This is a genomic window from Dyella sp. ASV21, from assembly GCF_016428975.1.
Lineage (GTDB): Bacteria > Pseudomonadota > Gammaproteobacteria > Xanthomonadales > Rhodanobacteraceae > Dyella.
Genome location: NZ_JAELTT010000028.1, coordinates 1 through 53,734, shown reverse-complemented (window position 1 = coordinate 53,734; position 53,734 = coordinate 1). Strand labels below are relative to the sequence as shown.

General features: G+C 63.8%; 46 protein-coding genes and 1 pseudogene. 23 read left to right on the top strand and 24 right to left on the bottom strand.

The window, feature by feature from the left end:
• Window positions 1-195: 195 nt before the first annotated feature.
• The 3 genes from JHD67_RS11515 to tssI all read left to right on the top strand — a co-directional run bounded on the left by JHD67_RS11515 (window position 196) and on the right by tssI (window position 4,310).
• Window positions 196-453, top strand: a complete 258-nt coding sequence (locus tag JHD67_RS11515; RefSeq protein ID WP_199099324.1) for a PAAR domain-containing protein — start codon at window positions 196-198, stop codon at window positions 451-453.
• On the top strand, window positions 450-1,538 hold the full coding sequence (locus JHD67_RS11510) for a hypothetical protein (RefSeq protein WP_199099323.1): 1,089 nt from the start codon (window positions 450-452) through the stop codon (window positions 1,536-1,538). Before JHD67_RS11515 ends, JHD67_RS11510 begins: the two co-directional genes overlap by 4 nt.
• A 225-nt stretch (window positions 1,539-1,763) precedes the next feature.
• Entirely contained in the window at window positions 1,764-4,310 is a 2,547-nt protein-coding gene (gene tssI, locus JHD67_RS11505) for a type VI secretion system tip protein VgrG (protein WP_199099322.1), read from the top strand.
• Between the two features lie 122 nt (window positions 4,311-4,432).
• Here the strand turns inward: tssI and JHD67_RS22345 are convergent.
• Window positions 4,433-4,579, bottom strand: a pseudogene (locus JHD67_RS22345) (flavin reductase family protein); the annotation flags it as partial.
• Window positions 4,580-4,662: 83 nt separating this feature from the next.
• On the opposite strand from JHD67_RS22345, the gene JHD67_RS11500 reads away from it, so the two are divergent.
• Window positions 4,663-5,376 (top strand): helix-turn-helix transcriptional regulator, encoded by a 714-nt coding sequence (locus JHD67_RS11500; protein WP_199099321.1) that lies wholly within the window; start codon window positions 4,663-4,665, stop codon window positions 5,374-5,376.
• A gap of 46 nt (window positions 5,377-5,422) precedes the next feature.
• On the opposite strand, the gene JHD67_RS11495 is transcribed toward JHD67_RS11500, so the two are convergent.
• From JHD67_RS11495 to JHD67_RS11460, 8 genes are all read right to left on the bottom strand, one after another.
• Entirely contained in the window at window positions 5,423-6,802 is a 1,380-nt protein-coding gene (locus tag JHD67_RS11495) for a M20/M25/M40 family metallo-hydrolase (protein ID WP_199099320.1), read from the bottom strand.
• An 88-nt stretch (window positions 6,803-6,890) separates the two neighbouring features.
• A complete protein-coding gene (dbpA, locus tag JHD67_RS11490; protein WP_199099319.1) occupies window positions 6,891-8,282 on the bottom strand; it encodes an ATP-dependent RNA helicase DbpA in 1,392 nt (463 codons plus the stop codon).
• A gap of 44 nt (window positions 8,283-8,326) precedes the next feature.
• Window positions 8,327-9,709 carry a DUF2867 domain-containing protein gene (locus JHD67_RS11485; protein WP_199099318.1) on the bottom strand — a complete coding sequence of 461 codons (1,383 nt, stop codon included), beginning with the start codon at window positions 9,707-9,709 and terminating at the stop codon, window positions 8,327-8,329.
• Between the two features lie 47 nt (window positions 9,710-9,756).
• On the bottom strand, window positions 9,757-10,077 hold the full coding sequence (locus JHD67_RS11480) for a metalloregulator ArsR/SmtB family transcription factor (RefSeq protein WP_199099317.1): 321 nt from the start codon (window positions 10,075-10,077) through the stop codon (window positions 9,757-9,759).
• Between the two features lie 107 nt (window positions 10,078-10,184).
• Window positions 10,185-11,624, bottom strand: a complete 1,440-nt coding sequence (locus JHD67_RS11475; RefSeq protein WP_233171820.1) for a sugar porter family MFS transporter — start codon at window positions 11,622-11,624, stop codon at window positions 10,185-10,187.
• Window positions 11,625-12,106: 482 nt separating this feature from the next.
• Window positions 12,107-12,826 carry a 23S rRNA pseudouridine(2604) synthase RluF gene (rluF, locus tag JHD67_RS11470; protein ID WP_199099316.1) on the bottom strand — a complete coding sequence of 240 codons (720 nt, stop codon included), beginning with the start codon at window positions 12,824-12,826 and terminating at the stop codon, window positions 12,107-12,109.
• 79 nt (window positions 12,827-12,905) lie between these two features.
• Window positions 12,906-13,679, bottom strand: a complete 774-nt coding sequence (locus JHD67_RS11465; protein ID WP_199099315.1) for an ABC transporter permease — start codon at window positions 13,677-13,679, stop codon at window positions 12,906-12,908.
• Window positions 13,676-14,635: an ABC transporter ATP-binding protein gene (locus JHD67_RS11460; protein ID WP_199099314.1), complete on the bottom strand. Its 960-nt coding sequence runs from the start codon at window positions 14,633-14,635 to the stop codon at window positions 13,676-13,678. Before JHD67_RS11460 ends, JHD67_RS11465 begins: the two co-directional genes overlap by 4 nt.
• 93 nt (window positions 14,636-14,728) lie before the next feature.
• Between JHD67_RS11460 and JHD67_RS11455 the strand changes: the two genes are divergently transcribed.
• Window positions 14,729-15,472, top strand: coding sequence for an FAD-binding oxidoreductase (locus JHD67_RS11455; protein ID WP_199099313.1), 744 nt, complete (start codon window positions 14,729-14,731; stop codon window positions 15,470-15,472).
• Window positions 15,473-15,726: 254 nt separating this feature from the next.
• On the top strand, window positions 15,727-16,098 hold the full coding sequence (locus JHD67_RS11450; protein ID WP_199099312.1) for a type 1 fimbrial protein: 372 nt from the start codon (window positions 15,727-15,729) through the stop codon (window positions 16,096-16,098).
• A 48-nt stretch (window positions 16,099-16,146) separates the two neighbouring features.
• Here JHD67_RS11450 and JHD67_RS11445 read toward each other — a convergent pair whose 3' ends face one another.
• The 5 genes from JHD67_RS11445 to JHD67_RS11425 all read right to left on the bottom strand — a co-directional run bounded on the left by JHD67_RS11445 (window position 16,147) and on the right by JHD67_RS11425 (window position 22,379).
• Window positions 16,147-17,157: a fimbrial protein gene (locus JHD67_RS11445; RefSeq protein WP_199099311.1), complete on the bottom strand. Its 1,011-nt coding sequence runs from the start codon at window positions 17,155-17,157 to the stop codon at window positions 16,147-16,149.
• 148 nt (window positions 17,158-17,305) lie between these two features.
• A complete protein-coding gene (locus JHD67_RS11440; RefSeq protein WP_199099310.1) occupies window positions 17,306-18,250 on the bottom strand; it encodes a fimbrial protein in 945 nt (314 codons plus the stop codon).
• Window positions 18,247-21,009 carry a fimbria/pilus outer membrane usher protein gene (locus tag JHD67_RS11435; protein ID WP_233171823.1) on the bottom strand — a complete coding sequence of 921 codons (2,763 nt, stop codon included), beginning with the start codon at window positions 21,007-21,009 and terminating at the stop codon, window positions 18,247-18,249. Before JHD67_RS11435 ends, JHD67_RS11440 begins: the two co-directional genes overlap by 4 nt.
• Before the next feature lie 2 nt (window positions 21,010-21,011).
• Complete coding sequence (locus JHD67_RS11430) at window positions 21,012-21,755, bottom strand: molecular chaperone (RefSeq protein WP_199099308.1); 744 nt, start codon at window positions 21,753-21,755, stop codon at window positions 21,012-21,014.
• 84 nt (window positions 21,756-21,839) lie between these two features.
• Window positions 21,840-22,379, bottom strand: a complete 540-nt coding sequence (locus JHD67_RS11425) for a fimbrial protein (RefSeq protein ID WP_199099307.1) — start codon at window positions 22,377-22,379, stop codon at window positions 21,840-21,842.
• A gap of 499 nt (window positions 22,380-22,878) precedes the next feature.
• Between JHD67_RS11425 and JHD67_RS11420 the strand changes: the two genes are divergently transcribed.
• From JHD67_RS11420 to JHD67_RS11395, 6 genes are all read left to right on the top strand, one after another.
• Window positions 22,879-23,475, top strand: a complete 597-nt coding sequence (locus JHD67_RS11420) for a hypothetical protein (protein ID WP_199099306.1) — start codon at window positions 22,879-22,881, stop codon at window positions 23,473-23,475.
• Complete coding sequence (locus JHD67_RS11415; protein ID WP_199099305.1) at window positions 23,472-23,666, top strand: helix-turn-helix transcriptional regulator; 195 nt, start codon at window positions 23,472-23,474, stop codon at window positions 23,664-23,666. Before JHD67_RS11420 ends, JHD67_RS11415 begins: the two co-directional genes overlap by 4 nt.
• A gap of 54 nt (window positions 23,667-23,720) precedes the next feature.
• Complete coding sequence (locus JHD67_RS11410; protein WP_199099304.1) at window positions 23,721-25,304, top strand: alpha/beta hydrolase; 1,584 nt, start codon at window positions 23,721-23,723, stop codon at window positions 25,302-25,304.
• Window positions 25,301-26,035, top strand: coding sequence for an ATP-binding cassette domain-containing protein (locus JHD67_RS11405; protein ID WP_199099303.1), 735 nt, complete (start codon window positions 25,301-25,303; stop codon window positions 26,033-26,035). Before JHD67_RS11410 ends, JHD67_RS11405 begins: the two co-directional genes overlap by 4 nt.
• A complete protein-coding gene (locus JHD67_RS11400; protein WP_233171819.1) occupies window positions 26,032-27,240 on the top strand; it encodes an ABC transporter permease in 1,209 nt (402 codons plus the stop codon). Before JHD67_RS11405 ends, JHD67_RS11400 begins: the two co-directional genes overlap by 4 nt.
• Window positions 27,241-27,314: 74 nt before the next feature.
• Window positions 27,315-29,015 (top strand): Zn-dependent hydrolase, encoded by a 1,701-nt coding sequence (locus tag JHD67_RS11395; RefSeq protein ID WP_199099302.1) that lies wholly within the window; start codon window positions 27,315-27,317, stop codon window positions 29,013-29,015.
• Between the two features lie 42 nt (window positions 29,016-29,057).
• On the opposite strand, the gene JHD67_RS11390 is transcribed toward JHD67_RS11395, so the two are convergent.
• Window positions 29,058-29,909 carry an alpha/beta fold hydrolase gene (locus JHD67_RS11390; RefSeq protein WP_199099301.1) on the bottom strand — a complete coding sequence of 284 codons (852 nt, stop codon included), beginning with the start codon at window positions 29,907-29,909 and terminating at the stop codon, window positions 29,058-29,060.
• On the bottom strand, window positions 29,906-30,946 hold the full coding sequence (gene hemH / locus JHD67_RS11385; RefSeq protein WP_199099326.1) for a ferrochelatase: 1,041 nt from the start codon (window positions 30,944-30,946) through the stop codon (window positions 29,906-29,908). Before hemH ends, JHD67_RS11390 begins: the two co-directional genes overlap by 4 nt.
• Before the next feature lie 109 nt (window positions 30,947-31,055).
• Here hemH and JHD67_RS11380 point away from each other — a divergent pair, with 109 nt between their 5' ends.
• From JHD67_RS11380 to JHD67_RS11360, 5 genes are all read left to right on the top strand, one after another.
• A complete protein-coding gene (locus JHD67_RS11380) occupies window positions 31,056-31,745 on the top strand; it encodes a lipid-binding SYLF domain-containing protein (protein WP_199099300.1) in 690 nt (229 codons plus the stop codon).
• Window positions 31,746-31,812: 67 nt separating this feature from the next.
• A complete protein-coding gene (gene tatA, locus JHD67_RS11375; protein WP_199099299.1) occupies window positions 31,813-32,043 on the top strand; it encodes a Sec-independent protein translocase subunit TatA in 231 nt (76 codons plus the stop codon).
• A 15-nt stretch (window positions 32,044-32,058) separates the two neighbouring features.
• Window positions 32,059-32,430: a Sec-independent protein translocase protein TatB gene (tatB, locus tag JHD67_RS11370; protein ID WP_199099298.1), complete on the top strand. Its 372-nt coding sequence runs from the start codon at window positions 32,059-32,061 to the stop codon at window positions 32,428-32,430.
• Window positions 32,417-33,181: a twin-arginine translocase subunit TatC gene (tatC, locus tag JHD67_RS11365; RefSeq protein WP_199099297.1), complete on the top strand. Its 765-nt coding sequence runs from the start codon at window positions 32,417-32,419 to the stop codon at window positions 33,179-33,181. Before tatB ends, tatC begins: the two co-directional genes overlap by 14 nt.
• A complete protein-coding gene (locus tag JHD67_RS11360; protein ID WP_199099296.1) occupies window positions 33,178-33,657 on the top strand; it encodes a cupin domain-containing protein in 480 nt (159 codons plus the stop codon). The genes tatC and JHD67_RS11360 overlap by 4 nt, the downstream gene beginning before the upstream one ends.
• Before the next feature lie 36 nt (window positions 33,658-33,693).
• Here JHD67_RS11360 and JHD67_RS11355 read toward each other — a convergent pair whose 3' ends face one another.
• From JHD67_RS11355 to JHD67_RS11325, 7 genes are all read right to left on the bottom strand, one after another.
• Complete coding sequence (locus tag JHD67_RS11355; protein WP_199099295.1) at window positions 33,694-34,539, bottom strand: sulfotransferase; 846 nt, start codon at window positions 34,537-34,539, stop codon at window positions 33,694-33,696.
• 51 nt (window positions 34,540-34,590) lie between these two features.
• Entirely contained in the window at window positions 34,591-35,598 is a 1,008-nt protein-coding gene (locus JHD67_RS11350) for a LacI family DNA-binding transcriptional regulator (RefSeq protein ID WP_199099294.1), read from the bottom strand.
• 16 nt (window positions 35,599-35,614) lie between these two features.
• On the bottom strand, window positions 35,615-38,326 hold the full coding sequence (locus tag JHD67_RS11345) for a sugar-binding domain-containing protein (RefSeq protein WP_199099293.1): 2,712 nt from the start codon (window positions 38,324-38,326) through the stop codon (window positions 35,615-35,617).
• A 4-nt stretch (window positions 38,327-38,330) separates the two neighbouring features.
• Window positions 38,331-39,719, bottom strand: a complete 1,389-nt coding sequence (locus JHD67_RS11340; RefSeq protein WP_199099292.1) for an APC family permease — start codon at window positions 39,717-39,719, stop codon at window positions 38,331-38,333.
• 150 nt (window positions 39,720-39,869) lie between these two features.
• On the bottom strand, window positions 39,870-43,073 hold the full coding sequence (locus JHD67_RS11335) for a TonB-dependent receptor (RefSeq protein ID WP_199099291.1): 3,204 nt from the start codon (window positions 43,071-43,073) through the stop codon (window positions 39,870-39,872).
• A 192-nt stretch (window positions 43,074-43,265) separates the two neighbouring features.
• Window positions 43,266-45,602, bottom strand: a complete 2,337-nt coding sequence (locus tag JHD67_RS11330; protein WP_199099290.1) for a family 20 glycosylhydrolase — start codon at window positions 45,600-45,602, stop codon at window positions 43,266-43,268.
• Window positions 45,599-46,651, bottom strand: coding sequence for a glucokinase (locus tag JHD67_RS11325; RefSeq protein ID WP_199099289.1), 1,053 nt, complete (start codon window positions 46,649-46,651; stop codon window positions 45,599-45,601). The genes JHD67_RS11330 and JHD67_RS11325 overlap by 4 nt, the downstream gene beginning before the upstream one ends.
• A gap of 145 nt (window positions 46,652-46,796) precedes the next feature.
• Here JHD67_RS11325 and JHD67_RS11320 point away from each other — a divergent pair, with 145 nt between their 5' ends.
• Complete coding sequence (locus JHD67_RS11320) at window positions 46,797-47,639, top strand: hypothetical protein (RefSeq protein WP_199099288.1); 843 nt, start codon at window positions 46,797-46,799, stop codon at window positions 47,637-47,639.
• Window positions 47,640-47,861: 222 nt separating this feature from the next.
• On the opposite strand, the gene JHD67_RS11315 is transcribed toward JHD67_RS11320, so the two are convergent.
• The gene (locus JHD67_RS11315) at window positions 47,862-48,152 is read right to left on the bottom strand and encodes a DUF1330 domain-containing protein (RefSeq protein ID WP_199099287.1); all 291 of its coding nucleotides are present in this window, start codon (window positions 48,150-48,152) and stop codon (window positions 47,862-47,864) included.
• A 65-nt stretch (window positions 48,153-48,217) separates the two neighbouring features.
• Between JHD67_RS11315 and JHD67_RS11310 the strand changes: the two genes are divergently transcribed.
• From JHD67_RS11310 to JHD67_RS11290, 5 genes are all read left to right on the top strand, one after another.
• Complete coding sequence (locus tag JHD67_RS11310; protein ID WP_199099286.1) at window positions 48,218-48,703, top strand: MarR family winged helix-turn-helix transcriptional regulator; 486 nt, start codon at window positions 48,218-48,220, stop codon at window positions 48,701-48,703.
• 224 nt (window positions 48,704-48,927) lie between these two features.
• The gene (locus JHD67_RS11305) at window positions 48,928-50,028 is read left to right on the top strand and encodes a hypothetical protein (RefSeq protein ID WP_233171818.1); all 1,101 of its coding nucleotides are present in this window, start codon (window positions 48,928-48,930) and stop codon (window positions 50,026-50,028) included.
• A gap of 902 nt (window positions 50,029-50,930) precedes the next feature.
• On the top strand, window positions 50,931-51,542 hold the full coding sequence (locus JHD67_RS11300; RefSeq protein ID WP_199099285.1) for a hypothetical protein: 612 nt from the start codon (window positions 50,931-50,933) through the stop codon (window positions 51,540-51,542).
• Between the two features lie 828 nt (window positions 51,543-52,370).
• The gene (locus tag JHD67_RS11295; protein ID WP_199099284.1) at window positions 52,371-52,703 is read left to right on the top strand and encodes a hypothetical protein; all 333 of its coding nucleotides are present in this window, start codon (window positions 52,371-52,373) and stop codon (window positions 52,701-52,703) included.
• Between the two features lie 76 nt (window positions 52,704-52,779).
• The coding region (locus tag JHD67_RS11290) for an IS30 family transposase (RefSeq protein WP_199099283.1) at window positions 52,780-53,734 on the top strand (955 nt) is incomplete at its 3' end.

Genomic DNA, 53,734 nt, shown 5'->3' with positions numbered 1-53,734 from the left:
AAGAGGTCTACCCGCGCCCGATCGATCAGGAAAAGGTCGTCCGTGAACAGAAGGCGCTGGATGACTTTATCGCCAGCGGCCCCCGCGTGGACCTCGACGAATGGCTCAAGAAGTGAGCGTGTGTGGCACGCCCCCCATCGCAGTCGCGGCTGGGTGCGGATGAGCGCCGAGACCTGAAAGGTAGCGAGAGCAAGCATGAACTTTCCCGGTAAACGGCCCGTTCGCGTGGGCGACGAGACGACGCATGGCGGCAAGGTGCTTCCGGTATCCCGCCCCTGGCGCATTGATGGGCGCGTGGTGGTCATTGTCGGCGATCAGGTAGCGTGTCCCCACTGTGGCCTTACGCAGATTGTGGAAGGCGACACGACGTACCTCTGGCAGGGGCAGGCCGTGGCGATGCACAGCCATCGAACCAGCTGCGGTGCGCAATTGCTGTCAAGCCTGAATCCTTGAGCGACACGTTCGGTATGGCGATGATGCTGGAGGACAAGCACCGCGCCCCGCACCCCATCGTGGATCGTTACGCGGGACTGGGCGATAAGCTCGCCAGCCTGGGTTTTCAATGCCTCGATCAGGTTTGGCGGGGGCGCTCGGCCAACTATCGGTTTCAATGCCAGCAACGCCACGCGTTCACCAGAAACCTGCAAGGCGTGTTGGTGACGCGGCACCCCAAGTGTCCGGAGTGCGTGGGGCTTGATCACACGGCGAGGCTGCATGCCTTGGCGGGTGACGCTGCGGCCGTATGCCTGGAGGCCGCATGGTTGGGCTACGACGCCATGCATCGCTTTCGTTGCGTTAAGGGTCATGCGTGGACGCGCAAAGGCTGCGTGATCCATGCGAAAACCCTGCGTTGCCCTGCATGCAGCGCGCAAGCCACGCGACGCCGGCAATGGCTGGCCGATGGTTTGCAACGCTTGAAGCGCGCCGCCGCGGCGCGAGGTGGCCAGTGCTTAGCCACCGACTATCAAGGGGCGCGCAATCGCTATCGGTTTCGTTGCGATCAGGGGCATGAGTGGGAAAGCAAGGGCACGACGATCCTGCACCAAGAGGCCTGGTGTCCGTGGTGCTTCTATGCGCGTACGACGCAAAGCAAGCTGTTGTCGGATGGGCTGCCGCGTATTCACGCGGCAGCGCGTGATCGTGGCGGCGAGTGTTTGGATGCTACCTACGCTGGTACCAACGCCACTTACCGCTTTCGCTGCGCCAGCGGGCACGAGTGGTCGGCCAAGGGCGCCAGCATTCTGGTGGGTGGCTGGTGTCGCGCATGCTTTGACAGCAGGCGGCGGCTCGGCATGGAGGTGGCGCACAAGATGGCGGCAGATCGCGGGGGCCGATGCCTCTCCACGGAGTACGTTACCGCGCTGAGCAAGCTGCATTGGCTGTGTCATCGAGGGCATGCCTGGTACGCCCCGATTTCTAGCATCCGGAGAGGGTGTTGGTGCGCTGAATGCGCGCACATGAACAAGTTGTCCAGCCGCACGTCCAAGGCGCGCTTGCGCTATCGGGCCGGCGGAGACAAGGGTGAGCGTGGGGTTTAGTCGGGACGGCCGACTCGGATGCGGCGGGCAAGGTGGTCGTTACGCATGTCGGGCAACTTCTTGCCGCTCGGCAAGCGGTGGTGGCGCCAGTGGCCGCGCGGCGCCCTTTCAATACGGTGGCGAATGGCTCGCGCGCGAGGGCGACGTGATTTTCAGGGCTGCCCGACATGCGCTAGGCGGTCGACATCGCCATCGTGGCGAGGTCATTCCTGTGAGGATCGCGTTGTGCCAAAGGATGTGCGTTTTACGTTTGAACTCGTCCATACGACGAGTGATCGCGCGCCGCGGCTGGCGGATGTGGTCAATTTTACGTTGACGGAAGGCCTTTCCGAGATCTATTGCTTGGACGTGGAGCTGACCAGTCCCGACCCGGCGCTGGACTTCGGTGCGCTCTTGGAAGGAGAAGCGCGCTTTACCATCTGGCAGAACGGCAAGCCCACGCGGCATATCCACGGTGTCATTTCAAGCGCCTCGCAAGGCGCCACCGGCTTTCGCAGAACGCGCTATCGCGTGCGGGTGGAGCCCTTGTTGGCGCGGGCAGCGCTGCGCTCCAACTGGAAAATATTCCAGCAGAAAACCGTGCCCGCCATTGCGATGGAGATACTCAAGCGTTCGGGCGTGGTGGGCGTCGAACAGATTCTGCACCGCGAACATCTTCCTCGAGAATATTGTTGCCAGCCGGGAGAGACAGACCTCGATTTTTTCGAGCGCATCAGCAGCGAAGAAGGCTTCTACTACGCCATCGTCAGCGATGCGAACAGTCACCGCCTTGTGCACTCGGATCACCTCTATGTCCAAGGGGTGACCGAAGGCGGCGCCGTGGCCTACAACGCTACGCCGGGCGGTGATCAGGCGTTGCCGTGCATTACGGGTTTCACTTATACCGAGCAAGTGCGCACCGCGCTGCAGACCCAGCGCGACTACACGTTCAAGAATCCACGCTACAACCAGCAGCACACCTATCGCGCTCCAGGCCTTGCCAACCAGATAACCGAGTACGAGCGCTATGACTATCCCGGTCGTTACAAGCTCGATGAGGCGGGCAAGCTCTTCACCGAGACGCGCCTGCTTTCGTTGCGACGCGATGCCCAGGTGGCGCATATCGTTGGTGATGACGCACGGCTTGCCCCAGGGTTTGCTTTTGACCTCGTCGAGCATCCGCGCGAGGAGTGGAATACGGGTTGGCGCACCGTACGCATGGTGCATCGGGGCAGGCAAAGCACCAGCCAGGAGGAGGAGAGCGCGGATGCCACCCAGGGTACCTTCTACCAGTACGAGGCGGAAATCATTCCCGATCGCGTCGAATGGCGTCCGCCGGTCATACCCAAGCCGCGTATCGACGGACCGCAGATTGCGACGGTCGTCGGCCCGGTGGGGGAGGAGGTGTTCTGTGACGAATTTGGGCGCGTCCGTGTTCAATTCCCCTGGGACCGCGACGGCAAGGAGGACGAGCACAGTTCGTGCCCGGTGCGCGTGTCCCAGAGTTGGGCTGGACAGAACTGGGGCCACATGGCCATTCCGCGTATTGGTCAAGAAGTAGTCGTCAGCTTTCTCGACGGAGACCCGGACCAATTGCTGATCACCGGGCGCACGCACCCGGCTGTCAACCCGCCGCCGTACGAGTTGCCCAAGTTCCATGCGTTAAGCCCCATTCGCAGCCGCGAACTCAAGGGCCAGCGTGCCAACGAGCTACGGCTGGACGATACGTCCAAGCAGATCAGTGCCGCCTTGATGAGCGATCACGGTGCCACCGCGCTCCATCTGGGCTACCTCACGCATCCGCGTCCTCAAGGTGGCGCGCCGCGTGGCGAGGGCTTCGAACTGCGTACCGACGAACGTGGCGCCCTCCGCGCGGCCAAGGGTTTGCTCCTATCCACTGACGGCCAGGCGAACGCCCAAGGCGGTCAGCTCAGTCGCGCCGAGCTGATCCAATGCCTGGAGGCCGCGCTGGATCTGGCCAGGCAGCTCGGCGACTTCGCGGGCCAGCACCAGGGCGTTGCACACGATGCCGCACCGCAAGAACAACTGACGCATGCCGTTCGCGATCTTGGTCACGGCGCCAACGACGAACGCGGCGCCGGCGGCGCTGAGCCGGTGATTGCGCTCAGTAGTCCAGCAGGCATCGCGGCTGGCACGCCCAAATCCATCACGCTGGCAGCGGGTGAGCATGTCGACAGCGTGGCTCAAAAGAACCTGCAGCTCACCGCCGGCCAGGCCATGGCCTTGAATGCGGGCCAGGGCCTGGGCTTGTTCGCGCACGGGGGTGACCTACGGCAGATCGCCCACCAAGGCGATGCGTGGTTGCAGTCCCAGTCGGGGAGCGCGCACATCGAAGCGAAGCAGAGCGTGGAATTATTCGCCACGGAAGACCACATCCTGGCGGTGGCGAAGAAGCACATCACCTTTCTGTGCGATGGAGCGTACATCACGCTCAAGAATGGCGACATTGAAATGGGCTGCCCGGGAACATTTCGCGTCAAGGCGGATACCTATGACATGCAGGGCGCCGCCAGCCAGACGATGGCGTTGCCCGAGTTCGATGTAGGCGATACGCAGCGACACTTTGCGGTGACCATGGCAGACGGTGTCCGGCCCGTGCCCAACCAGCCGTACAGCATCACCATGAACAACGGCGACATCATCAAGGGTGTCACCACGGCAGCGGGCATGACAAAACTGCTGCAGAAAGACGCCATGCATGTGGCCCATATCGACCTGCATGATGTGGACGATGCCACCATGGCACAGGCTGCGTATGGTGATCCAGCTTAATGGACGGCGCAGGTGGGGCCGCCGGCACCGGGGACTGGAGTCACAGCCCCAAGTCGCCCGGCTCCAAAAGAAATGAGTTCCGGGGGCGTAGAAATGCTTCGCCGCGCCGACGGCTCAGCGCATCTTCGCCCTAGCGCCCAGGCGGACGACATCGGCGTGATATTGGTCGAGCCATCCGGATTGCGCGTGGTGATGAGCAGCACCGGTGTGCCGAAATAGAGGATGGAGGGGTGAATGACGCGGCTGGCGGGGGAGCGATACATATCCATGTCGCCAGTGTGGTTGCACGAAACCACGCATGTTTCGTCGTCCGACGAAAGGTTCGCGCGAGTCGCCGCGTTAGACTTCATGCATGAACGACACCCTCGCCGCCAGCCGCTATCAGCTCGCCGAGATCGGTGCATTGCTGGCTGAGCCCGCCCGTGCCGCGATGCTGCTGGCGCTGATCGACGGCACCGCGCGTCCCGCTGGCGAGCTGGCGCGTGCGGCTGGCGTGGGTGCCGCTACCGGCAGTGCGCACCTGAAACGCCTGCTGGAAGGTGGTCTGCTCGCCGTGCATGAACAGGGGCGGCATCGCTATTACCGGCTGGCCAATGACGAGGTAGGCGCGTTGCTTGAGGCGTTGGCGTTGCCGCGCGCACGGCCCGTGTTGCCGCAGCCGGCGGCCGCCGATCGTCCCCTGCGCCTGGCGCGCACCTGCTATCGCCATCTGGCGGGGCGGCTGGGGGTGGGTCTGTGTGATGCACTGCTGGCGCGCGGTTACCTGCAAACCACTGGCGAAGGCTTGCGCCTGCAGCGAGCGGGCGCCGATGCGCTGGTGGAGGCAGGATTGGATGCGGTGCAGATCGACGCCTTGCTGCCCCTGGCGGGGCGCGGATGTCTCGACTGGACCGAGCGGCGCCTGCATCTGGGCGGCCCGCTTGGCGTCTCGCTTACCGACAGCCTGCTCGCCGCCGGCTGGCTGCGTCGACGCACCGACAGCCGCGCGTTGCAACCGAGCGACGAGGGCCTGCGCTGCTTGAACGCGCTCGGTGTGCGTTGGGAGTCGGTCGGGCTGACCGGTTGAGCGCGGCGTCTACCTCCTGGCATTCCGCGCGCCCGGTGCGTGCGGCTTATGGCGTCTTGGGCGCGGGCGAGCGCTCGAAGCTGCCGGCATCGCCGGGGAACACCACCGGGCTTTCGTAGCCATCGGCGGATACGGCAGACACCCCGAAGAACCAGTCATCGATCACCACATCCTTGATCGAGGCCTGGTCCACGTTGCCCACGGCGCGGCTGTACTGCCATTGCGGCGCGGTGGTGTCGCGCCAATGCACCACGTAACCGGCAGCGCCTGGCACCTTCTTCCAGCGCACGGTGGTGTCGGTGGCGAGCGCGCCTTCCGTGCTCACGCCACTGGGCGGCGCGGGCGCGCGGCTGAGCGCGGCCATGGTGACGGTATTGAGCGCGGTGACGCGTGCGAGATAACGGAAGTCCACGCCGTCGATAGTGTCGCCGTAGACGGTGCCGTTCTCGGTGCGCAGATCCTGGTGTTGATGGGTGTAATCCTCGTGGCCTTCGCTCACGCGCACGGCCGGGTAGCCGGCTTCGAGAAACGGCACTTGGTCGCCGCCGCGACTGTAGCGGTCGGTGCGATAGACCATGCGCACGCGCAGATCGGGCAGATACGCGTTCGCGATGCGCTCCATGTAGCGGGCGATGTTGCGCGAAGGCGAATCCACCTCGCCACCGTGATAAGCGCGGTACTTGGCCTGCTCGGGCGTCTCGTTGGTCTTGGTGCCTTCGGAGAAAATGCGCACGGTGGTGTTGTCGCGCACACCGTTCTGGCCACGGCTATTGCCTACGATGTCGTTGTTGAGGTCGGCTTGCACCTGCCAGCCTTGTGCGGTGGCGTAGTCGGCCAGCACCTTGCCGCCATACAGGCCTTGCTCTTCGCCCGAGAGCGCGGCGAACACCAAGGTCGCGTCGTTGTCCTGCTTGGAGAGAATGCGCGCCGCTTCCATCAGCGCGGCAACGCCGGAGGCATCGTCGTTGGCGCCGGGCGCATCGCTGGTGGCGTTCATCACATCGGTGACGCGCGAATCCAGATGCCCGGTCATCACGATCACGCGCTTGGGGTCGCCCTTGCCGCGCTTGATCGCCACCACATCCATCACCTCGGTGGGCTGGGGCATACGCTTGCCGGTGAAGGTCTGTGACGGTGTCACCACATCGATGCAACCGCCACACTGCTTGGCAATGGCTTGGAACTGCGACTTGACCCAGCGCCGCGCGGCGCCGATGCCGCGCGTATCCGATTGCGTATCGGACAGTGTGTGCCGCGTGCCGAAACTCACCAGCTTTTCGATGGTGGCGTGCAGTTCCGCCTCACTCGGTGCAGTGGCCAGTGCCTGCAACGAAGGCTGTTCGCGCGGTACCGCCGGCAGATCGGTGGCCTGGGCGGCAAACGTAGCGGTGATAAGCGCGGCGAGCGCGAGGATTCGGCGGGACACGGGCGGCTTCCGGTGATGGCGAAGCCGCAACCTTACTACGCGCTGACGTGCGCCGGATCAGTCCATCGCCGGGCCGCGCCGCGGCGTGTCAGCCCAGCGTGCGCACGCGGAAATTGCGACCCTTGATGCGCCCGGCACGCAGCCGCTCCAGTGCCTTGTTAGCCAGCGCGCGCTCCACCGCCACATAGGCGCGGGTGGCGAATACATCGATCTTGCCGATGGATTTGCCATCCAGCCCCGCATCGCCGGTGAGCGCGCCGAGGATGTCGCCCGGGCGCAGCTTGTCCTGGCGGCCGGCGTCGATCACCAGCGTTTTCATCGGCGCAAGGTTGAGCTGCTTGCCGCGCGGGGGGGCGAGCTTGAACGGGTACCAGGCCAATGGACGGCCAAGCTGATCCTCGATGTTGAGCGCCTTGGGACGCTCGCGTGGCGTTACCAGGGTGATTGCCAGGCCATCCTCGCCTGCGCGGCCGGTGCGGCCAACGCGGTGCGTGTGCGTGTCCGGATCGTGGGCGATGTCGTAGCTCACCACCAACGGCAGGCCGGCGATATCCAGGCCGCGCGCGGCCACGTCGGTGGCGACCAGGATGGCGCAGCTGCGATTGGCGAACTGCACCAGCACCTCGTCGCGGTCGCGCTGTTCCATGTCGCCGTGCAGGGGCAGGGCGGAGAAGCCTCGCTTATCCAGCTCCGCGGCTACCGCATCCACGTCCTTGCGCATATTGCAGAACACCAGCGCGTGCTGGGCGCGGTCGGCGGAGAGGTGATCCTTGCCCAGCAACTGGGCCAGGGCGTCGAGCTTGTGCGCCGGTTCCACCTCGTGGAAGCGCTGCTCGATGGTGACCTCATCGTGCGGCGTCTCCACCGTCACCTCCACCGGATCGCGCTGCAGGCGCTTGCTCACTTGGCGGATTTCCTCCGCATAGGTGGCCGAGAACAGCAGGGTCTGGTGGTGCTTGGCGATGCGCCCGACGATGTCGTCGATCGCCTCGGAAAAGCCCATGTCGAGCATGCGATCGGCCTCGTCCAACACCAGCACCTTGATACCGCCGCCATGCAGGCTGCCGCGCTTCAAGTGCTCCTGCACGCGGCCCGGCGTGCCGACCACGATGTGCGGATCATGCGTGAGCGAGGCAAGCTGCGGGCCCAGCGGCATGCCGCCGCAGAGCGTAAGCAGCTTTACGTTGGGAATATTGGCGGCGAGCTTGCGGATGGCCTTGCTCACCTGGTCGGCGAGTTCGCGCGTGGGGCACAGCACCAAGGCCTGCAGGCGGATGGTGTCCACATCCAGGCTGTGCAGCACGCTCAGGCCAAACGCGGCGGTCTTGCCGCTACCGGTGCGGGCCTGCGCAATCACGTCGCGCCCTTCGAGCATCGGCGGCAGGCTTTGCGCCTGCACCGGCGTCATCTCGGTATAGCCAAGGACTTCGACGCTGGCGAGCAGCGCGGGCTTCAGGGGGAGGGTACGGAAATCGGTCATGCGCCATGATCGCATCTACCGGAGTTTCCTGCGCGAAAAGTCGTTCAGGTCGCGCCGTAGGCGAGGAAAGCGTGCGTTGCCGCCATGCGCAGCATTGCCGGACTGACATAGCCCCGGTGAACGTGTGCAATAGCCGCCATATAGACGTGGCCGAGCAGATTGGTGCATGCCACGCGCGTCTCCAGGCTTAGCGCCAGCCGCCTGCGGGCGAGAATGCGCACGCTCACGCAGGAGCGAAAACGCAGGTGCTTGTCGTCGGCACCAAGGATCACCTGGGCAAAGGTATTCGCCGCATCGATACTTTGGTCGATGACTGGGAAACGATCCAGGAACGTAGGCCCAGCGAGTGATCCCTGCAGTGATGACACCGGACAACCCAGGGTCGACATACGCAGGCCGAACGGTTTCATCAGGACATTGCGCAGCGCCATCAGTGTCGACACGCCGGCAGGCGGATGGGCGACAAACGCTTCCAGCAGGGTGCCGAGCATCTGGCTGGCGTCTTGGGTGGGTACATCATCCAGCACCAGCACGAAGGCATCCTCATGATGGTAGCCATCGGGCAGTTGTGTATGCAGCAGGGAGTCGGAAGCAGGGGCGGCGAGTTGGATAACCGTGTGTTTGCCGCCACGTTCGGTGGCAAAGCCGCCCGCTTTGCGCCATCGCACGCTGGCGCGACGCGCGGTGCCTGCCAGGCCCCGGAAAGTATGGCAGAAGGCGCTCAGCACCGAGCCGGCTGGCGCGTCGAGCGATAGAGCAATGGTTGGAACGTCCAGACGTTGGCGATCATCGTCTAGCAATGCCTGCGCAGCTGGCGGAAGTAGTTCCGTCAGCGAGGGAATGTTGGCCGCGTTCGTGCGGACTTGCTCGCGTACTGATGCGGGTAGATTGCCGCCCAGTTCGTTGGTATGACAGGAGAGCGCAAACAGCGCCGGGTGCCTGGCTCGTTGCATGGGCGAGACGAACTGATGCCACGTTTCACCGCCAAACCGTACACTGAACAAACAATCGGGCGGTATATCGACGTAGCGCAGCGTACGCAGGAAGCTGCCCGGATCATCATTGATCTCCGCTAGCGTGGCATCGGAGAAGCGTAGCTGCACCCCCGCGCTGCCAGAGATGGCTGTGAACACGCGGTGGCCGGCATGACGATGGAACGGATGCCCCTTGGCGCCCACGACGAAGCTGTAGAGCGAGGTGGGGTCGTCTTGATCGAAGTGCGCGCCCGCCAGCTTCGCCGAGGGCTCCTCCATGGCGTCAATGAAGTTGGCGTGTGCCTGCTGCCGCGCCGCGGCATCCATCACAAGGCGGTCTCCGGCGCCGTGGCCCATCTGTGCGATCAGGGTGACGTCGATGGGCAGGCCGCCCGTGCGGGAGGGCAGCCGGGCACTGGGGAAGCTGGGCACAGCACGAGCAGTGGACGGCATGCGATGGCTCCCTTGAAAATTCATCGGCGTGCGGACGCCGAGGGCGTTTAGGCTTTTCCCTTGCGTGTCGACAATTTGCGTCCCTCGCGCTTCAGCGGGCCGGCAGTGGGACATATCTCGAATGCAAAGCCCGTCAGGGTGTTTACCAGGCTGTCCGAGTTGAGCCGATAGAACACGTACTGCCCCCGACGTTCGCCGCTGACCAGGCCTGCTGCCTCCAGCAGCGAGAGATGCCGGGAAATGGCCGGCGCGGTCATGGCGAACCGACTCGCAATCTCTCCAGCTGTCAGCTCCTGCGATGACAAGTAGGCAAGGATTTCCCTTCGAGGGCGAGAGGCGAGCGCTTCAAAGACTTGGTCGATGGCCATTAATATTTAAGCATTTAAAGTATTAGTTAAATACTTATACCGAAAAAGGGCGCGTGTCAAACGCGCCCTTTTTCCCGTGGGCCGGATGGCCCGGCCCAGATGAGTGATCAGCCTTGCATGTCTTCCAGCTCGATGCCCTTGGTTTCGCGTACCGACTTCATCACAAAGATCAGCGAGATCAGGGCGAACAGCGCATACAAGCCATAGGCGAAGCTCAGGCCCATCTCAGCCAGTGCCGGGAAGCTGCTGGTGATGACGAAGTTGGCCAGCCATTGGGCGGCGGCGGCCACGGCCAGCGCGATGGCGCGGATGCGGTTGGGGAACATCTCGCCCAGCAACACCCACACCATTGGGCCCCAGCTGAGGCCGAAGAACACCACATAGGCGTTGGCGGAAATCAGCGCCACCATGTTCCACGGCGCCGGCAGGCTCAGCGCGGCGCCACTGCCGGTGGCCTGCGAGAAACACCAGGCCATCAAGCCCAGGGTGACGGTCATGCCGGCCGAGCCGATCACCAGCAGCGGCTTGCGGCCGATGCGGTCCACCAGCGCGATGGCGACCAGGGTCACCAGCACGTTCACCACCGAGGTGGCCACGGTGATGGAGAACGAGTCGGCTTCACTGAAGCCCACCGAATGCCACAGCGTGGAGGAGTAGTAGAAGATGACATTGATGCCCACGAACTGCTGGAACACCGATAGCAGAATGCCCACCCACACCACCGGCAGCAGGCCCAGGCGCGGGCCGCGCAGGTCCTTGAGGGTGGGGCGGTATTCCGAATGCAGGCTGTGTTGGATGTCCTTGACCTTGGCGTCGAGTGCCGCATCGTTGTGCATGTCCAGCACACGGCGCAGCACGTCCTTGGCTTCCGACAGGCGGCCCTTGGCCACCAGATGGCGCGGCGATTCGGGCACGCCGAGCACCAGCGAACCGTAGATAAGGGCCGGCACCACGGCGACCAGGAACATCCAGCGCCAGGCGGCCAAGCCCAGCCACAGCGGCTGCGCTGCCCCCCCGGCGGTGCCGGCCAGCCATGCGTCGCTCAACAATGCGGCGAAGATGCCCAGCACGATCGCCAACTGCTGCAGCGAGCCGAGTCGTCCACGCGCGGCGGCGGGCGAGATTTCGGCGATATAAGTCGGTGCGATCACCGAGGCCATGCCCACGCCCACGCCACCGACCAGGCGCCAGAAGATCAGGCTGCCCACGCTTGAAACCAGGCCCGAGCCCAGCGCGCTCAACGCGAGGAACAACGCCGCCACCTGCATGCTGCGCACACGGCCGAAGCGATCGGCCAGCGGGCCGGCATACCACGCGCCGACGGCCGAGCCGAGCAGGGCACAGGACACGGCAAAGCCGATCTGGCCCGCGCCCAGCCCAAAGTTGCCGCGTACGGCATCCACCGCGCCGTTGATCACTGCGGTGTCGAAACCAAACAGGAAACCGCCAAGCGCGGCGGCCGCCGCGATCAGTACCACGCGCGCGGTCGCGCGCTGGCCCAGGTCATCGACGGCGTTGTTCGCCGTCGGTGTGGAATTGAGATTCATTGCCTCTCCCCATTGCATAGTCCGGCGATTCTGCGCTGGCAGTGCCGATCGTTCGAAGTGAATACGTATGCACTAGCGAGGCGGGGATGTCGAGGTTTTCGACGCAGCGAGGGCGTTGGTGCGGTCGCGCACGCCCATCGGAAGCTGCCTGCTTCGATTACACGGGCATTGCGCCATTTGAAAGGGAAAGAAATGATGCAATGCATCACGGGATGGTTCACAAGACTAAGGCTGGACCGCCCGCTCAGCCCAGCCCTCGCTCCGGAGCGAATGTACAGAGCGGTCCAACCGCGCATTAAGTCCTCAACGCTTGGACGCGGGGCGATGTAGCCCCGTCCTTGAGGTGGCGCGTCTCCTAAGCGACACGCTGGCGGAGACGCCCGTCTCTAGCGGCATCACAGGCACTCGCTGCCCAGCCCTGCCGCTGCGGAAAAGCCCTCAGCCTTCCACGCTAATACAAGGGCGAGCCCGGCATGCCGTCATCACCACTGCGTGCGATGGGGCAAAAGCCCCTTCAACTCCGCATCGGTGAGATTGCGCCACTGCCCCGGCTTCAAGTAGCCCAGCTTTACGTTGACGATGCGCACGCGTCGCAGTTGGGTCACACGGTAGCCGAAGGCGGCGGCCATCAGGCGGATCTGCCGGTTAAGGCCCTGCGTGAGAATGATGGCGAAGCCGAACTTGGCGATCTTGCGCACCTTGCACGGCTTGGTCATCTGGCCGTGGATACGCACGCCGCGCGCCATACCCGCGAGAAACTCGTCGGTAACGGGCTTGTTTACGCCCACGAGATATTCCTTCTCGTGGTTGTTCTCCGAGCGCAGGATTTCGTTGACGATATCGCCGTTGCTGGTGAGCAGGATCAGCCCTTCGGAATCCTTGTCCAGGCGACCGATCGGGAACACGCGCTCCTGGTGATCGACGAAATCGACGATGTTGTCCTTCACTGTGGCATCGGTGGTGCAGGTAATGCCCACCGGCTTGTTAAGCGCGATGTAGACCGCCCGCTTGGCGGACGGCGTGGCGGCGAGCACGCGCGCCTTGACGATCTCCCCGTCCACCCGCACTTCGTCGCCCTCCAGCGCCTTGGCGCCGGTGGTGACCACTTCACCGTTAATGGTCACGCGACCGGCCAGCAGCAACTCGTCCGCCTCGCGACGGGAGCAGATACCGGCTTCGCTGATGTATTTGTTGACGCGCATAGCTGAGAGCAGACCTTTCTACAGCGTCATCCCGGCGAATCCCAAGGCAGGGATTCGCCGGAATGACGGCCAGGCATAGTTAAGAGCGCAGGCCCACGCCGCGCTTGAGCAAGTGCAACGCCACGGCGGACAGGCCCACCACGAACGCCAGCATCACCGTGATGGCCACGCCCACGTTCACGTCGCTCACGCCCAGCACGCCGAAGCGGAACGCATTGACCATGTAGAGGATCGGGTTGATCAGCGAGATGCTGCGCCACGGTTCGCTCAACAGATCCACCGAATAGAACACGCCGCCCAGATAGGTAAGCGGGGTGAGCACAAAGGTGGGCACCAGGGCGATGTCGTCGAATTTCTTGGCGAATACCGCATTGACGAAGCCAGCCAGCGAGAACACCGTGGCACCGAGCAGCACCGAGAGGAAGGTGATGAACGGGTGCGCCACGTGCAGGTCGGTAAAGAACAGCGCGATCAGCAGCACCAGGCAGCCCACGATCAGGCCGCGCGCCACGGCACCGACCACGTAGCCCAGCAGCATCACCCAGCTGGGCATGGGCGACACCAGCATTTCTTCCACCGCGCGGCTGAACTTGGCGCCGAAGAACGAGCTGGAGATGTTGCCGTAGCTGTTGGTGATGATGCTCATCATCACCAGGCCGGGCACGATGTATTGCATATAGGTGAAGCCATGCATCGTGCCGATGCGGCTGCCGACCAGCTTGCCGAAGATGACGAAATACAGCGTCATGGTGATGGCGGGCGGAATCAGCGTCTGCGTCCAGATGCGCATGATGCGCACGATTTCGCGTCGGACGATGGTATTGAGGGCGACCAGGTTGGCGGCGCTGTTCATGCGGTTTTCTCCATCTCGGCCTTGTTGGTTCGACCGTTTTCGACCAGGCGCACGAACAGCTCCTCCAGTCGGTTGCTCTTGTTGCGCATCGAGGTGACCGTCATGCCCTGGGCGCTCAAGGCGGCGAACAGGGAGTTGAGGTCGTGCGAGCGGGACATCTCCGCTTCCAGCGTGTGCTCATCGAGGCGGCGCAGGGTGATGCCCGGAATGGCCGGAAGGTCCGTGGGCACCTGCTTGATATCCAGCACGAAGGTTTCCACGTCCAGCGTCGCCAGCAGGCTCTTCATGGAGGTGTTCTCCACGATGGTGCCGCGGTCGATGATGGCGATGTTGCGGCAGAGCTGCTCGGCTTCCTCCAGGTAGTGCGTGGTAAGGATCACCGTGGTGCCCGCGGCATTGATGCCGCTGACGAACTGCCACATGGAGCGACGGATCTCGATATCCACGCCCGCCGTCGGCTCGTCGAGGATGAGCAGCTTGGGCTCGTTCATCATGGCGCGCGCGATCATCAGGCGACGCTTCATGCCGCCGGAGAGCATGCGCGCCTGATGGTGGGCCTTGTCCCACAGGCGCAGTTCCTTGAGGTACTTCTCGGCGCGCTCGATCGCCAGCTTGCGCGGGATGCCGTAGAAGCCGGCCTCGTTCACGCAAATGTCGAACGGCTTCTCGAACTGGTTGAAGTTGATTTCCTGCGGCACCAGGCCGATCAGCTGCATGGCCTTGCCGCGCTGCTTGTTCACCGACACGCCAAACACCTGCGCGTCGCCGCTGCTGGCGTTCACCAGCGAGGAAAGGATACCGATAAGGGTGGATTTGCCGGCGCCGTTGGGGCCGAGCAGGGCGAAGAAATCGCCAGGCTGGACCGTGAGACTGATGCCTTTGAGGGCTTCGACGCCATTGCTATAGGTCTTGCGCAGGTTTTCGACGACCAACGCGGGTGTGGGGGTAGGGGACATGGGCTGCACCGAAGGGGCTAGCCTTTTATTATACGAGGCTTGTCCAGGCCGTCCGGTGCGGACCTGCGTCCTCACTGTTTCCCTGGAAGACCCATGGCAGACCATTTCCCGCTTCGTCTCGTTGATAGCACCATGCTGGCGCCCACCGTGCGCCACATGGCGTTCGAGCGCGCCGACGGCCAGCCGCTGGCCTTTGTGCCCGGCCAGTTCCTGCAAGTCCACTTTCACTACGACGATGGCACCGCCACCAAGCGCAGTTACTCGGTCGGCACCGTGGGCGACGGCAGCTCGCCGGTGCAACGCATTGAAATTGCGGTGAGTTATGTCGAAGGCGGCGCCGCCACCAAGCTGCTTGGCGAGCTGCCGATCGGCGGCGTGATCGACGCCAGTGGGCCGTATGGCCGCTTTTGCCTGCAGGCGGGCGACAGCAATGGCCGTTATTTGCTGCTGGCTACCGGCACTGGCGTCACCCCGTACCGCGCGATGCTTCCGCAGATCGCCGAACTGGTGAAGCAGGGCCGCGAGGTGGTGCTGCTGTACGGTGCCCGCAACGAAACCGAGCTGCTCTATGGCGAGGAGTTCGAGGCGTTCGCCCAGGCCAACCCGGGTTTCCAGTTCTTCGGCTGCCTGAGCCGCCAGCCGCGCGCGGTGCCGCGCCCCAGCGACCGCAGCGGGCATGTGCAGACGGTGCTGGCGGAGTTGGCGCCCAGCGCCGAGCGGGATATCGCCTACCTGTGCGGCAACCCCAACATGGTGGATGCGGCCTTTGCCGCCCTCAAGGAGTTCGGCCTGCCGGTGGCCCATATCCGCCGCGAGAAGTACATCTCCTCGCGCTAAGGCCGGTTCCTGCCTTTCTAAACGCCAACGTAACAAACCGCTCAAGAAGCGTCGTGGCTGGCCGCTATAACGGTCAGCCCGGCGCCGCCCCGCGCCCCTTTCCTGTAGGCCTCCCGCCATAGCGGTTGAAAATGTGACTCAGTTCACATTGCTGAGACCTGCCCAGGTTTTGCATATCAAGCCCCGGCAAGCCACGCCGATAGGCCCAACAGGGACCCCCTTTTTTCCGTTGAGGGGTCCGGGAAGGGGCGTTTATGAAGGGCTGGATTCGCAGGACCTGGTTGGGTTGCGTAGTCGCCTTGGCGCTTGGCGTGCCATTGGCGCATGCGGACGGCGGGACGATTACGTTCACTGGCGCCGTAGTGACCCCGACGTGCAGCATCAACGGCGGCATCGCTGACGCCATATCCGCAGGTGTCGCCTCAAGCCAGCAACATTTCGGCTGCAGCGGCGCGGCCGATACGTCGTTTTCGGCACGGGAGCCACAGGCTTTTCGGGTGAGCGTCGAGCCGCTGGAGTCATCGTCGCTCGGTACGGATCGACTGATCAGCTATTTCTCGGGCTACGTGCGCGCCGCCGTCCCGGGGGACACGCACATGCAGCTGGTCACTCAAGCGTACGACTAACTTATCGGCGCTACCGCGAGGAACTTGAGGGCTGCTGTGACGCGGCTCTCATTGGTAGCTCATGGTAAAGGTCGCCGTGGCATTGACCGAGCCCGCCGTGGCCGCGCCGGTAGCGTAGTACTGCGCGTAGTACGGGATCGACAGCGTGCCGGTAGGCGCGGCGCCCAGCGCGGTGGCGGTGTTGAACACCACGGGGTTGAAGCTTTTGTCGAGCAATTGCACCTGCACCTTGCCCGCCGTGCCGGTGCTCACCAGCGTGCCCGTGGCCGTACCCGCGCCACTGGAGGCGGCCATGGTGATGTACACGTTGGCGCCGGCCTGGCAGGTAAGGTTGATGGCGAAGCCGGTGCGCCCGGCCACCGCCGCAGCGCTGCGCAGCGCCTGCGTGCTGACGGTGGGCAGAGTCACGGTGAAGTTGGTCGAGCCTGAGTTGACCGAGCAGGCCTGTACGTTGACGGTGGTCGAATTGAGCGTGAGCGAGCCGATCGGACCCACGCTGCTGGTCGAGCCGTAGATGTACCACCAGAACTGCGCGAGTTGGACGGAGCTGACCGTTCCTGGCGTTACCGCACCGGTTTTCATCAGTTGTCCGGTAAAGGTGACCGTGCTCGAGTTCTGGCCCGAGGTGACGTTGGCCGCCTCCCAGCCCGGCGTTTGCCCGGGCCCGCAGCGCAGGCAGCTGTTGTCCGAGGCCTGGATGGGCGAGGCCGTAAGTACGAACGCGATGCCCGGGACATTGGTCGCGAAACTGATGCCGCCGCCCGGCGGTGGGTCGGACGCATCGCGCGGCGCCAGGTTGCCCACCTGCAAGGTGGCCGTCTGTCCTGAGGGCAGGCCCGTGCAACTGAAGGTGACGCTGAGTGTGCCGGGCGTGCCGAGTTTGGTGCCTGTGGCGGTGCCCGTGGTCACCGTCACGGCGGGCACGGTGAGGGTGGCGCCGGAGGGGCTCACGGTGCACGTGGCGGCCAAGGCATGGCGTGGTACCAGGCCCAGGCAGAGCAGCAAGATCCATCCCAGCAAAACCTGGGTGGGGCGGGGCAAGCGAGCGATGTAAGCCATGATGGCGTCCTACGCAAAAACCAGTGACCAACGTAAAGGTGACGCGATGTCCTAACGCGTTCTACCGGGGTCTGGTTGAAGGAAACGCATCGGCTCGTCCCTTGCGAGCGATGGGCTTGGCGCCATGGTCGTTGCCATGGCGCCGGGGTCAAGGGTAAGTGACGGTAAAGGTGGCCGTGGCGGACAGCGTGCCCGCGCCCACCGCGGTGGTGAGCGCGTAATAACGAGCGTAGTAGCTGAAATTGTTGGCGCCCAGGACCGTGGTGCCGGCGGTCTTGGGGGTGCCGAAGGTGATCGGGTTGAGGCTGTTGTCGGTCAGCTGCACGCCGACATTGGTCGCCGAGCCGCTGGGCTTGATTACGCCCGTGGTGCCCGTTGGCTGGGTCGCCGTATCAAATTGCACTGCCACGTTCTGGCCGGCGGAGCCGGCAGGGCAGTTCAGGCCAATGGTGAACGCGGTCGCGCCTGCCGTTGCGCCTACCGTGCGCAAGGCGGTATTGGAAACCGTGGGTAGCGTCACCGCGATGTTGGGCGTGGTCACCGTGCAGGTCGGCGCCGCAAAGGTAACGCTGTTGGTCAACACGAAATCTTCGACGCGCAGTGAACCGTAGCGCCAGTAGCCGAGTGTGTTGGCGCTGAGTGTGCTGCCGGCGGTGATGGTGCCGGTGACCACCAGTTGCACCGCCGAAGCCACCGACATGGTGTAGTTGCCCGAGGCGATCGAGTCGTTCGGATACGTCGGCAGGATATAGCTCGAACCCGGATGCAGGATCTGATACCCCACGCCGGCGATGCCCGTGGGCATTACGGTGGAACCCGAGGTGCCTTGGCCGCCGACCAGGTTATAGACGCCGATGCTGGTATTGCCGGTGCAATTGATCACGGAGCTGCTCGGCGTCGGCGTGGTTACCGCCGAGGTCGCGATCACCGTGCCCACCGTCCAGCTCGGATTGATGGTGATGGACGAGGGCAGCGACATGTTGACCAGTTCCTTGTTGCCGCTGCTGAACGAGCATGCGGCGAAGGAGGCCATGGGCCACAGCATCAACATCAGCAAAACCAACAAGGCGCCAGCCTGGCGACGATGCATCATGAAGAAATCCCTGTATCGGCGACCGGTGTGCAGGTGGCGTCGATCGTTTCCAGTGCGTTGCTCTTGTCGCCCTTGCGTACCGGCGTGAGCTGATAGGAGAAGCCGCAGCTCATCGGCGAGGTTTCGTCAAAGCGCCACTGCACCTTGAGCGTGCCGCTGTCCTGCACGCCGCGCACCAGCGCCTGGCCACCCTGGCCGACCACGCCGATGTTCTGGTTGTGCTCGTCGATAATGTCGGCGCCAAAGGGCATCGGCTTGCCGTCGGTACGGTGCAGGCGCAGCACGGCGGTACGACCATAGGTGGTCTTGAACTTCACCATCACCACCGAACCGGCGTGCGGCGCGACCTGGCTGCTGGTGGCATCGAGCTGCACGTTCAGCGGCAGGCCCTTGGGGTCCAGCTCCACCACGTTGAGGTTGTAGGGCGTCATGTACGGGATCAGCGCATAACCGAAGCGATCGATGCGCACGCCCGCGGCGTTCATCACGCGAGCGCCCTCGGCATTCTTGGCCTCGACAATGGCCACCGTGTCACCCGCCGGCAGGCCGAAGGTGATGCCGCCCGGATGCGCCACGATGGTGCCCGACACACCCAGCGACGACTGCGAATAGCCGTTGCCCGAGCCGACGCTGCCATTGAATTGCGCGAACGGGCTGCGATAGCCGGCGTACACCGTGCCGGCGTTGCCGGCGCTGCTGCCCTCGCCCTGGCCGTTGTCGTGCGACGCCGTTGCGCCGTAGCTGAACTGGTTGTCCACGCCCAGCGTGCCGTTGATAGAGGCCTGGTCCAGCGTGTGCCCGGTGCTGTCGTGGGTAAAGCTGGCGCCGAAGCTGGGCGCATGCACGCTGTCGCCCAGCGGTAGCGTGATGCTGGCGTAGATCTCGTTGCTCATGCGCGAGTAGGCATCGCGCGTACGCGTCACGGAGATGTTGTAGCTCAGGCGGTGGAAGCTGTTGTTGTAGCCGGCCTGGAACTGCACGTCGGTGCCGTTGCGGTTCCAGTAATCGATGGCCGAGCCGGTAACGTACAGCGAGCCGCCGTGCTGGCCCAGACGCTGGTTGAGGTTGATGTCGAAGCGGCTGCGCTGGCGGTCGAGCTGACTGGTATAGGTGGTGAAGTTGCCGTTGTTCGTACCCTGCAGTGCGGCGATCTGCGCCGGCGTGAGCAGGTTGGTGGTCGACACGCCGTCGATGGTGGTCAGCGTGGTCGGGTCCACGTAGCGGTAGCCGCGCGCGATGTCCTGCAGCGTCAGCGCATCGCGCAGGCCCAGATAGCCGCTGGTGGAGTAGCGATACGTGGCCACCGACAGCTGCGTGTTGGTATCCGGCAGGATCTTGCTGTAGCTCAGGCGCACGCTCTGGCCGTTCTGCGTGGATTGGCCAGGAATTTCCGTGCGCGCGTCGGTGAGGTCCAGCGCCAGCGCGCCGAAGCGCGTGTTGAGCGCGGTACCCACCTGCACGGCGGCGTAGCTGTTGGTTGCGACCAGGCCGGTGTAACCGGTGAGCAGGTTGCTGAAGCCATGTTGCAGGGTGGCTTCGATCAAGGCCGGGTGGGCGTGGTAGTTGGCGTCGTGCAGCTCGCCGGCCACTAGCGAGAAGCGGTTCACGCCCGGGCGCAGCAACTGCGGCACCGATGCATAGGGCACGGAGAAGGTGCGCAGGCGGCCGTCGGCCTCGTTCACGCTCACCACCAGGTCGCCACCGTAACCGGTGGCATACAGGTCCGAGATAACGAACGGACCGGGCGACACGGTGGTTTCGTACAGCACCACGCCGTTCTGGCGCACGGTGACCTTGGCGTTGGTTTCCGCCACGCCGCGCACGGTCGGCGCGTAACCGCGCTGCGAATCGGGCAGCATGCGGTCGTCGGTGGTGAGCTGCGCGCCGCGCACGCTCACGCTGTCGAACAGGTCGCCAGCGGTATAGGAGTCGCCCACGGTCAGCTGCGCGCGCATGCTCGGCACGTCATGGCGTACGTACGTATCGAGGTTCTGCCAGTGCGACTGCGTCGGCATGCCGGCCGAACCCGATTGCACCACCAGGGTGGAATCATGGCGAAGCTGCCAGCCGCCGATATTGACGCCGGCATTGAGGCCCAGGAACGACGAGGTCTGGGTCACGCCGTTGCTGCGGTTGCGATAGCTGTTGACGTTGTAGTTGAGCAGGCCGGCGTTGACGCCCTGGTCCCAGTTCTCCGGGCTGACGTAACCGCGCGCGTGGTAGCCCATCCAGGCTTGCGGCACGGTCAGGTCCAGTCGCAGGTTGGGCTGGTCGAAGTTAACCGTGGCGTCCTGGATCAGGTCGCCGAGGCTGTGGCAGCTGGTGCTGTCCTCCAGCTTGGCTTGCTGTTCCGGGGTGAGCTTTTGCAGCGGCAGGCCGATCTGCTGGTACAGCGACTTGGTGATGCAGGCCGAAGTGGGGGCATCGGGCGACGGCGAGGCAAAGCGCACGTCGGCGCGGCCGACCCACGCATCGTTGAGGTAGATGTCGGTACGGTAGACGCCCGGCATGATCACGTTGCCGCGCTCGAAGCGCGAGATATCCGACGTGTTGTTGCCCGAGCCTGAAAGCAAGCTGCGATCGAAGTTGGCATCCGCCGCGGCGGAGGCATCGGCCCCGCCTGCGGTGGGGTTGGCGGCCGCCGCGTGCGAGGCGGCGTGCCAGGACAGCAAGACGCCGCCAATGGCCATGCACAGCAGCGCGCGACGGATAACGGGCTGGCCGTTACCGCTCACGAGGCTGTGATTGGCGCGTGGCATCGTCACGGGGTCACCGTCGCCGTGAACTGGTCGCTCGCGCCGTAGTCATTGATGGCGCTAAAGGTCACCACACTGCCGGCGACCGGCTTGGGCGCGCCTTCGTGCAGCGGCAAGGTCAGGTCGCCCATCGGGTCGACCATGCCGATCTCGGCGGCAATGTGCTTGCCCTCGCTGTCCACCTGCACTTCGGTGAGCGTGACGTGGTACGGCGTGGGGTTGTGCACCTTGAGAGCAGCACCCTTGGCGTCGGTGGCGACCTTCCAGGTCAGGGCTTCCGGCGCTTTCAACGGATCGCCAGGGAGGTGAGCGGGGCGATAGAACAGCTTCAGGCGCGAACGCAGCGCCAGCTGCAACAGGTTCTGCCCTTCGGCCTGTGCGCCCGTGGGCTTGGGCGGCACTTCCAGCACGTTGAGCCAGAACAGCGACTCGCGGTCGGCCGGCAGCGGCTCCTTGGTGAACACAATGCGCAGGCTCTGCTCCTTCTGCGCCTCCATGCGGAACAGCGGAGGCGTGATCAGGAACGGCACCTGCACGGAATCGGGGGTGGAATGCACATCGCCACGGTCGATCCACGACTCAACCAGCACGGGGTGGTCGTTGCTGTTGGTCAAGCGGACGGTCACTTCCCCTTCGTCGGCGTGAAACACCACACGGGTGCCGCCGATCAGCACGTTGGCTTGAGCTTGGGGAGCGCCAAGGCATAGGGCCAGCAGGCCCGCGCCCATTGCGCAGACGAACTTATTCATGGATACCTCGTGGGATTCAGGGCCGCCGAGGATGGCGATGGATTGCGCCGGGGTCCGTAGACCCCGGCGCGGGGTGTTGCTCGATTACTGGTACAGCATCGTGAACTGCACGCTGGTGTTCACCGTACCGGCGCCGGCGGCGGCGGTGGCGAAGTACTGCGCGTAGTACGTGATGTTGCCGGCGCCGCTGGCCAGGGTGGCCTGGGTCACGTTCTGCGAACCGGAGGCAGCGTTCAGCGCGATGGTCGAGAAGTTGCTGTTCAGCAGCTGCACTTCCACGTTGGTGGCGGTGCCGGTGTTGTTCTTCAGGTTGCCATCGGCCATCACGGTCGGGCCCGGCTCGAAGAAGGTGGTGGCCTTGGTCAGGGCACCGCAGCCGGACAGAGCCAGCGTGAACGGGGTGCGGCCGGCGACCGCGTTGGCGGCGTTCAGCGAGGTGGTGGATACGGTCGGCAGGGCCACGGCGATGGTGGCCGGGCTGTTGGCGCCGTTGATCTGGCAGGTCGAGGTGTTGATGGTGCCGGTGATGTTGATGGTGCCGTCCACTGCCGAAGCGGTGCGCGGTGCCAGGGCGGCAGCGGCGACGCTGGCGACCAGGGCGGTAGAGAGAAGCAGCTTATTCATACCGATGTCCTTTAACGATTTGTCAGGTGTTGCGGATCTTTGTTGCGCTTCCGGACACGCGGGCCAACGCCCCCCGATTGCGCTGTTTGGCTCCTGGCTCGTACCCCCTCTGGGCCGGTTTCCAGATCGCTTGCCCCGCTTAAAGCAATCCACGTGCCAACCCACGCAAGGCTCGATTTCTAGCCAAGTGTCGGGACGTTACGGGGGAGTTGCGTCAGGCGGAGTGACGATTTGCGCGAGTCGAATCGGGTCACATCGGGGCCCGAAACCGGCTCAATGTGCAAATTGTGTCACATTTTCGGAATGTTCTTATTGCCATGGACCTCAAGATTCCGGGCGATCAGCCGATACGATCCCCTGTGTAAAGCGTCCTTGACACGGCGCCCGATGGGCACGTAGGCTATGTCAAGCAAACTTGACATGAGCGGCAGGGGAAGAGGCTTGCCGCGCGCCGAACGGGGAGGGAGTGCCAGTGAATGCGTCGGATCAAGGGGTGTTTATGCGTCGCCTGACGCCCATGCATACCTGGCCCGCCTGGGCGCGTTGGCTGGCCATGGCCGGCGCGTCGGCCACAGTGGCGGCCGGTTTCTGGTTGATGGTGACGGGCGGATCGTTATGGCGAGTGCTGGGGCTGGCCCTGTTTGCCGCTGGCACGCCGCTGTCTATCCATGCCGGGCGGGCCTTGCGGCGGGAGCGCAGCCGGCCGATCGAGCGCCGCTACGCCCGCGAGTTCATGCCGGCCATGCTGCTTTACATGCTGCTGATGCTTTATGTCTGGCCCCTGCAAAAGACCATGGAGCCGGGCCCGCTCAAGCTGCTTACCGCGCTGGCGCCGGCACTGCCCATCGCCTGGGTCATCGTGGCCACCATTCGTTATGTGCTCGGTGCGGACGAACTGGAACGACGCCAGCACCTGGAGGCCATCGCCATGAGCGTGGCCATCGTGGGCGTGCTCAGCATGGCGCTGGGCTTTCTCTCGGCGGCCAAGCTGCTGGCGGTGGACGCCACCCTTGCCTTGCTGATGGTCTACCCCGCGCTGACCTTTACCTATGGCGTGTTGCATTGCTGGCTGATCTGGCGCGCGCGGGCCGAATGAACAACTGCATCCGCGAGCTGCGCAACGACCACGGCTGGTCGCAGGCGGATCTGGCCGACCGCCTGGACGTGTCGCGCCAGACGATCAATGCCATCGAAACCGGCAAGTACGACCCGAGCCTGCCGCTGGCATTCAAGATTGCGCGCTTGTTCGGTCTTTCCATCGAAGCGATCTTCGAGCCCGGGCCGTAGGCTGGCCCGTGTCCGCATGCATGCAACCCAACGACGTGAAGGGGTAAGGCAGATATGGCAATCCAAGGGCGAACCTTTCTGCGCCTCGGCATCGTCGCCGTGGGCTTGGCCGCGCTGGGCTGGAACCACTACCAGCATCGCCACGCCGCCAGCGCGGAGGCCGATGACGCCGCCATCGCCATGGCGGCCCAACACCCCGCCGAGCCGACCAAGCCCCAGACCTGGCAGCTCGGTCGCCTCACGCTCAAGCCCTGCGAGTTGGGTCAGCCCAATAGCGGTCTCTCCACGGCGGCCTGGTGCGCGCCGTTCGACGTGCCGGAAAACCGCGACGATCCGCACAGCCGCAAGATCGGCCTGAAACTGGCGGTGATCCGCAGCAGCGCGCAGGTGGCCAGCAAAGATATGTTGGTTTTGCTGGCTGGCGGCCCCGGTCAGGCGGCGACCGAATCCTGGCCGGGCGTGTCGTCCGCGCTGCAGTCGCTATTGGCCCATCGCCATGTGCTGCTGCTCGATCAGCGCGGCACCGGCGGTTCCAACCCGCTCACCTGCAAAGAGGACGGCGAAGGCACCGAAGGTGGCGCGGATGACGAGCTCGTCGCCAGCGCGCAGAAGCAGCGCGAAGAAGCCCAGCGCTGTCTGCGCCAGCTCGATGGCAAGGCCGACCCGCGCTACTACACCACCACCATCGCCGCGCAGGATCTGGAAGACGTGCGCAAGGCGCTGGGTTCGCCCAGCTTCGACCTGGTGGGCGTCTCCTACGGCACGCGTATGGCGCAGCAATACACGCTGCGCTATCCACAAGCCGTGCGCAGCATGGTCCTCGATGGCGTGGTGCCGAACGAGCTGGCGCTGGGCGAGGATTTCGCGCGCAACCTGGACGATGCGCTGAAGGCGCAGTTCGCCCGTTGCAGCGCCGAAGCCGATTGCCACAAGCGTTTCAACGACCCGTACCAGACGCTCTACCAGCTGCGCGATGCGCTACGCGCCAATCCGCACAAGGTGAGCTTTCGCGATCCGCAGACCTACCAGAGCGTGCAGCGCGAATTAAACGAGTACGCGCTGGCCAGCGTGGTGCGCATGTTCGCTTACTCGCCGCTCACCGCCGCGTTGTTGCCGCTCTCCATCGATGCCGCCGCCCACGGCGACGTGGGCCCCTTGCTGGGGCAGGCCAAGCTGCTCAGCGGCGACCTGTCCGACACCATGAATGGAGGCATGCAGTTGTCGGTGATCTGCAGCGAAGATGCCGACCTGCTCGCGCCGCGTCCGGAAGATGCCCACACCATCCTCGGCACGCGCATGGTCGATACCCTGCAGGCCACCTGCTCGGTATGGCCCAAGGGCTCGCGCCCGGCCGACTTCCATCAGCCACTGGCGACGGATCTGCCGGTGCTGCTGTTCTCCGGCCAATACGATCCGGTGACGCCGCCGCGCTACGGCGAACAAGTGGCAAGCCACATGCCACATGCGCGCCATCTCGTGCTCACCGGCCAGGGCCACAACGTGATCAACGCCGGCTGCGCACCGGAGCTGGTGCGCAATTTCATCGAAAAACTCGATGCAAAGGGCCTGGATGCAAAGTGCCTGGATCGCCTGCAGCCCACACCCATGTTCACCGACTTCAACGGAGCCGCGCCATGATCGAAGTGAAGGACCTGCACAAGGCGTTCGGTGCGGTGAAGGCCGTGGACGGCGTCAGCTTCGCGGCGCGCGACGGTGAGATCACCGGCCTGCTTGGCCCCAATGGCGCCGGCAAGACCACTACCCTGCGCATGCTCTACACCTTGATGACGCCCGACCGCGGCCAGGTGCTGGTGGATGGCATCGACGCCGCCCGCGATGCCCAGGCGGTTCGTCGCGAATTGGGCGTGCTCCCCGATGCGCGTGGCCTGTACAAGCGCCTCACCGCGCGCGAGAACATCGACTATTTCGGTCGCCTGCATGGCTTGCCGGAAGACCTGCTGGCGGCGCGGCGCGAAGCCCTGATCGGTGCGCTGGACATGGCCGATATCGGCGACCGGCGCACCGAGGGCTTTTCGCAGGGCCAGCGCGTTAAGACCGCCATCGCGCGCGCGTTGATCCACGATCCGCGCAACGTGATCCTCGATGAACCCACCAATGGGCTGGACGTGATGGCCACGCGTGCGCTGCGCCAGTTCATGCTGCACCTGAAGGCCGAGGGACGCTGCGTGTTGTTCTCCAGCCACATCATGCAAGAGGTGGCGGCGCTATGCGATCGCATCGTGGTCATCGCACACGGCCGCGTCGTTGCCGACGAGTCGCCTGAAGCGCTGCGCGAGCAGACAGGCGAATCCAATCTGGAGGATGCCTTCGTGAAGATCATCGGCAGCGAGGAGGGCCTGGCCGCATGAGTACGCCAGCCAACGTCATGCCCGGCCGCACCCGCGCATTTCTCACCGTGTTCCTCAAAGAGGTGCGGGAGAACCTGCGCGATCGCCGTACCTTGGTCAGCGCCTTCCTCACCGGCCCGCTGCTGGGGCCGCTGATCCTGGTGATGATGCTCAACATCACGCTCAATCGCGAGTTCGACAAGGCCGAACGCCCCTTGCCGGTGCCGGTGATCGGTGGCCAGTACGCGCCGAACTTCGTGGCCACGCTCAAGGCGGGCGGCATCGTGCCGGTGCCGCCCATCGCCAACCCCGAGTTGGCGGTACGCAAGCAGGATGCGGATGTGGTCCTGCGCATCTCGCCTGATTACGCCTCGGCCTGGCGCAAGGGCGAAGCAGTGCAGGTGGAGTTGATCTACGACTCGTCGCAGCGCGATGCCAAGGGCTCCGTGGAGCGCGTCACGCAGTTGGTGGAAACCTACGCACGCCAACAAGGCGCGATGCGATTGGTGGCGCGCGGCCTGTCGCCGAGCACGGCGTGGCCGGTGGCGGTGGCGCAGCGCGACCAAGCCACGGCCCAGGCGCGCGCGGCGTTGATGTTCTCGATCCTGCCGTACTTCTTCGTGCTCACCGTATTCATGGGCGGCATGTACCTGGCGATCGACCTCACCGCTGGCGAGCGCGAGCGGCAGTCGTTGGAGCCCTTGTTCGCCAACCCGGTGCCGCGCTGGAAGATACTGGCCGGCAAGCTGGCGGCGATCTGCACCTTCTCCTCGGCCAGCCTGCTGGTGACCTTGCTGGCCTTTGCCGTGGTGGGGCGTTTTATCCCTACCGAAAAGCTGGGCATGGAGCTGGACCTGGGCTGGCGCTTTGGCAGCCACGTATTGTTGCTGATGCTGCCGCTGATCGTGCTGCTGGCAACGCTGCAGTCGATGGTGGCGGCGTTTGCCAAAAGCTACCGCGAGGCGCAGACCTATGTATCGCTGCTGATGTTCGTGCCGGTGATTCCCAGCATCCTGCTCTCCACCATGCCGATCAAGGCGCAGAACTGGATGTACACCATCCCGCTGTTGGGCCAGCACCTGGGCATCATGCAGTTACTGCGCGGCGACGGCATCGACAACGGCCAGCTGGGCCTGTGCCTGGTCGGTAGCCTGTTCGCCGCGTTGCTGGGCGTGTTGCTTACCGCGCGGCTTTACCAGTCCGAACGCCTGGCGATTTCCGGCTGAGCGATCGCGCGCCCTCGCTGCGGCCGGGGGCGCGCGGCGCGGTACCATGGGCTTTTCCGCTCATCGAGAACCCCATGCGCCGCCATCTGCTAGCCCTCAGTCTTATCGCTGCCCTGGCCGCGTGCAGCTCGCACGACAACACGCCAACCACGCAGACGCCCGCACCGGCACCAGCAGCCAGCGCGCCGGCGACGCCACCGCCATCCACCGATGCCGACAATGCCGCCCAGCGCATGGCCAGCTACGCCACGGTCAAGCTCACCGCCGACCTTTCTGCGTTCGACGACAAGCAGAAGCAGATGATCGCGCTGCTGGTGCAGGCGGCGGATGTCACCAACGACATTTATTGGCAGCAGTCGTGGGGCGATAAGGCCGCGCTGATGGCGCGCATTCCCGATGAGGTCACGCGCCACTTCGCCGAGATCAACTACGGCCCGTGGGATCGCCTGGACAACGACCAGCCCTTCGTGGCCGGCGTAGGTCCGCGCCCGGCCGGCGCGCAGTTCTATCCGGCCGACATGAGCAAGGACGAGTTCGACAAGGCCGACCTCAAGGACAAAACGGGTCTCTACACGCTGCTGCGTCGCGACACGCAGGGCAAGCTGGTCACCGTGCCCTACCATGAAGCCTACAAGGCTGATCTGGAGCGCGCCGCCGGCCTGCTGCGCCAGGCGGCGGCGTTGTCGGCGGACAAGGAATTCGCCAGCTATCTCAAGCAGCGCGCCGAGGCCTTGCTCAGCGACGACTATCGCCCCAGCGACTTCGCCTGGATGTCGATGAAGAACAACCCGGTCGACATCGTGATCGGTCCCATCGAAACCTACGAAGACCAGCTGTTCGGCTACAAGGCCAGCTACGAGAGCTACGTGCTGGTGAAGGATCAGGCGTGGAGTGCCAAGCTCGCACGCTTCGCCAAGTACCTGCCCGAGTTGCAGCGCGAGTTGCCGGTGGACGACAAGTACAAGGCCGAGAAGCCCGGTTCCGACGCCGACCTCAACGCGTACTTCGCGGTGTACTACGCAGGCGACGCCAACGTGGGCGCCAAGACCATCGCCATCAACCTGCCCAACGACGAAGAAGTTCAGCTGAAAAAGGGCACGCGCCGCCTGCAGTTGGAGAACGTGATGCAGGCCAAGTTCGACCAGATCATGCTGCCCATCGCCAAGCAGTTGATCGCTGGTGACCAGCAATCGCATCTCACTTTCGACGCGTTCTTCGAGAACACCATGTTCCACGAGGTGGCGCATGGGTTGGGCATCAAGGACACGCTCACCGGCAAGGGCATGGTGCGCACCGCGTTGAAGGATCAGGCCTCCAGCTTCGAGGAGGGCAAGGCCGACATCCTGGGCCTTTACATGGTCACCAAGCTGGCCGAGAAAGGCGAGCTGGACAAGGCCAGGTTGATGGACAACTACGTTACCTTCCTCGCCGGCATCCTGCGTTCGGTGCGCTTTGGCGCCAGCGATGCGCATGCCAAGGCCAACATGGTGCGCTTCAACTTCTTCCAGCAGCAGGGTGCGTTCTCCCGCGATGCTGCCACCGGCACCTATCGCGTGGATTTCGACAAGATGACGGCCGCCATGAATGCGCTGTCCGCGAAGTTGCTCACCATCCAGGGTGACGGCGATTACGCCGCCGCCAAACAGCTCACCGACAGCATGGGCACGGTGGACGCCACGCTGGCCGGTGATCTGAAGCGTTTGGATCAGGCCAGGATTCCGGTGGATATCACCTTCGAACAAGGCCTGGATACGCTGGGCCTCGCCAAGCCCTGATAGCCAACGGAGGGAGCGCCGCGAAGGTGCTTCCTCCGGCGGTCACGCCAGGTGGCAGCGGGCCCAACTCGCCACGGCGCCGGGATGCTCCAGGTGCAGGTGATGCCCGCCGTCCATATGCGTCACCGCGATGTTCGTCACGCAGGCCGCGCGCGCCTGCATCTGCGCGCCGGGCAGGTACGGTGTATCCGGTTGCGATAGCAGCAAGGCAGTGGGCGCTTCGATGCCGCGCAGCAGGGCGTGGATCTGTGCTTCCGGCGAACGTAGTGCGGAGGGCCGGTTGAGGCGCGGATCGCTGCGCCAATGCCAGCCCGCGTCGGTGTGACGTAAGCCGCGTTCCACGATGGGGCGTGCCTGGTCGGCCGGCAGTCCGCTTGCCATCGTGCGCGCGGCGATGGCCAGCTCCACCGAGGAAAACGAGCGCAGGGAGCGCCCGGTGGCCGTGCTTGCGAGTGCGTCGCGAAAGCGACGCAAGGTGTGCTGGCCGTCGTCGGCGATCGGGCCCAGGCCTTCGATCAGCAGCAGCCGCGCGATGCGCTCGGGCGCGGCGGCTGCCACCAGCGAGGCGACGCCCGCGCCCAGTGAATGACCGAGCAGGTCGTAGCGCGTCAGCCCCAACAGGTCGGCGGCGGCCAATACGGTGCGCACATAGTCGATAAAGTGGTACTGCATGCCCGGTGGCAGATGCTCCGAATGCCCGTGCCCCGGCAACTCCAGCGCAATCACCCGATGCTCGGCGGCCAGCAGCGGCGCCAGTCGCGCAAAGCTGCCCGCGTTGTCGAGCCAGCCATGCAAGGCCAGTAGCGGCGGCGCGTTGTCGTTGCCCCACACCAGCGCGCGCAGGCGCAGATGGGGCAGGGCAACCTCGCGCTCGACCGGCGCGGCGGCGTTCACGCCGAAAACTCCGGCCAGCCACCCGCGTGGCGCAGCACCAGTTGGGCGAGACTGTCGACCTGGTCGGGGCTGTCGTTGAGCGCGGGGATATAGCGCAGCGCCTCGCCGCCCGCCTCGCGGAAGAATTCCGCGTTTTGCATGGCGATTTCCTCCAGCGTCTCCAGGCAATCCACCGCAAAACCGGGGCAAGCCACGTCCAGGCGCTTGATGCCGCTGGCAGCCAGCTCGCGCACGGTGACATCGGTATAGGGTTTCAGCCACTGTTCGCGGCCCACGCGCGACTGGAACGTCACCAGCAGTTCGCGCTCATCCAGCCCCAGTCGCTGACGCAGCGCCTCGGCGGTGGCCTGGCATTGCGCCGCATACGGGTCGCCCAGGCGCACGTAGCGCTCGGGAATGCCATGGAAGGACAGCAGCAGCTTCTCGCCACGGCCGTGGCTGGCCCACCACCGTTCGATGCTCCGCGCCAAGGCGTCGATATGGGCCGGATCGTCGTGATAGTCGTTGATCAGGCGCAGTTCGGGTGGCCAGCGCAGCGACTTCATGGCATCGGCCACCGCATCGATCACCGAGCCGGTGGAGGTCGCCGAATACTGTGGGTACAAGGGCAGCACCAACAGGCGCCGCACCCCTTCGCGTTGCAGTTGTTCGATTTGTCGTTGCACCGAGGGCTGTCCGTAGCGCATGGCCAAGGCAACGCGGATGGGCCCGTGCGGGCGCAGCGCCTCTTGCAGGCGCGCGGCCAGTGCCTCGCTGCCCACGCGCAGCGGCGAGCCCTGCGGGGTCCATATGCGCTGATATGCATGGGCTGAGCGAGACGGGCGCACGCGCAGGATCACCCCGTGCAGGATCAGCCACCACAGCCAGCGCGGGTAGTCGATCACGCGCTGATCGCCGAGGAACTGCGCCAGATACGGTCGCACCGCACGGGCCGTGGGTGCTTCTGGTGTGCCCAGGTTCACCAAGAGAACGCCTGCCTGAACAGACGGGTCATGGGAAGCGTCATCGGGGCCGGTATAGTCGGGGCTGTGTGGCATCGTGGCTGGCGTGGAGAAAACCGCCGCTGAGTCTGCCACAAGCTATCGGTGGTGCCGTGGGAACCAACGCCGCAGGGCCGCCGTCCAAATTTCAGCTCAGGAGCCGTCCATGATCAAAGCACCGCTGGTTCGTCTGTTGCTCGCCGCCCTGGTTCTGCTGTTGCCTGCCATGGCCGCGCAGGCCGAAGACCCGCCGCTGGTGCGCGCCCAGAACTCGGTGCGGGTGCTGACCGAGATCATGCAGGCGCCGGACAAGTCCATTCCCTCCGACCTGCTCAAGGAGGCCCGGGCCATCGCGGTGATTCCCGACCTGCTGAAGGTGGGCTTCGTGTTTGGCGGCCGCCGGGGCGAGGGCCTGATCTCGGTGAAGGGGCCGGACGGCACTTGGTCCAACCCCAGCTTTATCACCATGACGGGCGGCAGCGTGGGCTTCCAGATCGGTGCTTCGTCCACCGACGTGATCCTGGTGTTCCGCACCCAGCGTGGCGTGGACAGCATCGTCAATGGCAAATTCACCCTCGGCGCGGATGCCGCCGCCGCGGCCGGCCCGGTGGGCCGCACCGCGCAGGCGTCCACCGATAGCGACTTCAAGGCCGAGATCTACTCCTACTCCCGCTCGCGTGGCCTGTTCGCCGGCGTAGCCCTGGATGGCTCGGCCCTGCGCATCGATTACGACGCCAACGAGGCCATCTACGGCAAGGGCGTAACCCCTCGCCGCATCTTCGAAGGCGGGGTCAGCAACGTGCCTCCCCAGGTAGTGGATTTCAGGGATCGCCTGGAGGAGTACACTCAGCGTTGATGTGGAGCGGCGGCGTGTTAGCTTGACGGCTTCGTTCCGCCGCTTTGACGTCCTTGAGGCCTTGTCCATGAGCATCACTCATCTACTTATCCTGCTCGTCGTTGTCGTGCTGATCTTCGGCACCAAGAAACTGCGCAACATCGGTTCCGACCTGGGCGGCGCCGTGCGCGACTTCAAGAAAGGCCTGGACGGTGGCGAAGAAGACAAGACGCGCGACCCGAACGAGCGCCTGAAAGCCGATCCGCCGCCGGCCAGCACACAGAGCCAGGATCAGCACGACACCACTGAGACCAAGTAAGCCAGGTCGCAGGTCATGATCGAGATCAGCTTCGGCAAGCTGGTGTTGCTCGCGCTGATCGCGCTGATTGTGCTCGGCCCGGAAAAGCTGCCGCACGCTGCGCGCACCGCTGGTGCCCTGATGCGTCGCGTGCGCACCGGCTGGGACAGCGTGCGCGCCGAGGTGGAGCGCGAGCTGCAGGTGGAGGAAATCCGCCGCCAGGCGCGCGAGGCCGCTGCGCGTGCCGAAGCCGCCCAGAGCGAACTGGACGAAACCCTGCGCAAGATGCGCCCGACCGGCGGTGTCACGCAGACCGAGGCAACCGCCCCGGCACCGGCGGCGGAACCCGCCCCTGCCGCCATCGCCGACACCGCGTCGGCCAAGGAAACCCCGCATGGCAGCGCCTGAGCTGGATGGGCCTGACGCGGAAGGCCTGGAACAAAGCCTGTTCTCGCACCTGATCGAATTGCGCTCGCGCCTGCTCAAGGCCGTGATCGCGCTGGTGATCGTGCTGCTGGCGCTGATTCCTTTTGCCAATCGCTTGTATACCGAACTGGCGGCGCCGCTGGTGTCACGTCTGCCGCAGGGCGCGCACCTGATCGCCACCGAGGTCGCCAGCCCGTTCGTAACACCGCTGAAGCTGGCGTTCTACGCGGCGCTGTTCATCAGCATGCCGGTCATCGTCTATCAGCTGTGGGCCTTCGTCAGCCCGGGTCTGTACCGGCACGAAAAGCGCCTGGCGCGGCCGCTGCTGGCGGCGGCCCTGCTGTTGTTCTACCTGGGCTGCGCATTCGCCTATTTCCTGGTGTTGCCGGCGGCCTTCCGCTTCCTTACGGCGGTGACGCCGCAGGGCGTGGAAATGATGACCGACATCACGCATTACCTCGACTTCGTGATGCTGATGTTCTTCGCTTTTGGCCTCTGTTTCGAGGTGCCGGTGGCGGTAGTGATCCTGGCCGCGATTGGTGTGGTGAACCTGGAGCAGCTGCGCAATGGCCGTCGCTACGCCATCGTGGGTGCGTTCGCCATCGCCGCCTTCATTACGCCGCCCGACATCACCTCGATGATCATGCTGGCCATTCCCATGTGCGTGCTCTACGAGCTGGGCGTGCTGGCCGTGCGTTGGCTGCTCAAGCCCAGCGGAGCGAACGCCTCGTGAGCGACGTGGCTGCCCGCATCGATGAGCTGAAAACGCTGCTGAAATTGCAGCCGCACGTCGAAGGTGGCCATTACCATCGTTTCTATCCGCCGCCGTCCGCCGCCGCTGGCGATGGCCGGCGACCGGCGCTGAGTGCCATTCATTACCTGCTGGAAGCGGGCCGCTGCTCCAGTTGGCATCGCGTGGATGCCGAGGAAGTGTGGCACTTCGTGGAAGGCGAGCCGCTGGAGCTGCTGATCTACGACTCCGCGCGCAAGAGCCTGGAGCGCTGCCGCCTTGGCCCCATCGCACCGGGCACCAAGTCGATGGTGGTGGTGCCCGCCGGTGCCTGGCAGGCAGCGTGTCCGCTGGGCCGCTACGCGCTGATGACCTGCCTGGTCGCGCCGAGCTTCGAATACGATGGATTCGAACTGCTGGCGGAGAACGACCCGCTCGCCGGTCATCTCAAGGGCTTGGCACCCGAGATCGGCTTCTGACGCGCTATCGCTGAGCGCGGCGTCAGGCCCGCGCCCTTACACGATGGGTACCTGGTGGACATTGTTCCTGGGGTCCGCCCAGAACGCTTCGTTGGCGAACCGGCCAAAGATCTCGCGCGGCAGGATAGGTTGGCGTTCGATCGATTGCACCTTGGGCCGCACGGAATGCAGGCCGGGCATGCCGACGCGGGCATCGAACTCGTCCGCGTTGTACTCGATGTGGTCAAAGTCGTGCTCGAACCAAGGCTCGCCGAGAAACTGGTAGACCGCGCGCATGGCGGTAGCCGGGTCGGCCGCCAGGCTTTCGTAGGTCAGCATCAGCAGATGATTCCGCGCGTACTGGCCGTAGAAAGCTTCCTTGGTGGCCTGGTAGGCAAAGCCGACCATGCCCCGTGGATCGGTCAATGCCTCCACGCGTGAATACACCGTGGTATTGGTGTCGAAACGAAACACCTTGCTGACGCTCACCGGCTGCCGTTGCACCAGTCGCTCCATGCTATCGAGCACCCAGCCCAATTGGCGCACGCACGCAATGACCTTCACGCCCGGGAATAGCGTGTTGAGCAGCTGCATTCGGCTGCACCACAAGCGGCTGGTGTCGAATACCGCGCCGGCATCGGCCTGGACGGAATAGAAGTTTTCCACCAGTCCACGCAGCAGCGCGACGCGCTGCTCGTTGGAGACATCGAACGAAAAATCATTCTTGCTGCTCGCCTCCGCCATCACTACGCCCATGATGTCGGCGAGCGGGCTGGTCATGCCTGCGCGGAAACGCGGATTCTGGTTGAGGATGGCGGCCAGCAGCGTACTGCCGGAGCGCGGCAACCCGGAAATGAAATGGAACTTCCGTGGCGAGTTGCTGAGGTCTGTCGTGGCAGGCATAGGGACACTCTCCTCGGGATAGGTGACGTGGGCGACAAGGCCGCGCCGGTTTCAGGGCGCGGGCGCTGTCGACGCGCGAACGCGCATTTCATAATCGACTTCGACCATGCCGGCCTCGCCCTTGCCCAGCACGCGAAGCAGCAGTTCTTCGGTAGCGCGCTTGCCCATGTCGCGTACAGGCTGATGGATCGTGGTGAGTGGCGGCCACACCTGGGTCGCGATGTTGGTGTCGTCGAAGCCGCAAATGGAGATCTCGCCGGGAACGGCTACCCCGGCCTCGGCCGCGGCCCAGATCGCGCCGACCGCCATGTCGTCATCGGCCGCGAAAATGGCGGTGGGGCGCTGTTTCAATGCGAGCAAGCGGCGCGTTGCGGCTACGCCGGACTCGAAGGAAAACCGACCCTCCACCATGTATGCGGGGTTCTCCTTCAGCCCTGCGCGCTTCAAGCCATCGCGGTAACCGGCAAGACGCCAGATGCCCGCGCCGTGCTTGGGGTCGCCCAGGATGTGGGCGATGCGCCGGTGCCCCAGCGACGCCAGATGCGCCACCATCGCCGCCGCCGCCTCGCGTTCGCGCAGCATCACGCCGATGCAGCCCTTGGGCTGTCGAGGTGCGATGGAGGCAAACGGAAGGTCGCTCTTGCGCAGGTAACTCAGCAGCTTCGAGTGATCGGTGATCGGCGGCGTAAGGATCAGTCCATCGGGCTGATGCCGCGAGAGGATACTCTCCACGCGCTCGACGAAATCCGGCGCCGTCGACACCAGCGGCTGCACCATCATGCTGTACTGCCTCGCCTCGCACGCTTCCAGCACGCCCGCCTGGACTTCCATGATGTAGCTCGGCGACAGGTTGTCGTAGAGCAGGCCGATCAGGAAGGAGCGGTTCGTCGCCAGACTGCGCGCCGAATTGAGCGGCCGGTAGTTGAGTTTCGCAACGGCCGCCAGCACTCGCTCTCGTACCGAATCGCGCACGTTCGGCTCGTTGTTGAGCACGCGCGATACGGTTTTCTTGGAGGTGTCCGATGCACGGGCGACATCGTTGATGGTCACGCGCGACATGGAAGCCTTTGCGTCTTCAATGATCTGTTCCCTGCGTGGCGGTAGCTGAAACGCTTTGGGCCTGAACGTTCCAGCCACTCACTTCGACGACAGGATCGGCCGTTCCCTGCGATGCGTAGCGCGCGGTCAGGGTGATCGATTCACCGGGCCAAAGCGTGACGTCATTGTCATTCCAGCGTATCGGTAGCGCAAGCTCGCCCCGCGCGCCACGCCGAATCGACACGTGCTGGAACAGTGCCACGGTTTTGGCGGTCGAACGCACCGATAGCGTGACGGTGGTGAGCTCCTCATGGCCTTCGTGCCGTGTCGTCGCGTGAACCTCGCTGGTGGCGGCAGGCAAGGATTGCAGCGCGGTGAGGTCGGCGTACCGCGTCACCGGCGTCAGGTACCAATTGGATTGCGCCCAATCCAGCGTATCCGCGCGCGTGGATAGCCAGTAGACATTGCGGCTGACCGGCTGGTCGTCGACAGCGGCAAGCTCAAGCTCGACAAAATACACGGAAGACAAGCCGGCAACGGCCGGCACCGTGGCCAACGATTTCGTGTGATTGCCCGTGATGTCGATGGCTTGCAGATGCTTTTCGTAGCGCACGCTGCCATCCAGGTTGCGCACGCGGATGCTCGCCTTGAGTCCCTGCACATCGTCCAGCGTGTGGTTTACCAGCATGATCTCGTTCGTATCGTACGAATACTGGATATGTACTTGCTCGTTGCCCTTCTTGGCGCCGAAATAGGCCCCGGCGGGATTCATGTAGTAGTCGTACAGATGCCAATGCAACGACGGCCAGGCGTTGTTGAGCATCCAGTAAATAACGCCGGTGGCTGGGTTGGCCGCATCTCGGTGCGCGTTGAACGCCTCGAACTGCGCGCGCACATTGTCGTAGTTGTCGAGCTGGGCCTTGGCGACATAATCGGCGAGGCTGGTGGGCGTGCCATAGCGTTGGGCCAGCGCGTGGTCGAACGGGGTCAGCACGGCGAAAGTCGACCAGTCCGCGGAGGCGTGGTATTGCCTCGCTTCCGGGTACTTCCACAGCGCCTCCTGTTCCTGCGGCGACAGCATACGCAGCAGGTCCTCCATGCGCGGGATATCGGCACCCGCGCTCACCTCGGAATCGAAGCCGAACGCACCGCCGAGTTTGTCGGCGTACCAATAGGACGGCGGAATCCAGTCGTACGGTCCGGCCATCTTCAAGCCGGAGGGGCCCGCGTCGGCCGTCGCTTGCGGCACCGCCGCGGAGATGATGGGCAGCGACCAGTCCGCGGCGCGCAGCGTATCGACGTACATCGTTGCGATGGCCGGCGGCGGGGCGTTATCGCTGCCGATCAGGAAGCCGATCACGGATGGATGATTACGCAGCAGGCGCGCCTCACTCCCCATCGAGTCTTCGGCGACCCTCATGTCGGCCGCGGTCCAGGGTGCGCCACCGGTCTTGGCCGCCGATTCCCACTTGTCGCAACATTCCCAGCCCGCCAGTATCAGGATGCCGTTGCGGTCGGCGAGGTCGTAGAAACGTTGATTCTCCAGCTTGCCCTCGCTACGGATGGTATTGAGGCCGAGGTTGACGACATAGCTGAACTCCGCCTCCATGCGTGCGGGGTCATCGCGCAGGAACATGTCCGGCGCCCAGCCCGCGCCACGAATCAGTAGCGGCTTTCCGTTGATGAAGAACTGGCGGTAGCCCTGCTTGGTCAGGCTGGAACTGACGCTGCGTATGCCGAACGTGGTGCCGGCGCGGTCGGATGTCGCGCCGTCCACGGCAGCGGTCATCTCAAGTGCGTACAGCGGATGCTCGCCCATGCCGACCGGCCACCAGATCTTGGGGTGGTCCAGTGCCAGGCCTGGCGTGGTGCTGGGTGAGAACGAAACCACCTGCGTTTGCCCGGGTGCGAGATGCACGGTCTGTTGCATGGGCACGCCGGCCGCCGTACCGGTGATCGTGGCATCGTGCGCCACGGTGTCCAGGTTCTTCGCGGTCACTTTCACGGTGAGCGCGGCGTGCGCAAGACCGGGCAGCGACAGCGTGGAAAGCACTACCGGGAAGCTCAACGCGACGGGGCCGGTCTGCACGATGTCCACGCCGCGCCACGGACCCATATTGTTGTCGGGGGGCGTAGGGTTCCAGTCCACCCAACCTATCGACAAGCTTTTTCTTGGATCGGCCGGATGCACGCGCATGGCCAGGATGTTGGCGCCCGTGCGCACCCAGCGCGTTACGTCGAGTTCGTGTACGGGATAGGCCCCGGCGAGCTCCGTGTGATCGGCAACCTGATGCCCGTTCACCCATACGTCAGCGCTCGCGATCATGCCGTTGGTGCGCAGCAGCGTGTGCCGTCCCGCGATGTCCTTGGGCAACGCGAACTCGGCGCGGTACCACCACGGCGTCACGAACAGGTTGCCGCTGGCATCCGGTACCTGCACGGCGCGCAGGTTGTCGCTGTAGAACACGTCGTTCTTATAGGTTCCGTTTTCCAGCAGGCCGGCCATGACGGTTGCGCGGCCGGTCACCGGATACCACTCGGTGGTGGGAAAACCCATCGAGGAAATCGCGGCGCCGCCTTGCTGCGCCTTCGCGCTGTCCTGCATCTGCCAATGATCGATGGCCGTGATGGACCCGGCCTCTACGGCTACCTGAGTGGGGGCGTAGGCGGTTTGAGCGTAGGCCACCGGTGCGGGCGACATCGCCACCGCCATCATGATCCAACATGCATGCCTGGCTGGAGTTTGCATGGCGTCACTGGTTCCCAAGATAGGTTTCGCTTACTTCAGCGGGCGCGAACGGCCAGGACCGGTTGATCCGGGCCCAGATCGCGAACACCCCCAGGCCGGCGATGATCCAGATGCCGGACAAGATCAGCGACAGCGTAGAAGCGGATACATACACGTAGACCCAGCCCAGCAGCGCGATGGCGCACGGCACGGGGTAGAGCCACTGCTTGTACGGGCGCACCAGATACGGCTGGCGCTGGCGCAGCACGATCAGCGCGGCGATCTGTGCAATGGACTGCACGATGATGGTCGCTGCCAGCAGCATATTGATAACCTCGGTCAGGTCGAAGAATGTGCCGATGGCAGTGACCACGCCCATGGTGAGCAGGGCCACGTGCGGGAAGCCGTGCTTGGCGTGCAGGCGAGCGAACACGGACAGGAACACCTTGTCCTGCGCCGCCTGAAAAGGCACGCGAGAGCCACCCAGTAAACCGGTGAAGACCGAAGCGAACGCGGTGATGATGATAAGTACCGTCATCACGGCGGCAGCCACATGCCCCCAGCTGCGCTCCACTACCAGCGACGCGACCGATTTGGATTGAGCGATCTCCTGCCACGGCGCCACACCAAGCACGCTGATGTTGAGCAGCAGGTAGACAAACATCATCGCGATCACCGAAATGATGATGGAGCGAGGCATGGTGCGGCCCGGATCGCGCAACTCGTCGCCGATGTAGGCGGTTGTGTTGTAGCCGAGATAATCGTAGATACCGATGATCAGGCCCGCGCCAAGCCCGGTGAAGAAGCGGCTGCCAAAGGTGTCCGCCGGGTAGGCAAACGCGAAGTCCGCATGGAAGTGCGAGAAGCCGGCCGCCGTCACGCCCACGACGGATACCAGCATGATGACCCACAGCGCGACCGTGATCGACCGGACCGACTCGATGCGGCGATACAGTAGCCAGGTGACCACGGCGGTGGCGGCCACGCTGATGAGATGCACCGACCACCAACCCAGGTTCGGAAAGAAGAACTCCAGATACTCCACCATGCCGATGATGCCCGTGGACATCAGCAAGGGAATCGCCAGCAGCATGGTCCAGATGAACAGGAACGGCATGAGTTTGCCGGTGCGGTACTGGAACGCTTCGCGCAGGTACACATAGGTTCCCCCCGAACCCGGCATGGCCGCGCCCAGTTCGGCCCAGACCAGACCGTCGGCCATGGCCAGGATGGCGCCGGCGATCCAGCCAATGACCGCCTGTGGGCCACCCATCGCGGCAACCATGATGGGAATGGTGATAAACGGCCCGATGCCGCACATCTGCGTCATATTAATCGCGGTTCCTGAGAACACGCCGATGGAACGATGGAAGGCGTTGTCGCGAACGGGCGGGGGCGCGCTGGAGTCTTGCATGCTTGCCTTGTCGTGGTGAGTTGCGAGCGGGCGCGATGGATGAGCCCGTAGAACGATAGCGGTACGCCTGACTCTACCCGCGCCGAGGCCATGCCGTTCCCGCAGTAGCGGGAACGGCTCTACCATTGGCCGGCGCGCAAGGCGTCCGGGCTACCACTGGCCGCGCACGCCCAACATGAACATGCGCTCGGAAAAGGTCGAGTGCGCAGGCTGGTCGGGCCACACGAGGTAGTAGCGCTGGTACTCGTTGGTGAGGTTGGTGCCGTCCAGGAACACTTCGGCGTACTTGCTGAACTTGTACGAGATCGACGCATCGAGATATTTCTGCGGCGCTTCGTACATCTCCATGCCGGTAATGCCACCCACGCTGTCCATCACCGCGCGCCGCGATCGGTAGTTGTACGCAACACGGGCCTGGAAGTGATCGTCCTGATACCAAAGGATGAAGTTGCCGGACTTGGTGGAGTTGTCCTGGAAGGGAATCTTTTTGCCCGCCAGATCGGTCTCGCCCGAGTTGCTTGGTGCGTACGTAGCATTGACCTCCATGCCCGTCTTGGACAAGAAGCTCGGCAGGAAGGTGAAGCCCTGGCGGTAATCGAACTCCGCGCCATGGATGCTGTTGCCCGTACCCTGCACTGGCTGGGTGATTACGATGCAATGATCGCGGACCACGCCGTCCTCGTCGGGCAAGGTGCAGTTGGTCACGCTGCCGTTCTTGATAAAGCTGTCCACGTCGATGCGGAACAGCGCAAGGCTGAGCATGCTGGTGGGGTTGATGTAGTACTCCAGCGATGCGCCATAGTTGGTGGATCGCCAGGGGTTGAGGTTGGGGTTGCCCGTCGAGGTGCCGTTGGACACGCGGAAGATCGGTCCCTGCGGCGTCTCCGCCAACGAGTAGTTCAACTGCAAGCCGCCACCCCAGGTACTGAGGTCCAGCGGCATCATGTTCTTGGAGTAGGCCAGGCGAAACTTCAGGCCTTCGGTCAGGTCCAGCGAGAAGTTGGCCGACGGCAGGACATCCTGATAGCTGCGCTTGGTGATGGCGGTTCCCGCGTCAACGGGTTCATCGCCGTACGCGCCTGGCGCACCGGACAAGTGCTGGGTCACGTTGAGGTTGGTGTGGATCAAGCGCACGCCCACGTTGCCGCCGTAAGGCATGTCGCCCAGGGTGCCGTTGAAATCGGCCTGCAGGTAACCGGACAGCTCCTTCAGTTGCACGCCCCAGGTCGTCCCGGGCTCTGCCACCTGCACGGTATCGGGGTAGAGCGATTTCCAGAACGACAACGGATTGACCATGGCATTGGGGTCAATCGCCCAGAAGTTGATGCCCGATCCAAGCAGGTTGTTGTACTGCTTGAAGTTGCCCGCCAACGGCGCGGCGGTCTGGGGCATCTGCAGCGCGGACAGCGGCCCGGCGCGGAAATAGCCCTGCGCGTTGCTCGCCGTGCAGGACCCGCTATCCAGTACCACGTCGGCACCGACGTAACGCACCAGGCATCCGTTGGGATCGCTCGCGCCAATGCCTGCGTAGACCGGTGTTTCCAGTGTCCAGCCGTTGTTGTCGGCATCGCGGATGCTGTTACGCACGCCGAACTCGAGCTTGATGCCGTCCTGGAAATCGTACTTGCCATCGAAGCGCAACGCGTTCAACGCCACCTTGCGGTCGTAATCGCCGGAAGATTCCAATGTCTTCATCGTCCAGCCGTTGGGATTGGCAAAATCCGCTGCCAGCGAGGAAGGCATGCTGACCGTGATGTAGCGCCCATTGAAGTTCGCGACGATCGGTACGGTGTTCTGCGGAACGCCATTGGCATTGAACACGCGGTTGCCGCCCAGCTGAGCCGGATACACCATGGTTCCCGGCGGAACGGTGACGCCATCCATGAGCACGTTGGGCCACAGTGCGCCATCGGAGTCGGAAATGTTGACGTCCGTTTCCTGGTTCGACTGCGACGCCGTGTCATGGATGCCACGCACGCTCGCGGTGAAATTGCCGCCGTTGTCGTAATCCAGCTGAAGGTTGAAGTTCTTGGCTACCGAACTTTTCTGGATGATCTGCGAGTACGACTCCACGTCACCCGGCCACTTCTCGTACACCTGCGTGGTGTATATCTGCGAACCCTCCCAGCCCGGCTCCGGCGTGCCATACGCGCCAAAGGCGGGGCTGCCGGTATTGCGCGATTGCAGCGGCACGTAGGTCGCACCCTGCCAGTTGGTGGAGTTGAACTGGATGCCGTAGTTGCGGTCGTACTCGCGCTGTTGCGAGTAGAAAAAATCGCTGGTGGCGCTGAAGCCGCCGCCCAGGTCAATCTGGAACGAGGCGTTGCCGGACTTGCGCTTGCGCTGGGTGATGATGTCATTGAGGCCGATGTCCTGGCTGCCCATGAAGACGCCATTGGACTTGCCGTCGCCGTTGACGTCCACACTGCCGTCGGCGTTCTGGACGATCTTCGGGGGAATGGGCGCACCGTTCCACGGTGTCAGGAAGCCGTTGTAACCACCCGCGCTGGCCGCGTTCTCACCATTGAGTACTACGCCATACTGGTCGAGGCCCTCGGTGGAGTTCATGCGCCGCGTATTGGAGAAATCGGCCGAAACCAGCAGGCCCCAATGGCCATTGTCGTTGTACGAAATAAGGCCGTTGGCCTCGGGCCCCAGATGGTTGGTGGTGGAGCCGCGCTCCCCATTGGCCGAATAGCTGTAGGTGAACCCGCCGGGGAGATCCCAAGGCCGGTACGTATGCAGGTCGATGGCGCCACTGATGCCGCCGTCCGTCTCGTTGGCGGTGGACGATTTGACCACGTCCACGCCGTGGAACAGCGTGGACGGCAGCATGGTGAAGTCCGGTTGCTGCGAGTCGATCTGGTCCGCGGTAATGAACACTTCGCCGTTCAACATGGTGCCGACCTGGGGCAGGCCACGCACATCCACCGAGGTACCCACGCCCGCGTCGCGGTTGATCTGCACGCCAGTGACGCGCTGCAGGGAGTCGGTAATCGTGGTGTCGGGCAGCGCGCCGATGTTTTCGGCGGTAATGCTGTCCTGAATATTGGCGGCATCGCGCTTCAGGTCGATGGCGCGCATTTGCGAGGCGCGCACGCCGGAGACAGCCACGGTCGACAGCGTGACGGCGTTTTTCTCCGCGTCGGTGCCGTTGGTCTTGGCGTCGGTCTTCTTGGCATCGGTGGGCGGCGTAGCTGGCGCCGTGGTGGTTTGCGCCGTGTTGGCCTGCGCTGCCTGGCTATCCGCCTGGATATCGGCGAATGTCGACGCCGCCGCCGACGTCGACACGGCGGCGAATAGCGACACGGTGATGGCGAACGACAAAGGGTGCTTGCGAAGTACGGTGGACATGGGCTTTAACCTCGTTGGTGTTGCCTGTCGAACCTCAACTGCTCCGTGGTGTTGCAAAGCGCGTACAGCCCGGCGGTGCCTGCGGGAGCGCACGCCGTGGTGATGCAAACTTTCGTTGTCCCCAGCTTTGGCCTAGCCAGCCAAAGCCATACACTCGGTACTGCTGCGCGGGATGTTTGCCGCGCTTGCCACTTACTTCGTAAACACCAGTCGCGCCAACGCCCACTGGCCATCGCGTGGGTCGCCGGTAGCGACAATGCACAGGTTGCGAGCGCCGGCCCCCGCCGGCATCGCCACCTCTCCATCAAGACGAATTGGCCCCTTGGCTTGCACCGCGCTGTCCAGCGACAAGCGCGCAATCAACGGACCGCTGCAGGCGTCGGCATGGATCTCGAACTCGCCGGCCGCGCTGGTTTTATGGCGTACCACGGCATCCTTGGCTTCATCGCCAAAGCGCCAGGTCATACGCTCGATCGTCATCTCCACATGGTGCATGCCATCGAGCCGTGCGTTCGGCCACAGCCAGCATGCGTTACCGATATCCACCGCGTAGACCGGCCTTGGCCCCTGTGCCGACCGGCTGCCGTCCAGTCGCGTACCGGGCTGCTTTGAGCAGGTGGCCAGCGCGCTGCCGTCGCGGCTCGACAGGGTGGCTTCATCCAGCACTTGCGTGCGTGGCGCGGCAAGCGCGAAGCCGTCCGGCGCGAACGTGGCGGCGCGCAACGTGGTGTTGCCGGGCAGCGTGAGCGGCTGAGCATACGCTGCGGATTGCTCGGTGGGGTCGTCGCCGTTCGTGGTGTAGCGAATGCTGCCGAATCCCGCCTGGTTGGAAAGTTCGACCCGGAACGCACCGTTGTCGGCTGCCGTCACTTGGAACGAGGGTGCAAACGCACTGTCCGCATAGTCGATGCCAAGCGCCCGATAACGCGCCAGTTCGGCCGGCAGGCGCTGCAGGAAGTCGTTCCAGTTGTGTGTATCGGGAGGCGACCAGCCAAGCTCCGACAGCGCGGCGATACGCGGGAACACCGCGTGTTGATCGTGCGCAAAGGTGAGCATCTGCTCGGTCCACAGGCCAGCCTGCACACCGATGACGCGCTTGGCCTGTGCCGCATTGGCGCCGTTCGGGATAACCACCGTGTCATAGGTTTGCCGCAAGGTCGCGGCGGGTGAAGGGCCCGCCCATTCGTCGGACAGCTCAGACTGATAGTGGTCGAAGTACAGCGACTCCTGCGGCGTCATCACCACGTCGTGGCCCTGCTTGATGGCGTCCAGGGCTACGCGTTCATTGTGGTCGCCGTGCCACGACATCACCACTTGCGCCCTCGGCAGCGTGGCGCCCGCGACCAGTTCGTCATCCCAACCTACCGGAATGCGTCCATGCTTGATGAGGTGTGCGGCGACTTGCTGAGTGAACCAGCCCTGCAGTTGATCCATGGTCGCCAGTCCCAGCTTGTGCATCTGCGCACGCACTTCCGGCGAAGCATTCCATTGCTGCTTGTCGGCTTCGTCGCCGCCAATGGAGATATAGCGCGAAGGAAACTGCCGCATCACCTCGTCGAGCACGTTATCGACAAACTGCAAGGTCGTTTCATCGGGCTTGAGCAACCACGGACTGACGCCCCAGTCGGTCCACACATCCGGACGCTTGCCGGTGACGCCCAGCCACGGATAGGCAGCGATGGCCGCTTGCGAGTGTCCGGGCAGATCGATCTCCGGTACCACCTCCACGTAGCGTTCGGCCGCGTAGCGCACGATGTCGCGGGTCTCGGCTTGCGTGTAGAAGCCGCAATAGGGCTGCTCGGCCGAACCGGTCAGTTCGCTGTCGAGACCCATCGCCTTGCGGCAAGCGCCCACTTTCGTGAGCTCCGGATACCTGGGGATTTCCAGGCGCCAGCCTTGGTCTTCCGTCAGGTGCCAGAGCAATACGTTCAATTTGTTGAGTGACATCCAGTCGATCAACTGCTTGATGTCGGCCACGCTCTGGTAGTGACGACCGGAATCCAGCAGCAGCGCGCGCCAGGCCAGGCGCGGGTGATCGTCGATAACGCCATACGCGATCTTGACCGGCGTGCCGCGCTTCCATCCCGGTGGCGTCAACAACTGCCATAGGGTGACGCTGCCGTAGTACGCGCCACGCGGCGTGCGCGCGATGACCCGTATGCCGTCGTCACCCACTGTAATGCGATAGCCGGATTCATCCGCCATATCGGCGTCCGGAGCCACCTCGAAGGTCATCGCCGGATGCATGGCACCCATGGATGCCATGCGCAGGTGCAGTCCGTTGGTATCGGCAACGCGTTGCGCGAATAGCGCCGCGATGGAATCCAGGGTTTGCCGTTCTGCGCCACGCACTGAGATCAAGGCGCCGTCCGCGATCTCCAGCGCGCCCGATGCGGTAGGGCTGGCTTTTGCCGGTTGCGGCATCAACGACCATGCAGGCACGGCAGGCGTTGCCGCGACCGGTGCCGACACTGCCAGCCCGGCTGCGATCAGGCAGCGGAGCATGGTTGAGCGCGCGATGATGCTCATGCATCCACCTTGGCGGCCACCGTTTGTGGCGATCGTTCCGCGCCCCGCATGCGATGCCTGAGATACCACTGGGCTGCGCCCTGTACGCCATGAAGTCCGTGCTCGGTTACCCACACCGGCACCTGCGAGAGCAGTGTTCGCGCGCTGCGTCCGTGCAGGAACCGCTCCTCGAAGTCGCTTTGCTCAAGCAGCGCAAAAATCGACGACAGAAAGCCACCCGCCAGATACACACCACCCGTGGCCATGAAAGCCATCGCGAGGCTGCCGGCCAAGCTTCCCAGCGAAGCGCAGAACATCTCCACGGCTTCCACGGCGTGCACATCGCCGCGGGTCAGGGCCGCCGCGGTAACTGCTTCGGGCGTGGCAAGCCGGGGCGTTGCGGCATGCAGCGCGCACAAAGCGGTGTAGATCGTCAGCAGGCCTGGGCCCGACACGATGTGTTCCACCGGCACATAGCCGCCGCGCGGCGCCAGGTGCGCGAGAACCTCGCGCTCGCGCACCGTATGCGGTGCGAAATCCATCTGGCCCGCCTCGGTAGCCATGACAAAGCCGCCGTCGGGGCGGGAAACATGTACCGCCGCGCCAAGCCCGGTGCCCGGCCCTATCACCAGGGTCGGCCCTTCGACATGCGTGGCGGGCCCGCACAGGTGGCGACCGGCCCCTGCCAGCGGGCCATCGAGCGCGTAGGCAAGTGCTTCGAAGTCGTTGAGTACGGCTACCTCGTCCAGGTCCAGTGCGTGGCGCAGTTGCGCCAGGTGGATGGGCCAGGGAAGGTTGTCGTTCACCACCTCGTCGCCCATGACCTGACCCGCGCAAGCCAGCACGCAATGCGTCACCTGGGTTGCTGCTTCGGCTTGGACAAAGGCCTGCAACAGCTGCGACAACGTAGGGAACTGTGCGCACGCAAAGACGCGATAGGCGAGCATTTCCACCGCGCCGGCCCCGTTGCGCGAGGCGCGCATCAGCGCGACACGCCCATGCGTGCCGCCAATATCCGCGGCCAGAAACGGCGTTGTCGACACCCCTGCCAGTCGATCCGGATGGTCCATTGCCACGTCCAGCGCACCCCTCGCCTCGGAACCGTTATCAGCGTGTAATGTAATTGACACCGGTGTCAAGGCGTGGCGCAACATGGGCGGAAAAGGCACCGGCTCCGTGCCGGGGTGTCTGCTGGCTCGCGTGGTAAGGCCCTTGATGGTCCGCGCCGCCCGCCGTTCGGCAAGCCAAGGACTGGCGGTCTGGGGCACTTTTGAGATGGTTTCTCGTACGTCGGCGTCGTCTGTCTGGCGCGTCTCGCGCCAGAAGCTCCTGCCGAACCGATCACCGGAAATGGTGTTTAGGCAGAACGAAAGCGAGACATTCGTCGAGGTCACACCGTATCGCGGTGGAGCGGTGTATGTGAGCTACCACTCCGGCTCAAGCGAATGGGAGCGTCACCCCAACGGCGACGAAGTGGTCATGGTGTTGGAGGGAACAACCACCGCTGTGCTGCTGTTACATGGCCGGGAAGCGCGGTTCTTTCTCGGCGCGCATGAACCCGTCGTGGTGCCCATGGGCGTCTGGCTCCGCTTTGAAGCATTCGACAAGCTTAAGGCGATGACCATTACACCGCAGCCTACGGAGCATCGACTGGAAACGCAGGGTATCCAGAATGCGCAACTTCAAGACGTAGTCGATCATCTCCATGCCTTCATTGAGGCTTATGACAGCTCGGTACGATCAGGCGCGTCGAGCGCCAACGAGGTTGCCGCGGATATGGTTCCCGTCTACATACCTCGCCACTCGGGAGCCACCTATGTGACATCAGGCGCCCTGTCTTCCGGCTTTGCCGATTACCTCGTGGGATTCGGGCCCGAAGGCACCGTGAAAGAGGTCCTATTGTTGGATGCAACGCCGGATATCAGGTTGGGGAACAAGCTACGCAACATCCTCATGGGGTATCGGGTGGGTTCTGCTCCTTCGCCCGATAGCGCTCCGCTCCGCTATGCTTTTATTCCGGTGATATTTGACGATGGTCAGTATCGCTTGGTCCCCTAGGGTGCGCCGTTATCGGCTCTCTAGTTTTAGCGCGCATAGCGAATCGAATGGCCATCAACATAAGCCGGCAATCGCTGGCTTAGCGTGGCAATGAACCTGGTATGGCACTGAATGACGGCGAGTTGGCACTAGGCTCTCGGTCCGGTTTTTCAATGCTCGGTAGGAAGATCGCAAGCGCGGCGGGCTTCGTCCCTATCCAGGCGATTGCGATCTTGGGGCCGCTCAGCCCGCGTCGACGATGAACATGCGTGCTTCCTGCGCCGCATCGCGTTCCCGTTTGATCGGCGCATACTCCGGTGACTGATAGAACGCCAGAGCGTCGGCCAATGTCGCGAATTCAAAGATGCCGGCCATGGGCAGGGGTGCCACGTCCCCTTCCAATACCTTGGCCACGGGCCCGAAGTGGAGGATGCGTCCGCCTGCTGCCTGCAGCGCCGCCTGAAAAAGCGGCGCCAGTGCGGCTTGCCTGGCTGGGTCTTTTATACGCAGATTGACGTGGACATAGGCCGTCATGACGCGCCCCGCTACTAATGCTGCATATACAGTATTATTCGGTTTCGCGCTTGTCGAGACCCGCAATGACCGAGGCTTCTGATCTCTACCGCCGCATCGAAACCGAATGCCCGGCCTTCCAGGCCCGGGTCACCGCGCGTGCGCTTACGCGTTACTACAACGCCTGCTTTCGGCCCTTGGGGATCACTGCGGAGCAGTTCAGCCTTTTGGTGGGTGTTGGCGGCAGCCACGAGCCAACGATCGCTGAGCTGGCAGCGCGGGCCGGAGTAGACGCCACCACGCTCAGCCGCGGCGTGAAGAGCCTCGAGCAGAGGGGGCTCGTACGCAACGATGGCGGGCAGGGCCGTGCGGGTAAGCGCCTGGCTCTTACCCGTGCGGGGCGCCGGCTGATGGCCGAATCCACGGCTGTCTGGGAGCGGGCGCGGGTCCAGTTGACTGCGGCTGCTGGCGAGGAGACATCGCGTGTGGCTGGCAGTGTCATGTCGCAGCTTGCCGTCGCCGCCTACGTCGCGGCATCGGCTATTTCAGCCGCCGATTCCGCTGATCCCTAGCCAAGGCGGTATCGAGCGGCACTGCCGAGTCTGCTTGCGCAAATCGGCGACCCTGGGCCGCGTCGTGGCACTGTCAAGGCGCAGGCGGCGTCCGTTCCGCCATTTTCGCTGGCCTGGAATGAGGGGAACCCTGATGGAAAGTACGTGTCTATTCAGGCTGGTCGTAACGTGCGCTGACGATATGCGCATGTTCCGTTGGGGTATTGGTTTGAATCAGGGGTGTAATGGAGCGTTCCGGGCAGGTCCAGCATCGAAGCGAGTGGGATGGTGGGCGTGGCCTGGCATTACTCGACAGTGAGACGCGTGCAACATTGGGTCGCAGGCGTTGGCGACAGGCGCCGTTAGCCCAGCCAGTACTGGCGCTGGTACTGGCTTTTGTCGTGATACTGCATGCGCTGTTCGCCGTGGCGCTATGGCGCGAAATGCAGCCCGGGACACTGTCTGCGGCGGTGATGCATACCGATACCGATCGGGATCACGCCTTGATCGTGCGTCTGATCGATCACCCCAGTGGGCCGCGCGCTGCACATCCACCTGAGCCACCTGTGCCACCTCAGCCGCCGACGCCGATGAGTCAGCGGGTGCCGTCGCGACAGGTGTTGACGGCCCGCGCCAGCCCGGCGCCCCCGGAGAAGCCTCGTCGTGACGCCATGGTGGTGCAAGACCACCAGGCACCCCCTGCGCCTGCGAGCTCCGCCGCCACGCCCTCCGCGCTGAACTTGTATTCGAAAGGTGGTTCGATCCGGCTGCCCTCGACGGAAACCTCGATGCCGGCGTCAGCAAGCACCGTCGCCGGGCAAGCCAAGTCGGCGGACGATCGGCAGATCATGCAGCACGACAGCAACCGGATGCAGTACAAGGCCACCCGCTTCGAAAAGTACTTCCCGCCGCCGAACGAAACGGCCGGTGGTGCGGTAGGGCGACATGTGGGCGATGCGATCAAGGCGATTGCCAAAAGCATCTGCGACCCTGATAAGAAAAGCACGGCGGCCAACCCGCTATGCAGTGCACCACCCCCGCCCGCTTCGCCCATGGATCGCGACGAACGCCTCAATCTGCCACCGGCCCCCTTGGCCGGTAACCCGGACACCACCAAGGCGCCGCCACTCTCGCGCTGTATCAGTGAGTACAAGGAGGGTAACCCATTGCCGTATGGCTGCCCGATCGACACGCCCGATCTCGCCTTCAAGGCCGAGATGCGTGAATGCATCGATTTGTATCGTGCGGGCAAGCGCCTCAAGACATGGTGCCCTCTCGATACGCCCAAGCGCGCGGCTGCCGAGCCGTTACCGCCAGGGGAGCCCTCGAGCGCCGAGCGGCAATGAGCGTGGTTGCTACGTCGTGACCATGGTTCCCTGACTCAGGCCAGACGCCCCATCACGCACATAGTTCACCTTGTCCATAGAGCGGCGAGTGTTTGGGCTACACGGGTGACTTTGTGTGGCTAGATCATTCGCTCATGTCCGCGTGCGGCTGACGGCGGACAGTGTTGGGTCACGCCAGAACGGGGGAAGGGATGCGGTCACACCCATTGCGGATTCCGGTCGGGTTGAACATCGATTCCGGCAGGGGCTGGCCCCCAGCTGGTGCTGACCATGGGTGCGAGAGGCGCGTGTGGCTATGATTCTGACAAGGTCTGCTTTCGACTGCGGATTCAACCGGTCAACGCAACACTTTAATGAAATCGTTTTTCGTGGAATATCAATACTCTACTCATTCTTGGCAACCTCTCTAACGATCCTGCTGTGCCAATAGGTCGGATTACCCGTGGATTTAAGGTACTTCCAGCCTGCTGGCCAGCGAGCGATGAATCTGAACCTGGATGCCGGCGCAACGCACCTTCTGCTGACACAGTGTCGGGGTGTTGCGTTGACCGGTTGAAATTGCAACCCGAAGCAGGCCTACCACGAGGGCTCTTGTCCGACCGCAGAGAAGGAGATTTTAGAGACAATGGAAATGACAACCGGTAGCCGACGGGGCTGGTGGTGGTACGTCAAGTTTGTCTTCGCGTGCCAGGCAGCGGGATTTGCGCTCTGGATGCTTGTCGCCCTCGTAGCAATGCCGTTTGTGGGTCATAGGCTCTTTGATCTTTCATTCGAGGGGCGGGGCTATATGTTCCTACCGCTATATCTGGTGTGTGCGCCGATAGTCTGGAAATATCTTCGCTGAAAGGTCCGCTTGCGACCCGTAGCAGACCTTACAGAAGTCACGTTCCAGGGGGATTCGCATGTCGGTGGAAGATGAGTTCGAGGCGCTAAGACTGGCGGTCATTCGAGCCGATGACGAGCACCTGGGCGACGTACGCCCCATGGAGCCGCTGCTAGTCCAAATACTTGGGCTTGTTCGGAACCACCCGGCGAAACAAAAGTTCTTCGAGGAGCAGTTCGTCCGTATGGCTACGTGGGACCTTCTATCGCCGCCAGAGCTGGTTCCGTTTTGCATGCGTGAACTTAGGTGGCCTGAAGTCCTTCGGGCAGTCCGGGAGAGATTTGACCTGCTGCGTTCGACCAACAGCCATGCTCGGTATATGAACTATTGCAGCCACGTAACCAGGGCCTATACCGACTTCGTTTGGGAAGATGCAGGCATGTGGGATTACTACCGCGCCAAAGAGCTTGTGCCCTCAGTGGTGCCGGCACTGGCTGAACGTCTGGTCTCCGATAGACCTGACGTGGTCTTCAATGCCCTATTTGCGCTCGAAGAAATCGGCCCGCCCGCGACTTATGCGGTCCCGGCCATCGAAAAGTTCATCAGGACGTGGAGCGGTCAGGAGAATCTTAGGTCCAGAGCGCGCTTGGCCTTCAATGCAATTACCGGCAAGGAGGCGAGTGCGGTCTAATTGCCTTGTGACAAGGTCCGCTTCCGACCCGAAGCCGACCTTTCCGCTCGTTGAGTGGATAGAACAGTTGATAGGGACATCATTTACTTGAAGCCAAGCCCCCACATCCCGAGCCTCTGGCAAGAACTCGCCGCCATCCTCATGCGTAAACGGCGGCCCAGCGCTCTAGTTGCTGCGGGCTACCCGGCAGGCAAATTCTTTTCGGTCGCCAATGGTCCGTTAACCAGCATTCTTGTGCCTATCTTTCTCATTGGGCTTATCGGCGATGTTCCGCTGTCCTTCATCGTTGTGGCCTTGTCCCACGCGAACCATCCCATGATCATTCATGCGGTCATCGTCGCGACTTATCTGTTGAGTCTTGGTTGGGCGGTGGCTGTTCGAAGCACGCTGCGATCCATGCCCCATGTGGTCAGTAGTGATGCCCTTTGGATTGGTGGATGTGTTCGTATTTCAGGGGTTATTCCAAAGAGCGCCATCGCAAGATCTTTACACTTGCGGGTCTCCCGATCCGCATGGATGAGCGAACAAGGAATAAGTCGTCGCGATGTTCTTCTGGCAAGTGGGTTTGACCCACCAAACGTTGCTGTGGAGTTAAAGGACGACGTGTCCGGAGTGGTGAGAATAGGCAACCGACGAGCGCGCATGCCTGCGCGTCGGTGGGTACTGCTTTACGCCGACAGCCCAGTCGGATTGGTGGAGGCTACGCGGGCCCCAGAGACGAATTCATCAGAGTCACTAGCCCGTGATGGCAGGTAGTTGGTGATAGATCGACATGTCTACTTCCGACCCGAAGCGGACATTCTTGCGGGCTTGAGGAAGGGGGGATAGATGGCCGGGACGATCTTGATTTCAGAGGGTGCAGGTTTGCCGTTGAGCTCGGCGAGCTTCGACCATTTGGTTGAAGAAATACGTCTGTCCATGGCAAATCCTGCTGACGCGGAATTCGCGAATGCATATCGCCCTTATGACCATGAGGGCATGATGTTCGTCGATCTCCGGGAGCTCTCGGTCGAGGCATTTTCGGCCTTCGTTGCCGCCACTCGTTCCGCTGCACACACCTGCGCTCAAAGCCACGGAACGGCGTTTGAAGGGGTTTGGTCCGACCTTGCGCAAGCTCTGGCGAAAGACCCTAGATTCTTGGGCGTAGAACAAGCAGTGTAAGGTCCGCTCCCGACTGCGGTTTCAGCCGGTCGTTGCAACACACTAAAGACTGCGCGAGCAGCGGGAGTGTTGCAAGATGTCCCAGCGACCGAAGATGCGTTACACCGAAACCCAGATAGGGATGATGTGGGATCGATGGCAACGGGGCGAGTCACTTCATCAGATCGCCCGGTCGTTCGATCGACACCATTCGTCGGTACGTCGGATTCTGTCGGAAACCGGTGGCATCCGGCCCGCTGCGCGCCACCGCTCGACGCGAGTGCTGACGCTGGCCGAGCGCGAGGAGATATCCAGGGCGCTGATGGCAGGCCAGTCGATCCGTGCCGTCGCCACGCGACTGAATCGGGCGCCGTCGACCATCAGCCGGGAGATCCGCCGCAACGGTGGGAAGGATCACTATCGAGCCAGCCGCGCTGACCAGCAGGCCTGGGATCGCGCCCGACGCCCCAAGGCATGCAAGCTAGTCCGTCATCGCGTCCTGGCACGCCTGGTAGCCGCTAAGCTGCGGCAACAATGGGCGCCGGAACAGATTGCCGGCTGGCTCAAACATCGATATCCGGGCAATGAGGCGCGTCAGGTGTCGCACGAAACGATCGACCGGAGTCTCTTCATCCAGGCACGCGGAGCGCTGAAAAAAGAGCTTTTGGCGCACTTGCGGCGCACCCGAGCCATGCGCCGCTCGCGACACCATACGCAGAAAACGGCAGACCACGGGCAGATTACCGATGCGATCTCGATCCGCGAGCGTCCTGCCGAGGTCGAGGACCGGGCCGTGCCAGGCCATTGGGAGGGCGATCTGTTATTTGGCGGCAGGAACAGCCAGATCGCCACGCTGGTCGAGAGGCACTCACGCTTCGTCATGCTGGTGCAGGTGGATAGTCGGGATAGCCAAACGGTGACCGACCAGTTGATCAAACACGCACGCAAACTTCCGCAGGAGCTGTTTCGATCGCTGACTTGGGATAGAGGGTCGGAGATGGCCCAACACCAGCGCTTCACGTTGGCCACCGACATCACGGTTTATTTCTGCG

Coding starts and splice junctions, on each gene's coding strand:
- JHD67_RS11395 (WP_199099302.1), top strand. CDS start 27,315: ATGCGCCGCCATCTGCTAGCCCTCAGTCTTATCGCTGCCCTGGCCGCG.
- JHD67_RS11330 (WP_199099290.1), bottom strand. CDS start 45,602: ATGAGCATCATCGCGCGCTCAACCATGCTCCGCTGCCTGATCGCAGCC.
- tatA (WP_199099299.1), top strand. CDS start 31,813: ATGAGCATCACTCATCTACTTATCCTGCTCGTCGTTGTCGTGCTGATC.
- JHD67_RS11475 (WP_233171820.1), bottom strand. CDS start 11,624: ATGAATCTCAATTCCACACCGACGGCGAACAACGCCGTCGATGACCTG.
- JHD67_RS11305 (WP_233171818.1), top strand. CDS start 48,928: ATGGAGCGTTCCGGGCAGGTCCAGCATCGAAGCGAGTGGGATGGTGGG.
- JHD67_RS11355 (WP_199099295.1), bottom strand. CDS start 34,539: ATGCCTGCCACGACAGACCTCAGCAACTCGCCACGGAAGTTCCATTTC.
- JHD67_RS11500 (WP_199099321.1), top strand. CDS start 4,663: ATGAACGACACCCTCGCCGCCAGCCGCTATCAGCTCGCCGAGATCGGT.
- JHD67_RS11325 (WP_199099289.1), bottom strand. CDS start 46,651: ATGGACCATCCGGATCGACTGGCAGGGGTGTCGACAACGCCGTTTCTG.
- JHD67_RS11515 (WP_199099324.1), top strand. CDS start 196: ATGAACTTTCCCGGTAAACGGCCCGTTCGCGTGGGCGACGAGACGACG.
- JHD67_RS11345 (WP_199099293.1), bottom strand. CDS start 38,326: ATGCAAACTCCAGCCAGGCATGCATGTTGGATCATGATGGCGGTGGCG.
- JHD67_RS11460 (WP_199099314.1), bottom strand. CDS start 14,635: ATGTCCCCTACCCCCACACCCGCGTTGGTCGTCGAAAACCTGCGCAAG.
- JHD67_RS11480 (WP_199099317.1), bottom strand. CDS start 10,077: ATGGCCATCGACCAAGTCTTTGAAGCGCTCGCCTCTCGCCCTCGAAGG.
- JHD67_RS11350 (WP_199099294.1), bottom strand. CDS start 35,598: ATGTCGCGCGTGACCATCAACGATGTCGCCCGTGCATCGGACACCTCC.
- JHD67_RS11455 (WP_199099313.1), top strand. CDS start 14,729: ATGGCAGACCATTTCCCGCTTCGTCTCGTTGATAGCACCATGCTGGCG.
- tatC (WP_199099297.1), top strand. CDS start 32,417: ATGGCAGCGCCTGAGCTGGATGGGCCTGACGCGGAAGGCCTGGAACAA.
- rluF (WP_199099316.1), bottom strand. CDS start 12,826: ATGCGCGTCAACAAATACATCAGCGAAGCCGGTATCTGCTCCCGTCGC.
- JHD67_RS11320 (WP_199099288.1), top strand. CDS start 46,797: ATGGTCCGCGCCGCCCGCCGTTCGGCAAGCCAAGGACTGGCGGTCTGG.
- JHD67_RS11485 (WP_199099318.1), bottom strand. CDS start 9,709: ATGCCGTCCACTGCTCGTGCTGTGCCCAGCTTCCCCAGTGCCCGGCTG.
- JHD67_RS11435 (WP_233171823.1), bottom strand. CDS start 21,009: ATGCCACGCGCCAATCACAGCCTCGTGAGCGGTAACGGCCAGCCCGTT.
- JHD67_RS11465 (WP_199099315.1), bottom strand. CDS start 13,679: ATGAACAGCGCCGCCAACCTGGTCGCCCTCAATACCATCGTCCGACGC.
- JHD67_RS11420 (WP_199099306.1), top strand. CDS start 22,879: ATGCGTCGCCTGACGCCCATGCATACCTGGCCCGCCTGGGCGCGTTGG.
- JHD67_RS11400 (WP_233171819.1), top strand. CDS start 26,032: ATGAGTACGCCAGCCAACGTCATGCCCGGCCGCACCCGCGCATTTCTC.
- JHD67_RS11410 (WP_199099304.1), top strand. CDS start 23,721: ATGGCAATCCAAGGGCGAACCTTTCTGCGCCTCGGCATCGTCGCCGTG.
- dbpA (WP_199099319.1), bottom strand. CDS start 8,282: ATGACCGATTTCCGTACCCTCCCCCTGAAGCCCGCGCTGCTCGCCAGC.
- JHD67_RS11295 (WP_199099284.1), top strand. CDS start 52,371: ATGGCCGGGACGATCTTGATTTCAGAGGGTGCAGGTTTGCCGTTGAGC.
- JHD67_RS11300 (WP_199099285.1), top strand. CDS start 50,931: ATGTCGGTGGAAGATGAGTTCGAGGCGCTAAGACTGGCGGTCATTCGA.
- hemH (WP_199099326.1), bottom strand. CDS start 30,946: ATGCCACACAGCCCCGACTATACCGGCCCCGATGACGCTTCCCATGAC.
- JHD67_RS11380 (WP_199099300.1), top strand. CDS start 31,056: ATGATCAAAGCACCGCTGGTTCGTCTGTTGCTCGCCGCCCTGGTTCTG.
- JHD67_RS11405 (WP_199099303.1), top strand. CDS start 25,301: ATGATCGAAGTGAAGGACCTGCACAAGGCGTTCGGTGCGGTGAAGGCC.
- JHD67_RS11315 (WP_199099287.1), bottom strand. CDS start 48,152: ATGACGGCCTATGTCCACGTCAATCTGCGTATAAAAGACCCAGCCAGG.
- JHD67_RS11310 (WP_199099286.1), top strand. CDS start 48,218: ATGACCGAGGCTTCTGATCTCTACCGCCGCATCGAAACCGAATGCCCG.
- JHD67_RS11425 (WP_199099307.1), bottom strand. CDS start 22,379: ATGAATAAGCTGCTTCTCTCTACCGCCCTGGTCGCCAGCGTCGCCGCT.
- JHD67_RS11415 (WP_199099305.1), top strand. CDS start 23,472: ATGAACAACTGCATCCGCGAGCTGCGCAACGACCACGGCTGGTCGCAG.
- JHD67_RS11445 (WP_199099311.1), bottom strand. CDS start 17,157: ATGGCTTACATCGCTCGCTTGCCCCGCCCCACCCAGGTTTTGCTGGGA.
- tatB (WP_199099298.1), top strand. CDS start 32,059: ATGATCGAGATCAGCTTCGGCAAGCTGGTGTTGCTCGCGCTGATCGCG.
- JHD67_RS11450 (WP_199099312.1), top strand. CDS start 15,727: ATGAAGGGCTGGATTCGCAGGACCTGGTTGGGTTGCGTAGTCGCCTTG.
- JHD67_RS11430 (WP_199099308.1), bottom strand. CDS start 21,755: ATGAATAAGTTCGTCTGCGCAATGGGCGCGGGCCTGCTGGCCCTATGC.
- JHD67_RS11335 (WP_199099291.1), bottom strand. CDS start 43,073: ATGTCCACCGTACTTCGCAAGCACCCTTTGTCGTTCGCCATCACCGTG.
- JHD67_RS11440 (WP_199099310.1), bottom strand. CDS start 18,250: ATGATGCATCGTCGCCAGGCTGGCGCCTTGTTGGTTTTGCTGATGTTG.
- JHD67_RS11340 (WP_199099292.1), bottom strand. CDS start 39,719: ATGCAAGACTCCAGCGCGCCCCCGCCCGTTCGCGACAACGCCTTCCAT.